At 64.7% G+C, this 57,126-nt stretch carries 56 protein-coding genes and 2 tRNA genes (1 of these 58 only partly in view); 15 read left to right on the top strand and 43 right to left on the bottom strand.

Annotation, left to right across the window (positions count from 1 at the left end; all coding sequences use genetic code 11):
* Positions 1-230 precede the first annotated feature (230 nt).
* The 10 genes from AB1451_07685 to pal form a co-directional block, all read right to left on the bottom strand.
* Positions 231-305 (bottom strand) — tRNA-Thr (locus AB1451_07685).
* 15 nt (positions 306-320) lie between these two features.
* On the bottom strand, positions 321-1,334 hold the full coding sequence (locus AB1451_07690; GenBank protein MEW6682790.1) for a RodZ domain-containing protein: 1,014 nt from the start codon (positions 1,332-1,334) through the stop codon (positions 321-323).
* A gap of 24 nt (positions 1,335-1,358) precedes the next feature.
* Positions 1,359-2,006: a tetratricopeptide repeat protein gene (locus AB1451_07695; protein ID MEW6682791.1), complete on the bottom strand. Its 648-nt coding sequence runs from the start codon at positions 2,004-2,006 to the stop codon at positions 1,359-1,361.
* 151 nt (positions 2,007-2,157) lie between these two features.
* Complete coding sequence (locus AB1451_07700) at positions 2,158-3,072, bottom strand: PfkB family carbohydrate kinase (protein MEW6682792.1); 915 nt, start codon at positions 3,070-3,072, stop codon at positions 2,158-2,160.
* Positions 3,069-3,785: a hypothetical protein gene (locus AB1451_07705; protein MEW6682793.1), complete on the bottom strand. Its 717-nt coding sequence runs from the start codon at positions 3,783-3,785 to the stop codon at positions 3,069-3,071. Before AB1451_07705 ends, AB1451_07700 begins: the two co-directional genes overlap by 4 nt.
* Positions 3,782-4,675, bottom strand: a complete 894-nt coding sequence (gene mtnP, locus AB1451_07710; GenBank protein ID MEW6682794.1) for an S-methyl-5'-thioadenosine phosphorylase — start codon at positions 4,673-4,675, stop codon at positions 3,782-3,784. The genes AB1451_07705 and mtnP overlap by 4 nt, the downstream gene beginning before the upstream one ends.
* Positions 4,669-5,619, bottom strand: a complete 951-nt coding sequence (gene miaA, locus AB1451_07715; protein ID MEW6682795.1) for a tRNA (adenosine(37)-N6)-dimethylallyltransferase MiaA — start codon at positions 5,617-5,619, stop codon at positions 4,669-4,671. The genes mtnP and miaA overlap by 7 nt, the downstream gene beginning before the upstream one ends.
* Positions 5,616-7,382, bottom strand: coding sequence for a DNA mismatch repair endonuclease MutL (gene mutL / locus AB1451_07720; protein MEW6682796.1), 1,767 nt, complete (start codon positions 7,380-7,382; stop codon positions 5,616-5,618). The genes miaA and mutL overlap by 4 nt, the downstream gene beginning before the upstream one ends.
* Positions 7,383-7,581: 199 nt before the next feature.
* On the bottom strand, positions 7,582-8,430 hold the full coding sequence (gene ybgF / locus AB1451_07725) for a tol-pal system protein YbgF (GenBank protein MEW6682797.1): 849 nt from the start codon (positions 8,428-8,430) through the stop codon (positions 7,582-7,584).
* A gap of 55 nt (positions 8,431-8,485) precedes the next feature.
* Positions 8,486-9,028 (bottom strand): peptidoglycan-associated lipoprotein Pal, encoded by a 543-nt coding sequence (gene pal, locus AB1451_07730; protein MEW6682798.1) that lies wholly within the window; start codon positions 9,026-9,028, stop codon positions 8,486-8,488.
* A gap of 124 nt (positions 9,029-9,152) precedes the next feature.
* On the opposite strand from pal, the gene AB1451_07735 reads away from it, so the two are divergent.
* Complete coding sequence (locus AB1451_07735) at positions 9,153-10,181, top strand: MBL fold metallo-hydrolase (GenBank protein ID MEW6682799.1); 1,029 nt, start codon at positions 9,153-9,155, stop codon at positions 10,179-10,181.
* A 4-nt stretch (positions 10,182-10,185) separates the two neighbouring features.
* Here AB1451_07735 and AB1451_07740 read toward each other — a convergent pair whose 3' ends face one another.
* Positions 10,186-12,162, bottom strand: a complete 1,977-nt coding sequence (locus tag AB1451_07740; protein ID MEW6682800.1) for an ATP-dependent DNA helicase — start codon at positions 12,160-12,162, stop codon at positions 10,186-10,188.
* A 48-nt stretch (positions 12,163-12,210) separates the two neighbouring features.
* On the opposite strand from AB1451_07740, the gene AB1451_07745 reads away from it, so the two are divergent.
* On the top strand, positions 12,211-12,495 hold the full coding sequence (locus AB1451_07745) for a hypothetical protein (GenBank protein ID MEW6682801.1): 285 nt from the start codon (positions 12,211-12,213) through the stop codon (positions 12,493-12,495).
* Between the two features lie 158 nt (positions 12,496-12,653).
* Here AB1451_07745 and AB1451_07750 read toward each other — a convergent pair whose 3' ends face one another.
* Genes AB1451_07750 through nadA form a run of 5 tightly spaced genes read right to left on the bottom strand, consistent with a single transcriptional unit; the run spans position 12,654 to position 16,696 of the window.
* Entirely contained in the window at positions 12,654-13,322 is a 669-nt protein-coding gene (locus AB1451_07750; GenBank protein ID MEW6682802.1) for an SPOR domain-containing protein, read from the bottom strand.
* Entirely contained in the window at positions 13,322-14,410 is a 1,089-nt protein-coding gene (gene queA, locus AB1451_07755) for a tRNA preQ1(34) S-adenosylmethionine ribosyltransferase-isomerase QueA (GenBank protein ID MEW6682803.1), read from the bottom strand. The genes AB1451_07750 and queA overlap by 1 nt, the downstream gene beginning before the upstream one ends.
* Positions 14,376-15,551, bottom strand: a complete 1,176-nt coding sequence (locus AB1451_07760) for a SpoIID/LytB domain-containing protein (protein MEW6682804.1) — start codon at positions 15,549-15,551, stop codon at positions 14,376-14,378. The genes queA and AB1451_07760 overlap by 35 nt, the downstream gene beginning before the upstream one ends.
* The gene (locus AB1451_07765) at positions 15,530-15,760 is read right to left on the bottom strand and encodes a DUF2905 domain-containing protein (GenBank protein MEW6682805.1); all 231 of its coding nucleotides are present in this window, start codon (positions 15,758-15,760) and stop codon (positions 15,530-15,532) included. The genes AB1451_07760 and AB1451_07765 overlap by 22 nt, the downstream gene beginning before the upstream one ends.
* Before the next feature lie 6 nt (positions 15,761-15,766).
* Positions 15,767-16,696 carry a quinolinate synthase NadA gene (gene nadA, locus AB1451_07770; GenBank protein ID MEW6682806.1) on the bottom strand — a complete coding sequence of 310 codons (930 nt, stop codon included), beginning with the start codon at positions 16,694-16,696 and terminating at the stop codon, positions 15,767-15,769.
* 462 nt (positions 16,697-17,158) lie between these two features.
* On the opposite strand from nadA, the gene AB1451_07775 reads away from it, so the two are divergent.
* From AB1451_07775 to AB1451_07785, 3 genes are read left to right on the top strand one after another with little or no spacing between them, the layout of a single operon-like run.
* Complete coding sequence (locus AB1451_07775) at positions 17,159-18,817, top strand: mucoidy inhibitor MuiA family protein (GenBank protein MEW6682807.1); 1,659 nt, start codon at positions 17,159-17,161, stop codon at positions 18,815-18,817.
* A 26-nt stretch (positions 18,818-18,843) separates the two neighbouring features.
* Complete coding sequence (locus tag AB1451_07780) at positions 18,844-19,158, top strand: hypothetical protein (GenBank protein MEW6682808.1); 315 nt, start codon at positions 18,844-18,846, stop codon at positions 19,156-19,158.
* Positions 19,140-19,352, top strand: a complete 213-nt coding sequence (locus tag AB1451_07785; protein MEW6682809.1) for a DUF2283 domain-containing protein — start codon at positions 19,140-19,142, stop codon at positions 19,350-19,352. Before AB1451_07780 ends, AB1451_07785 begins: the two co-directional genes overlap by 19 nt.
* Before the next feature lie 71 nt (positions 19,353-19,423).
* Here the strand turns inward: AB1451_07785 and AB1451_07790 are convergent, their stop codons facing one another.
* On the bottom strand, positions 19,424-19,771 hold the full coding sequence (locus AB1451_07790) for a hypothetical protein (GenBank protein ID MEW6682810.1): 348 nt from the start codon (positions 19,769-19,771) through the stop codon (positions 19,424-19,426).
* A gap of 77 nt (positions 19,772-19,848) precedes the next feature.
* A complete protein-coding gene (locus AB1451_07795) occupies positions 19,849-21,240 on the bottom strand; it encodes a hypothetical protein (GenBank protein ID MEW6682811.1) in 1,392 nt (463 codons plus the stop codon).
* A gap of 381 nt (positions 21,241-21,621) precedes the next feature.
* Between AB1451_07795 and AB1451_07800 the strand changes: the two genes are divergently transcribed.
* From AB1451_07800 to AB1451_07810, 3 genes are all read left to right on the top strand, one after another.
* Positions 21,622-22,425 (top strand): arsenite methyltransferase, encoded by an 804-nt coding sequence (locus tag AB1451_07800; GenBank protein ID MEW6682812.1) that lies wholly within the window; start codon positions 21,622-21,624, stop codon positions 22,423-22,425.
* A 61-nt stretch (positions 22,426-22,486) separates the two neighbouring features.
* Positions 22,487-23,164, top strand: coding sequence for a hypothetical protein (locus tag AB1451_07805; protein MEW6682813.1), 678 nt, complete (start codon positions 22,487-22,489; stop codon positions 23,162-23,164).
* Positions 23,165-23,332: 168 nt separating this feature from the next.
* Entirely contained in the window at positions 23,333-23,968 is a 636-nt protein-coding gene (locus AB1451_07810; protein ID MEW6682814.1) for a peroxiredoxin, read from the top strand.
* 199 nt (positions 23,969-24,167) lie between these two features.
* Here AB1451_07810 and AB1451_07815 read toward each other — a convergent pair whose 3' ends face one another.
* The 25 genes from AB1451_07815 to AB1451_07935 form a co-directional block, all read right to left on the bottom strand.
* A complete protein-coding gene (locus tag AB1451_07815) occupies positions 24,168-25,196 on the bottom strand; it encodes an aspartate-semialdehyde dehydrogenase (protein ID MEW6682815.1) in 1,029 nt (342 codons plus the stop codon).
* Between the two features lie 75 nt (positions 25,197-25,271).
* Positions 25,272-25,694, bottom strand: a complete 423-nt coding sequence (locus AB1451_07820) for an Ig-like domain-containing protein (GenBank protein ID MEW6682816.1) — start codon at positions 25,692-25,694, stop codon at positions 25,272-25,274.
* A gap of 29 nt (positions 25,695-25,723) precedes the next feature.
* On the bottom strand, positions 25,724-26,797 hold the full coding sequence (leuB, locus tag AB1451_07825) for a 3-isopropylmalate dehydrogenase (GenBank protein ID MEW6682817.1): 1,074 nt from the start codon (positions 26,795-26,797) through the stop codon (positions 25,724-25,726).
* The gene (locus tag AB1451_07830) at positions 26,794-27,321 is read right to left on the bottom strand and encodes a hypothetical protein (GenBank protein ID MEW6682818.1); all 528 of its coding nucleotides are present in this window, start codon (positions 27,319-27,321) and stop codon (positions 26,794-26,796) included. Before AB1451_07830 ends, leuB begins: the two co-directional genes overlap by 4 nt.
* Positions 27,318-28,865, bottom strand: a complete 1,548-nt coding sequence (locus AB1451_07835) for a 2-isopropylmalate synthase (protein ID MEW6682819.1) — start codon at positions 28,863-28,865, stop codon at positions 27,318-27,320. Before AB1451_07835 ends, AB1451_07830 begins: the two co-directional genes overlap by 4 nt.
* 24 nt (positions 28,866-28,889) lie before the next feature.
* Positions 28,890-29,684 carry a CDP-diacylglycerol--serine O-phosphatidyltransferase gene (gene pssA, locus AB1451_07840; GenBank protein MEW6682820.1) on the bottom strand — a complete coding sequence of 265 codons (795 nt, stop codon included), beginning with the start codon at positions 29,682-29,684 and terminating at the stop codon, positions 28,890-28,892.
* Positions 29,681-30,304: a phosphatidylserine decarboxylase family protein gene (locus AB1451_07845; GenBank protein MEW6682821.1), complete on the bottom strand. Its 624-nt coding sequence runs from the start codon at positions 30,302-30,304 to the stop codon at positions 29,681-29,683. The genes pssA and AB1451_07845 overlap by 4 nt, the downstream gene beginning before the upstream one ends.
* A 35-nt stretch (positions 30,305-30,339) precedes the next feature.
* Positions 30,340-31,353, bottom strand: a complete 1,014-nt coding sequence (gene ilvC, locus AB1451_07850) for a ketol-acid reductoisomerase (GenBank protein ID MEW6682822.1) — start codon at positions 31,351-31,353, stop codon at positions 30,340-30,342.
* A gap of 45 nt (positions 31,354-31,398) precedes the next feature.
* A complete protein-coding gene (gene ilvN, locus AB1451_07855) occupies positions 31,399-31,926 on the bottom strand; it encodes an acetolactate synthase small subunit (protein MEW6682823.1) in 528 nt (175 codons plus the stop codon).
* An 18-nt stretch (positions 31,927-31,944) separates the two neighbouring features.
* Positions 31,945-33,708, bottom strand: a complete 1,764-nt coding sequence (gene ilvB, locus AB1451_07860; protein MEW6682824.1) for a biosynthetic-type acetolactate synthase large subunit — start codon at positions 33,706-33,708, stop codon at positions 31,945-31,947.
* A 190-nt stretch (positions 33,709-33,898) separates the two neighbouring features.
* Positions 33,899-34,795, bottom strand: a complete 897-nt coding sequence (locus tag AB1451_07865; protein MEW6682825.1) for a hypothetical protein — start codon at positions 34,793-34,795, stop codon at positions 33,899-33,901.
* 105 nt (positions 34,796-34,900) lie between these two features.
* Positions 34,901-34,987: transfer RNA gene (locus AB1451_07870), tRNA-Leu, on the bottom strand.
* Between the two features lie 77 nt (positions 34,988-35,064).
* The gene (locus tag AB1451_07875; GenBank protein MEW6682826.1) at positions 35,065-35,553 is read right to left on the bottom strand and encodes a hypothetical protein; all 489 of its coding nucleotides are present in this window, start codon (positions 35,551-35,553) and stop codon (positions 35,065-35,067) included.
* A gap of 133 nt (positions 35,554-35,686) precedes the next feature.
* Positions 35,687-36,172 (bottom strand): hypothetical protein, encoded by a 486-nt coding sequence (locus AB1451_07880; protein MEW6682827.1) that lies wholly within the window; start codon positions 36,170-36,172, stop codon positions 35,687-35,689.
* The gene (aroB, locus tag AB1451_07885; protein MEW6682828.1) at positions 36,169-37,923 is read right to left on the bottom strand and encodes a 3-dehydroquinate synthase; all 1,755 of its coding nucleotides are present in this window, start codon (positions 37,921-37,923) and stop codon (positions 36,169-36,171) included. The genes AB1451_07880 and aroB overlap by 4 nt, the downstream gene beginning before the upstream one ends.
* Positions 37,839-40,115 carry a type IV pilus secretin PilQ gene (pilQ, locus tag AB1451_07890; GenBank protein MEW6682829.1) on the bottom strand — a complete coding sequence of 759 codons (2,277 nt, stop codon included), beginning with the start codon at positions 40,113-40,115 and terminating at the stop codon, positions 37,839-37,841. The genes aroB and pilQ overlap by 85 nt, the downstream gene beginning before the upstream one ends.
* Positions 40,112-40,651, bottom strand: a complete 540-nt coding sequence (locus tag AB1451_07895) for a pilus assembly protein PilP (protein ID MEW6682830.1) — start codon at positions 40,649-40,651, stop codon at positions 40,112-40,114. Before AB1451_07895 ends, pilQ begins: the two co-directional genes overlap by 4 nt.
* Entirely contained in the window at positions 40,644-41,327 is a 684-nt protein-coding gene (gene pilO / locus AB1451_07900; GenBank protein MEW6682831.1) for a type 4a pilus biogenesis protein PilO, read from the bottom strand. Before pilO ends, AB1451_07895 begins: the two co-directional genes overlap by 8 nt.
* 4 nt (positions 41,328-41,331) lie before the next feature.
* Positions 41,332-41,880: a PilN domain-containing protein gene (locus AB1451_07905; GenBank protein ID MEW6682832.1), complete on the bottom strand. Its 549-nt coding sequence runs from the start codon at positions 41,878-41,880 to the stop codon at positions 41,332-41,334.
* A complete protein-coding gene (pilM, locus tag AB1451_07910) occupies positions 41,877-42,917 on the bottom strand; it encodes a type IV pilus assembly protein PilM (GenBank protein MEW6682833.1) in 1,041 nt (346 codons plus the stop codon). The genes AB1451_07905 and pilM overlap by 4 nt, the downstream gene beginning before the upstream one ends.
* Before the next feature lie 37 nt (positions 42,918-42,954).
* Positions 42,955-43,161, bottom strand: a complete 207-nt coding sequence (locus AB1451_07915) for a MerR family transcriptional regulator (protein MEW6682834.1) — start codon at positions 43,159-43,161, stop codon at positions 42,955-42,957.
* A gap of 78 nt (positions 43,162-43,239) precedes the next feature.
* Entirely contained in the window at positions 43,240-45,618 is a 2,379-nt protein-coding gene (locus AB1451_07920; protein MEW6682835.1) for a 6-phosphofructokinase, read from the bottom strand.
* A 47-nt stretch (positions 45,619-45,665) separates the two neighbouring features.
* Entirely contained in the window at positions 45,666-46,694 is a 1,029-nt protein-coding gene (locus AB1451_07925; protein MEW6682836.1) for a molybdopterin-dependent oxidoreductase, read from the bottom strand.
* Positions 46,695-46,755: 61 nt separating this feature from the next.
* Positions 46,756-47,211, bottom strand: coding sequence for a cytochrome c (locus AB1451_07930; GenBank protein MEW6682837.1), 456 nt, complete (start codon positions 47,209-47,211; stop codon positions 46,756-46,758).
* 58 nt (positions 47,212-47,269) lie between these two features.
* Positions 47,270-48,364 (bottom strand): hypothetical protein, encoded by a 1,095-nt coding sequence (locus AB1451_07935; GenBank protein MEW6682838.1) that lies wholly within the window; start codon positions 48,362-48,364, stop codon positions 47,270-47,272.
* Positions 48,365-48,511: 147 nt separating this feature from the next.
* On the opposite strand from AB1451_07935, the gene AB1451_07940 reads away from it, so the two are divergent.
* The 7 genes from AB1451_07940 to AB1451_07970 form a co-directional block, all read left to right on the top strand.
* Positions 48,512-49,192 carry an OmpA family protein gene (locus AB1451_07940; protein ID MEW6682839.1) on the top strand — a complete coding sequence of 227 codons (681 nt, stop codon included), beginning with the start codon at positions 48,512-48,514 and terminating at the stop codon, positions 49,190-49,192.
* A 183-nt stretch (positions 49,193-49,375) separates the two neighbouring features.
* Complete coding sequence (locus AB1451_07945; protein ID MEW6682840.1) at positions 49,376-50,134, top strand: Stp1/IreP family PP2C-type Ser/Thr phosphatase; 759 nt, start codon at positions 49,376-49,378, stop codon at positions 50,132-50,134.
* Between the two features lie 28 nt (positions 50,135-50,162).
* Positions 50,163-52,829, top strand: coding sequence for a UPF0182 family protein (locus AB1451_07950; GenBank protein ID MEW6682841.1), 2,667 nt, complete (start codon positions 50,163-50,165; stop codon positions 52,827-52,829).
* 73 nt (positions 52,830-52,902) lie between these two features.
* On the top strand, positions 52,903-53,892 hold the full coding sequence (locus AB1451_07955) for a sigma-54 dependent transcriptional regulator (protein MEW6682842.1): 990 nt from the start codon (positions 52,903-52,905) through the stop codon (positions 53,890-53,892).
* A 66-nt stretch (positions 53,893-53,958) separates the two neighbouring features.
* Positions 53,959-54,906, top strand: a complete 948-nt coding sequence (locus tag AB1451_07960) for a MoxR family ATPase (protein MEW6682843.1) — start codon at positions 53,959-53,961, stop codon at positions 54,904-54,906.
* A gap of 19 nt (positions 54,907-54,925) precedes the next feature.
* Positions 54,926-56,083 carry a DUF58 domain-containing protein gene (locus tag AB1451_07965; protein ID MEW6682844.1) on the top strand — a complete coding sequence of 386 codons (1,158 nt, stop codon included), beginning with the start codon at positions 54,926-54,928 and terminating at the stop codon, positions 56,081-56,083.
* Positions 56,080-57,126, top strand: the 5' portion of a protein-coding gene (locus tag AB1451_07970; GenBank protein MEW6682845.1) for a DUF3488 and transglutaminase-like domain-containing protein. The gene runs 966 nt beyond the window's last position; the window shows 1,047 of its 2,013 coding nt (coding positions 1-1,047); the start codon lies at positions 56,080-56,082; its stop codon lies beyond the right edge, outside the window. The genes AB1451_07965 and AB1451_07970 overlap by 4 nt, the downstream gene beginning before the upstream one ends.

Consider the following 57,126-nt stretch of genomic DNA (forward strand, 5'->3'; position numbering starts at 1 on the left):
ACCGACGGCTCACCCGAGCCCGCCACCCCGCCCGAGGCCGTCATCCCCCGGCTGCCCCCACGGCGTTCGCCACGCGCCAGGCCTCCGGTTCCCACCTCGTAACGAAGTCAACTGCGGAATCCGGGCTCATAGGTCAGCTCGACCTGGCACCAATGTTGGCACCACATCCAGTGTCGGAATAATCAACAAATCGGAGTTTCCTTACAACAGACTGGATCTACGGAGGAAACTGGAGCCGGCGGTCGGGATTGAACCGACGACCTGCTGATTACGAATCAGCTGCTCTACCACTGAGCTACGCCGGCGCGGCTTGGCGGGAACTACTGAAGCGGGTGCGGCGGTACTGTAGTCGAATCGGCCGGCGAAGTCAACGCGGGCGGCACTCGGTCCGAAGGGCTTGACCGGGACGGTGCCTGCGGCGCGCTCGTCGCAGTCGTGGGGGCCGGAGCGATGGCGGCGCGGGGTGCGGGAGCGCTCTGCGCGCGAGCACTCTGGTTGTCGGCGTTGAGCGCGAGACGCGGTAGGACCACGGTGCGCACGCGGCCGCTGGGCCCGAGTGACGGAATGGGTTCACCGTTGAACTCCACGGTCACTCCGCCGGCGTTCCCGACCGTGAGCCGGAATTCGCGCTCCCCGGACCACCCGACACGTTGTCCGGGCTGCAGCAAAACCTCTTTGGTCTCCCCGTTGTCGATCGTCACCTGCACCCAACTCGTCTCGTTCGCGGTCACCGCGAGTTGTTGGGGCTTGGAGGCCTCGCGCGGAGGAGCCGTCGCCGGCGCAGGAGCCGTGCTCGGTGGCCCGGCGGGCGGCGTGCTCGGAACCGATTCGGGGACCGGCTCCCCCACGATCGGTTCCCCCGCGCCCGGCACCGGGACGGGTTCGCTCACGGGGGGCGGCGGAAGTTCCATGGGCGCGGCAATGTCCGTCGGGTGCTGATCGGATTGGCTCCGTGGGCTCAACGCCATCACCCCGGAGATCACCACCATCAGCGCCGCAGCCGTCAGCCCCAGCCCGGTCAGTTTGTGCTGCCACGCGTGCTGGCGACCGGACCGAGCCGCGCGCGCGACCGGGTCGTCCTCCTGGGCGATTTTGAAGTACTCCGCGGCGAACTCCTGGTACCGTGTCGACACCTCCCGCTCGTCCAGTCCCAGGCAGCGCGCGTAGGCGCGCAGGAACCCTTTGACGGTGACCTCGGCCGGCAGCAGGGGGTAGTCGTCGCGCTCCAACGCCTCCAAGGTTTGCAGCCGGATTCGCGTACGCGCGGACACCTCCTCCAGCGACATCCCCCGTTTGCTTCGTTCCGCGCGCAGGTACTGACCGAGCCGCTCCATGAGTTTAATGCTCCTCGAAATCGGTTACTTGCGAAGGCGCGCGAGATAATTGTTCGCGTCTTCCGCCCACACGCTGCCCGGAGCCAGTTCGACGACCTTGCGATACGAGTCCTTGGCCTTGTCGGGCATTTCGGCGCGCGCATAGGACTTCGCCAAGTGATAGTGCCCCTCGGCAAAATCTGGCAATTGCTTGACCGTGATCTCAAAGGCCGCAATGGCCTCGCGATCGGCGCCCTGCTCCTCGTAAATACGTCCGGCCTCAAACGCCGCCAGCGCGTGCGTGGGGTTCACGCGCAGCGCAGCGGCGAACGCGCGGAGGGCTTGGTCCGGCTGCTTTAGTTTCAAGTAGACCTTGCCCTTGTTGTACTGAGCCAGATCCGGGGTCAGATACTGCGGGAAGCTCAGGGCTTTATCGAACTGCTGCAACGCCAGGTCGCTTTTGCCCTGCTCGTCATACACCTTGCCGAGGTAGTTCCAAGCCTCCGCGTAGCGAGGGTCCAACTTGAGCACGCGCCTGAACTCGCTCGCCGCCTTGTCGTAGTTGCCTTGGACAAAATAGATATGGCCCAGCGCGTAGTGGGTGTCCCGGTCTTTGGGGTTGAGCTCCGCAGCCTTCTGGAACTCGACGTACGCCGGTTGGATCTGCTGGTCGATCAAGTACGAGTACCCCATTTTGTAGTGCGCATCGGCCCTGCGAATGTCCCCTTTATTGGCGCAGCCTGAGAGGAGTATAGCAGACGCCACGGCCCACCCGGCCGCACGCCACGGTGCGGACGATTGACGCCGCCGTGCTTGGTCGTTTCCGTGCACCTGGAGGTCCTCCTTAGGGTTCGATGTCTTCGAAAAACGTGAGGTGCTTGAACTCTCGGTACCGCTGTTGAATTTCGAGTCGGGTGAGCGTCCGGAACCGATCGAGGCTGAACGCTTCTACGCAAAACGACGCCAGCACGCTCCCGAAAATCACGGCCTTGCACAAATTGGCGTGATCCAGGGACGGGTGTTTGGCCAGATGCCCCAAAAACCCCCCGGCAAAGCTGTCGCCGGCGCCGGTCGGGTCAAATACGTGCTCGAGGGGGAACGCGGGCGCGGCAAAGACCTTCGACCCGGAGAACAAGAGCGCCCCGTACTCCCCGCGCTTGATGATCACCGTGCTCGGCCCCATGCCCATGATCGCGCGGCTGGCCTTGACCAGATTGACTTCACCGGCCAACTGTCGGGCCTCGCCATCATTGACGATGAGAATGTCCACCTCGCGCAGCGTACGCTTCAGCTCCGCCTGTTTGCCCTCGATCCAGAAGTTCATGGTGTCGCACGCGACGATCTTGGGGCGCGTCACCTGTCCGAGCACGTCCCGTTGCAACGCCGGGTCGATGTTGGCCAGGAACACCAGCGAGGGCTGGCGATACCGGTCCGGGACCTGCGGGGCGAAGCGTTCGAACACATTGAGCTGCGTCTCGAGGGTCTTGGCTTCGTTGAGCTGGTAGCTGTATTCGCCGCGCCATCGAAAGGTCTTGCCCTTGCTGGTTTCCACCCCGCCGACATCGACGCCTCGGCTTCGCAGAAACTCCAGGTGGGCCTCGGGGAAATCCTCCCCCACGGTCGCGACAACGTTGACCGCCGTGAAATACGACGCCGAGACCGAGAAATACGTGGCGGACCCGCCCAACACCTCGTCCGCTTTCCCGAACGGCGTCTTGACCGAATCCAAGGCCACCGACCCCACGACCAATAAACTCATACCCCGCACTCCTTCCCCGTGGCTTGCGTCTCGCTCGAACGCGGCAGCAGGCTGACCAGGTTGGTCGCAGCCATTGCCAGGACGTCCTGCAGTCTGATCTCTTCGCTGACGGTTTCTTCGACCACCTCGGTTCCACCCTCCCCCGTCCAGACGAGGTCCCCGCACCGACTGTCCCACACGTCGCCGCGAAGGCGGATGCGCTGCACGCGCTCCGTGGCGCGCTTGGAGGCAGGAAGGCCCGGTGTGACCGCCGCGGTTGCGGGATCCGACACAGCCCGCGTGGTCCGTTCGTACTGCACGATCCTGGTCAAGAAAAAGTACCGGACACCTTCCGCCGCGGCAAACCGCCGCAACAGCCCCGCGTCGATCGTTCCATGCTGTTCATAGTCCCGCATGAGGCGCGTCAAGTCCCCGCTCATGCCCACCTCACGCGCGCGGGCCGCGGCGTCGCTGCGTGGGATCACGCGGATCCGCGACAGGTGATTGGAGGCCGCCTGGTCGAGCACGAACCCCACGTCCTCTCGGATCCCCTCCGGCGCGACCGCGGACGTCACCCCGAGCAGCGCAATGCCCCCGCTTTTCAGACGCGCCCCGTCGAAGTGGGCCGCGCGAAACAGTTGGGTCTCGTCGTGCGCAATCGACGGGCCGAGCGGCGCGGCGCAACCGCCGGCTGCCAATACGCTGACCATCACGCCGATGAGACGGGCGGTCACCGCGTTCGACCGCCGAGGAGGAGGGAAAGCCTCGCTTTTTCTCGAGCGGACATGGCGTCCGGCCGGGTGATAATCGCGTACCGGAGCGCCTCCCCGCAGCGGCAGCCCCGCGTCGCCGAAGCCAGCGTGGGGACCACGGCGGCTAATACGCGTTTGGCCTTGATCACGTTGTCTTGCAGGATTTTGATCACCGCCTCGACCGTGACCGGCGACTCCTCGTGGTGCCAACAATCGTAGTCGGTCACCAGCGCCAACGTTGCGTAGCACAGCTCAGCCTCGCGCGCGAGTTTGGCCTCGGTGGCGTTGGTCATCCCGATCACGTCCACGCCCCACTGCCGATAGATCAGCGATTCTCCGCGGCTGGAGAACTGCGGGCCCTCCATACACAGGTACGTCCCGCGCTCGTGGGAGGTCAACCCCAGGCGATGGCAGGCCCCCGCGAGTGCGGTGGTGAGTTCGGAGCAGACCGGGTCCGCGAATGCCACGTGCGCCACGATGCCGCCGTCGAAAAACGTGGAGACGCGGTGTTTGGTATGGTCGTAGAACTGATCGGGAATCAAGATCTCGCCGGGATGCACCGACTCTTTCATGCTGCCCACGGCGCTGACGGACAAAATACGTTCCACCCCCAGTTGCTTCATCGCATGGATATTGGCGCGATAGGGAATGCGGCTCGGGGAGTGGCGATGGCCCCTCCCGTGGCGCGCAAGAAACGCCACGTCGACTCCGTCGAGCGACCCCACGGTGATGGCGTCGGAGGGGATGCCGAACGGCGTCCGCACCCGAACCCTCTGTTGCGCCTTGAACCCCTCCATTTCGTACAACCCGCTGCCGCCGATAATCCCGATCCGCGCCCGTGGAGCGCCCTTGCGCTTACCCGACCTCACCATCCCTCTCTCCGCTTCGCTGTGACCCCGACCGCGTCGTCGAGGCGCGCGACGACGCGGGTGACCACCTCGTCCACCCTCGCGTCATCCTTGACGTCCACCCACCGGACCGCGGGATCGGCGGCAAACCAGGTGATCTGCCGTTTCGCGTACCGCCGCGTGTCGCGTTTGGTCAATCGAATCGCTTCGCTCAGATCGTACGCCCCTCCCAGCGCGCCGACGATCTGCCGATATCCCACCGCGCGCAGGCCTGGTGCGTCGCTTCCATACCCGCGCCGCATCAGTCCCGCGACCTCCTCCTCCAGTCCGGCTTCCACCATCCCGTCGACCCGCGCATCGATGCGTCGATAGAGGTCCTCGCGGTCGCGGCGCAAGCCCACGATCACCGCGTCGTAGCGAGGCGCGCGAAACCCGTGGGCTCGCTGCATCGCGGACAACGGCGTCCCGGTCAGCTCGAAGACTTCGATCGCGCGCAGCGCCTTGGGCAGATCGTTGGGATGGATCGCGGCCGCCGAAGCGGGATCCACGTCGCTCAACCGCCGATATACCGCACCGGGTTCGCAGCGCTCGCGCGCCAACCACGCGCTCCGCAGGTCGGGATCCGCGGTCGGGCCATCACACAGTCCCCACAAGAGCGCCCGGACGTAGAGCCCGGTCCCGCCGACCAAGAGGACGCGCGCACCGCGGGCGTGCAGCGCCGAGACACAGGCCGCTGCGTCGCGCGCATACCGCCCCGCGCTGTAGGCCTCGTCGGGGTCAACCAGGTCCAGCAGGTGGTGGGGCACCCGGCTCCGCTCGGCGACGCTGGGTTTGGCGGTTCCGATATCCAGACCGCGGTAGACCTGGCGCGAATCCGCGCACACGATCTCGGCGCCCAGCCGTTCCGCGAGGTCCAGCGCCACCTCGCTCTTCCCGACCCCGGTGGGGCCGACCAAACAGACGATCATCCCCTTCTCCCGAACGCCCGTTCCAAATCCTGGGGCGCGAATCGCAGCGAGACCGGGCGACCGTGTGGGCAGGTGGCGTTGCGCGGGGTCGCCACCAGGTCGCGGAGCAGCGCGACGGTGGTCTCGTCGTCCAATCGCTGATGGGCTTTCACCGCCGCGTGACACGCCGCCGTGGCCAGCAGCCGGTGGATCGGCTCACGCGATTCCATCGCGCCGTCCTCCGTCAAGGCTTCCACCATCTCGCGCACCAGGGTCCGCCACGCTACGCCGGCCAGAAGCGCCGGGACGGCCCGGACCACAAACGTGTTGGGGCCGAACGGCTCGATCTCGACGCCCGCCTCGCGGAGGACGTCGAGTCGCTCGCGGATCGTCAGGGCCTGATCCGGCGGATACTCGCACGTTTCCGCAAGCAACAGCGGCTGGCTCGCGGTCGCTCCCCCTGCGTGCTCGGCCACCAGGCGTTCGTACAGCACCCGCTCGTGCGCCGCGTGTTGGTCGATGACGCGCAGTTCGCCGTCCACTTCCGCCACCAGATAGGTCCGGTCATATTGACCGAAGTACCGAAACAACGGACCCAGCTCGAGGGAGCGGGGGGGAGCGACCGTGCGGTACGTCGCGGCGGGTTCGCTGATCATCGGGTGCGTGGACGTCGCGTTGGGATCATCCAAGTCGACGCCAACTTCGACTTCGAGAGACCGGAGCCCCGCGGGAGCCGGAAGATCCGCCGCGGACAGCGCGTCCTGCAGCGCCGCGGTCAGGAGACGCGCCACGTCGTCGGGCCTGACAAATCGCACTTCGCGTTTGGACGGGTGGACGTTCACGTCGACTTCCGAGGGGGGCATGCGAAGGCACAACACCACAACGGGATGCCGTCCGGTCATCAGCCGCGTGGCATAGGCCTGATCCACCGCGCGAAGGAACACCGGATGGCGAACCGGACGGCCGTTCACGTACCACTCCTGACCCTTGCGCGTGGCGCGGTCGATGTCGGGGCGGGAACAGTATCCGACGACTTCGAGGGACCCTCGCGCGCCGCGAACCGGAATCAACCGCTCCCCCACGGCCTCGCGACCGTACACTTGGACGAGACGATCAGCCAGATCCTTCGCGGCCGGGTATTCCAGGACGCGCCGCCCTTCGTGGGTCAGGACAAACGACACCCCTGGATGCCCCAGCGCGTGCTGCTGCACCACCGCGCACACGTGGGACAACTCGGTGGCGGATGACTTGAGGAACTTGTGGCGAGCCGGCGTGTGCGCGAACAGATCGTGGACCGCGATCACTGTTCCGGATCGGGGGGCGCTGGGCGCGCGACGAATGACCCGCCCGCCGTCGAGCTCGATTTCGGCGCCTTCGGTTGCGCCTCGCGGCGCGCTGGCGGCCCGCACGCGCGCCACCGCGGCGATACTGGGCAGCGCCTCGCCGCGAAACCCGAGCGTGGTCAACCGATCGAGGTCGTCCAACGAGCCGATCTTGCTGGTCGCGTGTCGCTCGAACGCGAGGAGCAGATCGTCCGGCGTCATGCCCTCGCCGTCGTCGGACACGGTCAGGGACCACGACCCGGGGCACGCGGTCTCTACGTCGATCCGTCGAGCCCCGGCGTCGAGCGCGTTCTCGACCAACTCCTTGACCACCGACGCCGGCCGCTCCACCACCTCCCCCGCCGCAATGCAATCAATCAACGCATCAGGCAGCCGACGAATTCTCCCCGTTTCAGCGCCGGCGGTGGGCAACAGGTCCTCGAATGGGAAGGATGGCGACATTGATAATCGAGATAAGGGCGAGATCTTCAGTACGCATCCGACTCGACGAACGTCGAGTCGAGCCTATTGAGGAATCGGCCGGATGCAAGGCGGAGCGAGCACCGCACCGGTAGGGGCGTATTGCAATACGCCCCTACGAAACCGTGAGGAGCGGATGCGCAGCGACAACGCCGCAGACGGCCGTTCATCAATAGGCTCCTTACCGGAGTTCGGCGAGCTTTTCCTTGGCGAGATTCGCCTCACTCGCCCGCGGAAAATCCTCCAACACCCGCTTCAGCGCGGCGCGAGCCTTCACCTTGTCGCCCACCGCGGCATACGCAAACCCTTCTTTCAACAGGGCCCCGGGCAATTTTTCGTTTTTCGGAAACTGCGAAATCAGACGGTCGTATTGTTCGATAGCCTGAGGGTACTGCTTGGTCTGGTAAAACGATTCCCCCAGCCAGTACAAGGCGTGCGGTACCAGAATCGAGTTCGGATACTGTTGGAGAAAGCTCTGGAATCCCTGGATCGCGAACTCGTAACTTCCCTTGATGAAGTCGTTGTACGCGAGGTTATACGCCTCGACCGGGCTCAACCCGCTGCGGGGCGTACGCCCCGGGACCACCACGCGCTCCTGATCCGACGGCGAGGCCTCGGGAGCGGGCGTTAGGCCGGGAACGGGCACCGGCGCGATCGAGGCCTTCCGCTCCTGCTCGGCCATTCGCATTTCGAGCGCTTCGAACCTGGTGGTGACCTGATTCAGCCGAAAGGATTGGTCGTCGACGGCTTTGGACAGCTCAGAGACACGGTGGGCCTGCTCTTCGAGCCGCCCCTGCATGGTCTGTACGTCCGCCGCGATCTGATCGAGCCGGACCACCAGGTCGACCTGGCTGCGCTGCCCGGTGGTTGTCCGTTCTTGCGCCAACTTGTCGACCGTACCCACCCGGTCGGCAATCTGGTCGAGTTGCCCCCGCATCAGTTCGACGTCGGTCTGCACGTCGACCAGCGCGGCCTGCGTCGCGCACCCGGTCAATAGGGCGCATGCGAGCCACCATGCTCCCGCGAACACCGCGCTCCAGCGGCATCGCGCGGGAGCGTTCGTCGAACCCGTAACCGAAATCGCCTCAGCGCAACGCAAGGTGAGCCCGCCGGTTCTTCTGCCAGCACGACTCCTGGTGGTCGCGACAGACCGGCTGCTCCTCACCGTAACTGATCGTCGACAGGTTCGACGCCGGGACACCCAGCGCCACCAGCACGCGCTTGACCGCTTCGGCTCGGCGCTCGCCGAGCGCGAGGTTGTACTCGTTGGTTCCACGCTCGTCACAATTCCCTTCGATCCGGACCTGGACGCTCCCGCGGCTCAACAGCCACTTGGCGTTTTGCTCCAACGCGGCCCGCGCGCTCGGCGTGATCTCGGAACGATCGAAGTCAAAATACACGTCGGCCAACCCCGCCGCCGGAGGTGGAGCGGGCGGCGGCGCGACTGCCTGCTCCTCGGCGGCCACCGGCGGCATGACCTCTTCGACGGAAGGCGGAGCCGCCTCTCCGGGGCGCGCCTGCTCGGCGGATTGGACCGCGGTCTGGGGCTTCTTGGGACAACCGGAAAGGAGCACTGCGAGGGCTGCGGATCCCGCGACGACCGTCCATGCTGAACGTGACCAGATCATACCAGAGCCTCCCTGTGTCGAGAATCGATCCCTGGGGCGTGCGCGGCGCCGCGGCATCCCCTCCGCGGTCGTAGCCAAGCGCGCCCGCACCCTGACGACAAACGGGGTTCAGAATACAAAGATCATGGGCAAATTGCAAGGCAACCGGGCCGCCTTGACCCGCCGGTTCACCGCGTGGTACGCTCCCGCCCAATCGTCAGGGTATCTAATTATGGGATATCGACTCGTCGCGTTCTTCGCTTGGTTTTGCGCCCTCGCCGGTCCCCTGGCCGGGGCCTCCGGAGCTCGGGCCGCCGGGCTGGAGGCCGTTGCCCCGAACGTGTACGTCTTCCCCGGACAAGCCGGCGACGCCAACGCGGGCGTGGTGATCGGGGACCAAGGCGTGGTGGTGATCGACTCGGGGCCGACGCCCGAAGCCGCCCGGCGGCTGGCCGCGGAGATTAAACGCCTCACGCCCAAGCCCATCCTCTACGTCGTGTTCACCCATGCACACGGCGACCACACGCTTTCCGTCCACGAATTGGCGCCCACAAAGGGCATCATCGCTCACGTCTACACCAAGGACTACTTGGCCGATCACGGCGCGGAGCACCTGAAAACCTATCGCGAGCGGATGGGTGAGGCGGGGGTGCGGGGCGCCAAAGTCACGTTGCCCACGATTACATTTCCGGACATGTACAACATTCCGCTCGGCAAGGAACATATCCTGCTCTTCTACCAGGGCCGAGGGCACACGCGGGGCGATATCGTGGCGTACCTGCCGAAGGCGCACGTGTTGTTTACCGGCGATTTGGTCTACGCGGGGCGGTTGCCGTGGATGGGCGACGGGTACGCCAAGGAATGGCAGGAAACGCTGGACCGCTTGGCTGTGCTGGATGTCACCACCATTGTTCCGGGCCACGGTCAGTGGGGCGGCCGGCCGGTGCTGACCACGTTCCGCGAGTACCTCACGGATCTCTACTCGGCGGTCTTTGTCACCTGGATGATCAAACGTCCGATCGCGACCGCCAAGAAAGAGGTCCAGCTTCCCAAGTACGAAAGCTGGCTCAAATACAAGGAGTGGCTTCCCGCCAACGTGGAAAAGGTCTACCAAGACTTGGTGGCGGAGTCCGAAGGCGCCCCCTCGTACGAAACCATGCCGCCGGCGCAGTAAGGGATCAGTCCCTGTCTACGCGTGGCGCGCCGCCATGATCTGACCCGAAGAAATTCTCCACTTCCACGAACGAACTGGTGACCGGCGCGGGGGGCAGCGACTCCAAGAAGAATCGGCCGTAGCCGTGCGTCAGCAGCCGCCGATCCAGGATCGCAATCACGCCGCGATCGCGCCGGCTGCGGATGAGCCGGCCAAAGCCTTGTTTGAGCCAAATCGCGGCCGCGGGCAGGTGATAGGCCGCGAAGGAATCGAGTCCATCGTGCTTGAGCGCGTCGGTCCGCGCCTGGACAATGGGATCGTCCGGAGGCGCGAACGGGAGCTTGTCGAGCACTACGCAGGACAGCGCCTCGCCAGGCACGTCGATCCCTTGCCAGAATCCCATGGTCGCGAACAAGAGGGACGGTTCGGCTTGAAAGCGTTCGATCAACGCCATGCGGGGCCCGTCGCCTTGTTTCAACACGGGATAGGCGAGCCGCCGGCGACACATCTCGAACACCGCGTCCAGCGCGCGGTGGCTGGTGAACAACACGAACGCGCGGCCGCGGCTGGCCGCCACGATGCGAACCACTTCGTCCGCCACGGCGTCCGTGAAACCCGGATCCCGGGGGAGCGGGAGGTCCCGAGGGACGTACACCAGCGCCTGCGTCTGATAATTAAACGGCGAGGCGAGGGCCAGTTCCTGGGCGTCGTCGATGCCCAGCCGGCTCTTGAGATACGCGAAGGACCCGCCCGCGGTGAGCGTGGCGGAGGCAAGTACGCAGGGCGTTCCGGACGAGAAGAGCGTTTCTCGCAGGATGGACGACACGTCGAGCGGCGAGGCGGACAGCCGCACCACAGCGCCGTTGGTCTCGACCCAAAACACGTACGCGGGATCTTCCGCGCGCCACAGAAACCGGGCATCGCGGCCGAGCGCGGCCACGCGTTCGGCCAGCCGCGCCCACCCCTCGCTCGGAGCGCCCAGCGCGTCGATCGCTAGTTTGACCTCCCCCAGCCGCGCCAGCAGATCGAGCCCCGACGCCGCGGCGCGCTCAGCCGCGTCCGGGACCCACCGGAGCCTCGTGGCGGCGTCGGAACCCGCCACGCAACGCAACGCGTCGAACGCGCGCTCGGCCGCAGCCTGCAGCCGGTCCACGGCCTCGAAGGCCGTCGCTCGCCCGGATGGATCGCCTCCCGGCAGCGGTTCTCGTCGCAGATCGGCGAGCAGATCGCGCACGCGGTGCCGCGACACGGTCACCCCCCAGTGGCTCGTCGCCACCTCTTCGAGCACGTGCGCCTCGTCGAAGATGACCGCGGTGTGGTGCGGCACGATCGAGCCGGAGGCGTGCGGCCCCGCCGCGAGGTCCGCGAAGAACAATGCGTGGTTGACGATGACCAGGTCGGCGCGCGCGGCCCGGCGCTTGGCGCGGGTCAGAAAACAGGGTTCATATCGCGGACAGGCCGATCCCAGGCACTGATCCCCGGTCACCGACACCAGGGGCCAGAGCGGGTCGTCATCCGCCAGCCACGCCAGCTCCGCCCGATCCCCGGTTTCGGTCTCGCCCGCCCACCTCCGGACCGCGTCCACCGCCCCCGGGAGGAGGCTACGGCTGGCTTGCCCTGCGGCATCCTCCAGCCGATACAGGCACACGTAGTTCTCCCGGCCCTTGAGCACGCACCAATCCACCGAGCGGTCGAGCGCGCGCTCCACGAGCGGCAACTCCCGGCTGGCGAGCTGGTCCTGCAACGCCCGCGTTCCGGTGGAGATGACGACTTTCTTCCCGCTCAGCACCGCCGGGATCAGATACGCGAGCGTCTTGCCGGTTCCGGTGCCGGCTTCGACCAGCAGGGTCCGGTCGGCATCAAGCGCGTCAGCCACGGCTCGCGCCATGGCCGCCTGTTGGAGCCGAGGCTCAAAGCCCGGGACAACGCGGGCCAGCGCTCCGCCTGACCGCCACGCGGCGTCGACGGCCTCGATCCATTCGTCAGCGTGGGGAGTTGACACGGTGTCCGTTCACGATATCGTTACGTCACGGCGCGAGAGGAGCGGTCGATGGCCGAGATCCAGCTACAGGGCAAGAGCTTGGCGGCGGTGGCACGCGATATCGCCGACGGGATGATCTTTATGACCCCGCTCGTGCTCAAGAACCTCGATGAAGGCGGGATCCGGGCGCTGTATCACCAACTCAAGAAACTGCAAACCGAGGTGCGCGGGTCCAAGTTCCCGTCCCACGACATCCAAGGAATCCGCACGCGAAATCTCAAGCTCCAACGCCTGCACCAATCGTTGAACGTCCTGGAACACTCGGCGCGCAAACTCCGCATCAAAATTGCTTAGGCCTGTCCATGAATGGGCATCTGCAGCGTTGCCGCTGCGCGTCCGGTCCTCACGTACGCACACAGTGCGCTTCGGTCCGGTGCTCGCGGCGCCTTGCATCTGCCCCATTCCTGAACAGGCTGCCCTGAACCGACGACCAGGATACTTCGACAAATTGCCTAGCCCGAGGCCGGCAGGTTCGTGGCAACGAAGGGCTCCAGTTTTCTGTCTTTTTTCTTGAGAGTCTCGGCCAGCTTGAGCGCGTCCTCGCGCGTGGCGAACGATCCCATCCGCACCCGGTAACGAACGCCCGTGTCGGGCAGCACGACGCGCGTGACCGACACGGTATACCGGTAGTGACGGACCTTGGCGGCCAGGCGCTCGGCCGATTTCCGGTCCTGGAACGATCCGACCTGCACGGTGTAGGACTTGCGGTTCACTGGCCGCGACGACTCCACACGTTTGGGCGACGGCTCCGGACGGGACACCCTCGGTTCGGCCGGCGGCTTGGGTTCGAGTTTGGGAGGCGTCTGGCTCGCGTTGCCCAGCGATTTGTAGAACGTGAACTCCTGGGGTTTGTACGGGGAGTCCTCGCCCGGAGGGCCGGACGCGGCCCGCGGCGCGGACGATCCCGGGGCGGACTGGCCGATGACCACTCGCCCCCCGCCGTCGATGGCCGCGTCTCCGCCGGGTTCGGGCGGGGGTTCGGCCAGCCACCGATCCACCAGCGAATAGGAGACGACGCCCACCACCACGAGCAACGTCACGATGGCGAGATACGGCTTGAGCGAGTGGCCTTGATCGCTCGCGACGCGGCCGACTCGCGGACCGGAGGGACTGCCGGCCATCAGAAGATCACCATCGCGTCGCCGTAACTGTAAAACCGGTAGCCCTCGGCCGCGGCCTCGCGGTACAGATCCAAGAGGGCCGAACGTCCGCACAAGGCCGACGCCAACAACAACGGCGTCGAGCGGGGCAAGTGAAAATTGGTGACCAGCGCGTCCACCGCGCGCCAGCGATACCCCGGCCGGATGAACAGGGAGGTGTCGCCCGAGAACGCGCGCACGCGGCCCTCCGCGGCCGCGGTTTCGATCAGGCGCGTAGAGGTCGTGCCCACCGCGATCACCCGGCTCCCGGACTCGCGGGCGCGGTTGATCGCCTCGGCGGTCTCGGGCGGGACCTCACCCCACTCCGCTTCCATCCGGTGGTCGGCGAGTCGCGCCGCCCGCAGGGGCTCGAAGGTCCCGGGGCCGACGTGCAGCGTCACCGTGGCGACGTGCACGCCGCGTGCGATGAGTGCGTCAAACACCGCGCGGGTAAAGTGCAGGCCCGCGGTCGGCGCAGCCACCGACCCCTCGGCGCGCGCGTAGACCGTCTGGTACCTGGCGCGATCAGCCGCGTCCGGCGCGTCCCCGCCGCGCGTTTTGGCGATGTACGGGGGCAGCGGCACGCGACCGGCTCGATCAAGCCACACCGGGTCGTCCGGGGTGAGACGCAGCCTGGTTCTCCCGGCGGCATTCGGCTCGAGCACCTCGCCCTCGCCGCCCAGCTCGAACGCGATCCGCTGGCCCGGACGAACCGCACCCTTCACCAGCGCGGTCCACGCACCGCCGTCCCGGCGAATCAGCAACACCTCCACGCGCCCGCCGCTCGGAATCTTCACGCCATCGAGTCGGGCCGGGATCACGCGCGAATCATTGACGATCATGACATCGCCGGGCGCGCAGTATCCGGGGAGGTCGAGAAACCGGCGGTGCTCCACGCGGCCGGTTCGGCGGTCGTAGACCAACAGTCGCGACGCGTCGCGAACCGGTGCCGGACGATCCGCGATCCGCGCCCAGGCCTCCGGATAGTCGAAGGCCTCCAGGCGTTCGTCTTCCCCGACCGTCACGTCGGTCGGTTCAGCGAGCGCGGGAGACGCGGGGAGTGATGACATCGACGGTCGTCCCAGGGTAGTAGTACCCGATGATCTGATCCGCGGTCCACCCGCGCTCGGCCAGGGCCTTCATGCCCCACTGGCACAGGCCCACGCCGTGTCCCCAGCCCCCGCCTTCGAACCACGCCTCGACCCGTTGAGTCTCGGGATTGACCGCAAACTCGGTGAGGTCGAAACGCATGCTGGGCAGGCGGCGGTAGCCGATTATACGGCGCAGCTCTTCCCCCTTCAAGATGAGCGCACCGCCCGCGTGGACGATTCGGACCGCCGAGATGCGTCCCGAGCGGTTGCGGCCCAACGGCGTGATGGACCCGATGAGACCGACCCGGTACCCCGCCTGGCCCAGGGCCGCCTCGATTTCGTCGAGCGGGACCCGGCGCGTCCACCGGGCGGCGGGGGACTCGGTGTCGAAGGAGCAGTCCACGCCCTTCAGATACGGCCGGTCGATCCCCCAGACCTCCAGCGCGTCTTCGGTGGGTCCCGCCGACGTGGAGTGGTACGGGGTGAACGCCAGTTGTCCGCCGAACCGCACCACGCGTCCGGCCGTCGCCTCCACGGCCTTGGAGGTTCGACCATCCTCGCTCGGGATGCCTCCGTACACCTGACTCTGCACCGTGGCGTCCACGTCGAAGTGGTTGCCGCCGCGTTCGGCCTTCTGGTAGAGCGCATACGTGCGCGCCAGGATCGCCTGGACCTTCAGCGCCTCCGCGGGCCAGTCGGACGGCACCTCGGACGGCACCACGCTGCGAACGTAGTCTTCGAGGCGCACCTCATTGACCACGAACACGCGGCGGTCACGTACCGTGATCACGAGGTCGCCGCGCACCGGGGTGCCGTCAACCGTCAGGAACGCCGAGGTTCCGGCGATTCGCACCGGTGGCGTCACCTTGCGGTCGTTCACGATCAGGCGGCCGCCCGCGCGCTGAACGTGCACGCCGCCGCTGAGCGTGGCCTTCCATCCGTTCCCCGCCACAAAGATAGGACCGGAGCTGGTGACGGTCACCTCGTGGCGGGCGGCCTCCAGGGCCACGCGAATCCGCTGATCGTCGTCGGAGGCGGCCGCGGCCGGGAACACCCCGGCGGCCAGGGTCAGCACGGCGAAGAGGAGCGTGCGTGTGATCAACGCCGGCCGAAGAACCACAGCAGCAGGGTCAGCAGGATGCTCAGGATGATGCTGGTCGTGATGGGAAGGTAAAAGCGGACGTTGTCGCGTTCGATCGCTATATCGCCGGGCAAACGCCCCAACCACGACAGCCACGTGGGCAGGCGGCTGCCGAGCAGCACCCACACACCCACCAGCACGAAGAGGGCGCCGATGAGGATCAGCGCCTTCCCCATCACGCCGGACATCGGGGACTAGGACGCCGACACAGCGAGCATGCGATCCAACGCCTGCTTGGCGCGGACGCGGACGGGCTCCGGAACCGACACCACGTGCTGAAGATCCTCGAGCGACCACAGGATCTTTTCCAGGGTGTTCACGCGCATGTGCGAGCAGTCGCACCATTGGCATGAAGCATACACACGTTTCTCGGGATTCTCTTTTTGGATCCGATGGAGGATTCCCACCTCGGTCGCCACGATGACCTCCGGCGCCGACGACGCCTTGGCGGCCCGGCACATGCCGCTGGTGGACAACACGCGATCCCCCAACTCCCGCACGTCGCCCGGGCATTCGGGGTGCACCAGCACTTCGGCGGCCGGGTGCGCGGCCTTCATCACCTCCAGGTCCGACGCCATGATGCGGTAATGCACCGGGCAGTACCCGTTGTAGAGAATCAGTTTGCGGCCGGTTTGCTTGGCCACGTAGTCGCCGAGAAACTGGTCCGGGATGAAGATGACGTCGCGGTCCGGCGGAACGCTCTCCACCACGCGCACCGCGTTGGAGGAGGTGCAGCAGTAATCGCTCTCCGCCTTGATCGCGGCCGTGCTGTTCACGTAACAGACCACCGCGGCACCCGGATGCTGCGCCTTGAGCGCCCTGAGTTGCTCGACCGTGATCATGTCCGCCATCGAGCACCCCGCGTCCGGATCGGGCAAGAGCACCAGTTTGTCGGGGTTCAACACCGCCGCGGTTTCAGCCATGAAGTGCACGCCGCAAAACACGATCACCTTGGCCGGCATCTCCACCGCCATGCGCGACAATTCCAGCGAATCTCCGACGAAATCCGCCACATCCTGGATCTCGCCGATCTGGTAGTTATGGGAGAGAATGATCGCCTGGCGCTCGGCTTTGAGGCGTTGAATGCGGGCGACCAGCTCTTCGGTTGCGGACAGGGTTGGCATGTGCGGGGATCTTACCATAGACGGTGGGCGTGGGGCGAGGGATGAGCCTGTCCAGGAACCTGAGCGCGCCAAGGGCGCGAATGCTAATCCGCCGAAGACCTTACAGGTGGCGAAGCAACGGTCACCTGCTGCGTTGCCGCTCTCAAGGTAACACGTTAAGGTAACACGGCCGCCTCACCGTCTCGGCGGCGCTCGTGGCTTGGCGCCACTTCTTCGTGGCGCCACTCGCCTCACGTACGCACCCAGTACGCTGCGGTGCGGGCGCTCGCGGCGCCTTGCGACCCCCCTTCAACAATTCAAACGTCGGAAGTCCCCGAAGGGGGCATCTGACCGGTTCCTGACAGGCTCCGCTACCCGCGGCACAAGGGAATAGCCCCGTACCCACCTATTGGCAAATTGCCGCCGAATCCGTTATCGTGGCGGCGTTCCATCCCCGTCGTCTAACTCATCAGGAGCGTCCCGATGCTCATTCGTTTTCTGATCGTCACGTCCCTGCTGATCCTTACCTACCCCGCGTCAGCCGCACCAAAGGACCTCCCGGCAACCTCCCGAATCGACGCGGTCACGGTGTACCTGCGCAACGCGCGGGTCACACGGGTGGCTAAGGTCGATTTGCCGGCCGGCGACGCGCGCGTCACGCTGGAAAACCTGCCGGATCAACTGTTGGACCAGTCGCTGCGCGTGTCCGGAACAGGAAGAGCCAACGCCCAGGTCTTTGGCGCCACGGTCGAGCGCGTGCCGCACGTCGAGACCACAGCCAAGGACGTGCGCGCGGCGCAGGACAAGGTCACCGCACTCGAAGCGCAGGACCGCGAGATGGAGGACCGGATCAAACAGGCCACCGCCAGAAAAGAGCTGCTGGATTCGCTGCGGTCCACCTACGTCAAGGAACGGACCGAGAATCTCGCGGTCCGGCCGATGAGTCCGAAGGAGTGGGGCGATCTGGTTGACTTCGTGGCGAAGCAGTACGACGCGGTGCTCGACGAGATCCGCAAGACCGAATTCGCTCGCCGCGAACTGGCCAAGCAACTTCAGGCCGCGCGCAAAGAACTCGAACAGATTCGCGCCAAAGGCGGCCTGGTCACCAAGACGGTCGCCGTGGACCTGCACGCGGAGAGCGCTGGACCGTTCGAACTGGCCGTGAGCTACGTCGTGGAGTCGGCCGCGTGGAGTCCAATCTGGGACGCGCGGTTGGACGCGGACAAGCAAACCATTGCCCTCTCGCTCTACGGGTCCGTGCGGCAGACCTCGGGCGAGGATTGGATCGACGTGAGCCTCGCGCTCTCCACCGCCCAGCCCACGCGCGGCATCGAGGTTCCCGACCTGCCGCCGCAGTACCTGGACATCATCCGCCCCTTGCCGGCTGCTCCCGCAGCCGGCTTGTTACAAAAAGGGAGGGCCGACGAGCTGAGAGCCATGGGCACGATGGAATCGTTGGAAGACAAGGACGCCGGCGTCCCGATGGAAGCGGCCGAAGCCGCCGTCACCCAGGGTCTGCTGGCCGCGACGTTCACCGCGCCGCGGCGCGAATCCGTCGACAGCAGCGGTACCCCCCGCAGAGCCTTTCTCTCGACGTTCCCGCTCAAAGCCGAATTGACGCGACTCGCCGCGCCCAAGCTCGACGAGCAGACCGTGCTGACCGCCAAAGCCACGAACGAATCCGGCCCCGTGCTGCTCCCTGGTCCGGTCAACGTCTTCCTGGGTGACGAACTCACCGGCCAGACATTTCTCCCGTTGGTTCCCCCCGGCGACGAGATCAAGCTCGCGTTCGGCCCCGACGACCGCGTGAAGGTCGAACGCAAAATCATCGAACGCAAACACGAAACCACCGGCGTCTTCTCCAAAGAAGACCTCTACCGGTATCGCATCCGCACCACGGTCAAAAACCTCTACCCCACGCCCGTCACGGTCACGATCCTCGATCAGGTCCCGATCAGCCGCGACGAGACGATCAAAGTGACGATCTTGGATGGCTCCACCAAACCCACGGAATCCGAAGACCCCATCAAGCCCGGCGTGCGCCGCTACACCTACACGTTGCAGCCGAAGGCGGAACAGGTGATCGAGTTGGGATACGAGGTGCGGTTCCCAAAGGGGCAGATGGTTGGGGGACTTGAGTGAATTGCCTCCCTCTCTGAAGGTGGCCATTGAAAACGCTTGACGACTGCTTTGGTCACCGAGTTCGACTCACCGATGAGCGACTCGCCCACATCTTGGAGCACCCGGAAATGGAGGCGATGGGCCTTGAGATCGAACGAGTGCTACGGCACCCGCAACTGGTCCGTCGGTCGCGTTCGGACGAGACGGCGCGGCTGTTCTACGAGTTTTACGCGCAGACGGTCGTGGGTGGAAAATGGCTCTGTATTGTGGTCAAATGTGCGATAGACGATGCGTTTGTGGTCACCGCCTATCTGACGGACAAACCGAAAGCCGGAGAAGACCTATGGCCGACAAAAAGCTGAAAGTGTGGTTTGACGCGGAAGGCGATTTCCTGGAAGTCCAGTTCAGCGATGCCCCAGGCTACATGCGCGAAACCGCCCATGACGCCGTGATGCAACGAGTTGATGCAGAGGGCAAAGTCATCGGTTTCAGCATTCTTGGCGTCAGCCGTTTCAAGAAAGACCGGCCGCTCGAAACCGACCTGACCGCGGCCTGACGAGAGGGGGCGTCGACCGATTCCCCATCGGTTGACGCGCTGCCTGGCGCAAGTCGCGACCGCCAGGCAAATTACGGAACGACCTGGACCTTGATCCATTCGGCGACGGCTTGCGGTTCGCCCGAGCGAGGCTTCACCTCGACCTTACGGCCCTGCTGCAGATCGCCGATCGCGCCGATTTGATTCGGTTGCTTCTGCGGGCTCCGGTCTAGCCAGATCAGGGTCCGGTCCGTGATCCCGACCGTCTGGATGCCCGATGGATCCGAGATGGTCGCCGTCCTCTTCTCCGGATCTACGGACTGAAGGGTTCCGATCAGCGTCGACGTATTCGATAGCCCGGGCGATTGTCCGATTGGGATGAACATTTCGGTCGCCTGCTGCCCAGAGGCGTCGAGGGCGCTTCCCAGCGCCACGACCATGACTACCAGTCCCAGGCAGCGGTTCAGCTCGGCTATCACCTCCTTCCCATTTCCAGAGAGGCCGTCACGCGGGCCGCTCAAGACGTCTCGATAAGTTGTGCACGCGCGCTCCGTTGGGCATCGATGGCCTGTTCGGTCAGACCACGCCGCCTGAAGAGACTGCGGCCCGCCTTCTCCGCCAGCTCCCTGGCCTTCTGCAAATGCGCGACCGCCTCGGGATGGAGCCCTCCGCCGTCCAAGACGTTGATGCTGGCTTGCGTCTCGCTGACGGCTCGTTTGAGGAGTTCCCTGGCTTCGTTGCGTTCAGCGAATCCCTTCCCGGCGCTGGACTCCAGGAGCTCGATGCTCTCCCGAATGTTCTCCAGGGCGTTGAGGACGCGGAGAAACCCAGCCACCGCCACCACCTGGGTCGCATCCAGCCTGATGCCGACCCCTCGCGGATCGCTCTGGGCCAGCACCCGCCCGGCTGGTGAGTTATTGAAAGCATCGCCGTTGTAGAACGCCACCGCTCCCTCGATGGTCTCGACGGCGTTGTTGTGAAAGAACGGGCCGGTGTCGGCCGCTTCCACCAATGGAGGGGTGTTGAAGGTGCCGTCGCCCGGCCTTCCCAGGCCGTCGTCGGGCGGGTTCCGCACGCCGGAGAGATCAGCCGGTTGGTCCGGCAGGTTCTCCACACCGGTATTGAAGTTCGCATTGCCAAAAGTCCCGGCGCCGACGTTCGCGCTCGCCCCGGCATTGGCATGGCAGAGATTACACTTGCCCAGCCCGTTATCCAGGAAGATTTCCTGCCCGCGTGTTGGCACCACCCCTTTCAGCGGCAACGGCAAGACGAGGTCTTGCCGCCGGCCCAGGGCGAGCATGAACGCCTCGATGGCGTCCAACTCCTCCTCCGTCGGGAGACGAAAATCCACGTCCGGCACCCGATTCAACGTCTTGGTGAAATGCTGGATAACGGCCCCGGTGGCGAAAGAACGCAGCGCGCCATCGCCGGGCGCGCCGTCCCCCGACCAGCCCGTGCGTGGTCCCTGGTTGCTGTTGACGGACGTTCGCAGCGCGAGCACGTGGGGTACCCCGCGCATGACGAACGTGTTCTCCAGGTCGTCGAACCCGTCCAGATTCTCCAGGATGAGGCCGAACTGGCGCATCAATGCTGGATTCTCGAAATTCTCTGTGAGGTCGGGGTTGAACTCGGCAACGAACAATGGATCAGTCGCCGGTAAGGTGGCGATGAACGCGGGATCAAGGGTGAAGTTATTCTGGGCAGGGTGGCAGGTCCCGCAGGTCCGGCCGTTCCCGTTGAACGTCTCGTTGAAGAAGATCTCCCTCCCCTTGGAGACAAGGTCGCTCGGAGAAGGTGGCGGCGCCTTGCAAGCCGAAAGCGTCGACAACCCGCCCGCCACCCCGCATGCAACCACCAGCCAGGAGGACGCACGCCAACGGCTCTGGCGCTGGTTCGGCCGCTTACTCATATATGTCTCCTCGCTCGGCGTCCGTGGCATAACGTTTCTCGTACGGCGCCAGCTCGGCCGTCTCCGAACTATCAGCCTCACATCGATGAACTTGCAAAAATGCGGCCACCGCAGGAGCCACCGTCGCCTTGCTGGAGCCTCGCGATGCCGGTGACATTACGTATTTGACGCTCATCCGCCACGGCCCGGGCTTGTGTTTGGCGCGCAGAACGCTCGGGTCGTGGGCACTCGGCGCAGGTCTCGATCACGGCTGGGCGGGCTCGATGTGTTGACCGATCCGTGGCAGTCCGCGACGGGTGCGACGGCTCCGCGTCTCTCGACTCTCCCGGCTTGCGTCCTTTTCAAGACTCCTCCGTCTATAGGGGTGAAAGGAGGCCTCACATGACTGAGCGAACACATCAGGAGATCCGGGAATTGGTGCGGGAGAACTACGGCCAGGTGGCCAAGGCTGGTGGCGGGGGGTGCGGATGCGCACCTGCGTGTTGCAGCCCGGACAATGCTGTGCCGGTGGAGGATGCGGCCCTGGCCATAGGTTATTCGCAGGACGACGTGGCCGCAGTGCCCCAGGGCGCGAACCTGGGCCTGGGGTGCGGCAATCCCCAGGCGATGGCTGCGCTGCGACCTGGGGAAACTGTGCTCGATCTGGGCAGCGGCGGCGGCTTCGATTGCTTTCTGGCCGCAAAAGCCGTGGGGCCGCAAGGACGCGTGATCGGCGTGGACATGACGCCGGACATGGTGGAGAGAGCTCGCCGCAACGCGGAGCAGGCGGGTCTGGGACGGGCGGAGTTCCGCCTGGGGGAGATCGAGCATTTGCCGGTGGCGGACGACACCATCGACGTGATCATATCGAACTGCGTGATCAACCTCTCACCCGAAAAGGAGCTGGTCTTTCGAGAAGCATGGCGCGTGCTCAAGCCAGGCGGACGCCTGGCCGTTTCAGACATCGTGGCCACGGCCGAGCTTCCCGAAACCGTGAAAAACGATCCCGCGCTGTACGCCGGCTGCATGGCCGGGGCCGCGTTGATCAACGACCTCGAAGCCCTGTTGGCGCGGATCGGGTTTCATACCATTCGCATCACGCCCAAGGACGGGAGTCAGGCGCTTATCCGAGAATGGGCTCCGGAGCTTGAGATCGCGGACGTTCTGATCTCGGCGACGATCGAGGCGGTCAAACCCGCTGCGTGACGGTTGGGTTGACACCGGTCCCCGGAACTGAGATCGTGGGACGTCTCCCCGGGCGTGTTGGATGGCCGCACCTCGCTTCCTCGCACTGACGCTGGCACTGATGGCCGCGAGTATGGCGGTGGGCGTGAACCGCGTCGACCGCATGGACCGCGAGACCGTGGCCATGCGGATGATGGGCGGCATGATGCCGCCCATGATGCGGGACATGATGAGCGGCCGCCTCCCGCCCGGCGTGCGACCCGAGGACCTGCCCGATCCCGACGGCGCGGGAGCCATGCTGCTGCGTCGCTACTGCACGCAGTGCCACGAGCTCCCCAGCCCGACCATGCACGCGGCCGATGACTGGCCTGCAGTGGAGGCCAGGATGTTTTCACGCATGGCGATGATGGCGGACATGCGGCACGGGATGCGCGGCATGATGCGACGGCACGGAATGGGAGCGATCGAAGCGCCGACCCAACGCGAGCAGGAGCGACTGCTCGCGTACCTCAAGCGGTACGCCCTGCGGCCGGCTGAGGCACAAACCCTGGGACCACCGGACACCCCTGGCCTCGCCCTCTTCCGGCAAACGTGCAGCCGCTGCCACATCCTCCCCGACCCCGCACTCCATACCCCCGACGAGTGGCCGCTCGTGGTGGGGCGGATGCGGGAGAACATGGAAAGAATGGGTAAACCTGCGATCAGCGATCAGGACCACGACGAGATCGTGGGCTATTTGCGGGAACGCTCCAGGCAGTGACAGGCTGCGGCCGGCGCTGCGCGAGGCATCTTGACTTCATCCATACACGTGCCGCAAAGTAGGTGTTTCCACGAACCGACTCCGCACCCAGCGGAGCCAGGTTCCAACGAGCCGGTCAACAGCGTCGCGAGCCTCGGCGCGGGACGCAAACACGGGAGGGAGATAGCCATGGCGATACGACTAGGAGACGTGGTCCCCGACTTCACCGCGGAGTCCACGCAAGGAACTATTAGATTTCACGAGTGGATCGGCAACGGGTGGGCGATTCTGTTCTCCCACCCCAAGGACTTCACGCCCGTCTGCACGACCGAGCTTGGAGCCGTGGCAAAGCTCAAAGACAAGTTCGCGCAACGGGGCGTGAAATTTCTGGCGCTGAGCGTGGACAGCACTGCGGATCATCAGAAGTGGATCTCGGACATCAATGAGACCCAGAATTGCGTAGTGGACTATCCCATCATCGGCGACGTGGATCGAAGGGTGTCGATGATGTACGACATGATCCACCCCAACGCGATCGACAACCTGACCGTGCGCTCGGTGTTCATCATCGGCCCGGACAAGAAACTCAAATTGACGCTCACGTATCCGGCCTCGACCGGACGCAACTTCGACGAGATCCTTCGCGTGGTCGAGTCGCTCCAGCTCACCGCCAAATTCAGCGTGGCCACGCCCGCGGACTGGAAACCCGGCCAAGACTGCATCATCTCGCCGTCCGTGCCCGACGCCGACGTCCCGGCCAAATTCCCCAAAGGCTCCCGGACCATCAAACCGTACCTGCGCACCACGCCGCAGCCGAACCTGTAACGGCAAAGGGGGGCGTTCAACCGAACGCCCCCCTTTGCCACTTGCGTTGCCTCTTCCGTAACCGGGGATCGTTATAGGTGGACCATCTGGGCCTGCGTGAACCAGACGCCTCGGCTTCAGGGCGCACCAGCCAAGCCCTTTGCGGGCTCACGAGTCAAGGAACCACCCCTGAAAGGCGGGTCGCCCCTGAACGAACGCTTTACACCGCTTTAGCGATCAGGGTTTCCGCGATCTGGATCGCGTTGAGGGCGGCGCCTTTGCGGAGGTTGTCGGACACCACCCAGAGGTTCAGGCCGTTGTTGACGGACTGGTCTTCGCGGATGCGACCGACAAAGACCTCGTCTTTGCCCGAGGCGTCGAGCGGCATGGGGTAGAGTTTTCGGACCGGGTCGTCGAACACGATGACACCCGGCATCGCGCTGAGCAGGGAGCGCGCGTCATTGGGCTTGAGCGGCCGCTCCAGTTCCACGTTCACCGCCTCGGAGTGGCAGCGCATGACCGGCACACGAACCGTGGTGGCGGTGATCCGCATGTTGGGTTCGCCCAGAATTTTCTGCGTTTCGCGGACGATCTTCACTTCCTCGGAGCAGTCGCCGCCTTCGCCGAACGAGCCGATCTGGGGCAGGAGGTTGAACGCAATCTGGTGCGGGTAGACCTCGGCCTTGACCTCCTTGAACGTGAGCAGCGACTTGGTCTGCTCGATCAGTTCGTCCATCGCGGCCGCGCCGGTTCCGGACACGGATTGAAACGTGGTGACCACGACCCGCTTGATCCCGACGGCGTCGTGCAGGGGCTTGAGCGCCATCACGAGCGGCGTGGTCGTGCAATTGGGGATCGCGATGATTCGCCGCGAGGCCTTGTCCAGCACGTGCGCGTTGACTTCGGGCACCACCAGCGGCACGTCCGCGTCCATGCGAAACACCGCGCTGTCGTCGATCACCACCACGCCCGCCGCGCCCAGGCGAGGGCCGTAGTCGCGGCTGATCGCGTCGGTGGCGGAGATGAACGCGAAGTCCACGCCTTTGAAATCGCTCGACGGCGTGAGCTCTTCCACGGTCCAATCTTTCCCTTGGCAGGACAGGGTCTCGCCCGCCGAGCGCTTGGACGCGAAGAGGCGCAGGCCACCCAGCGGGAACTTGCGTTCCTCCAGGATCTCCAGGCTCTCCCGGCCCACCGCGCCGGTGGCCCCGATCACGGCCACGGTATAGTGAGATTTTTTGGTGATCATCGCTTCCATCCAAAGCAGAGAGGGGCGCACGAACGTGCGCCCCTCCGCGTCATTCGCGTGCCGACACGCTCCTCGTTACTTTGCCCCGGTGGTCGAGAACGGCAGCCGGTACGGCGCGCCCTCGAGCTCGGAACCGTCTTTCGCTTTGGCCGACCACACCGTCACCTGATACACCGAATCGGGCTTGAGTTTGCCTTCGGGCCTGAAGCGAAGAGTAGTGGGACTCACCCAGGTGTACTGGCCGTCGAACTCGATCGGCTCACCATTGTGATCGGTGGCGCCGCGCTGATCCATGCTCACCTCGTCCTGGGTGGCCGGGTCCATCGGCCGGTCGAACACGATCTCGATGACCAGGTCATTGAGCTTCGGAATCGTTTTCCCGTACTCGGGGTAGGTCTTGACGATCTGGACGCCCTTCTCCTCGGCGTCCGCCACCGCAAGCCCGAGTGCTCCCACCCCGAAGACCACCAACGCAATACCCACCCACACACGCTTCATGCCCGACCCTCCTGGTGACACGTGGCTGTTCAGGCGATCGCCTCCGCGATCAGCCCGCCCATTTCCCGCGTCCCCGTCTTGGTCATGCCCGGCTGCATGATGTCGGCCGTGCGGTACCCCTGCTCCAAGACGCGCGACACCGCGCGCTCGATCGCGGCGGCGTCGTCTTCGAGGTCGAACGAGTGCCGCAACATCATCGCTGCCGAAAGGATCGTCGCAATAGGGTTGGCGATATCCTTCCCGGCGATATCCGGCGCGCTCCCGTGGATGGGCTCGTACAATCCGACCCGCCCGCCGAGGCTCGCCGACGGCAGCATCCCGATCGACCCCGTCAACATGGACGCTTCGTCGCTTAAGATATCACCGAACAGGTTGGTCGTCACGATCACGTCGAACTGCTTGGGCCACCGGATCAACTGCATGGCGCAGTTGTCCACGTACATATGCTTAAGCTCCACGTCCGGGAAGTCGGCGTGCACCCGAGTCACCACCCTCCGCCACAGCTCCGTGGCCTCGAGCACGTTGGCCTTGTCCACGCTGGTCACGAGCTTCCGGCGCTTGCGGGCGAGGCCGAACGCCACGCGTGCGATGCGCTCGATCTCCGGCGTGGTGTAGACCTCGGTGTTGATGCCGCGCTCCCCGCCCTCGTAGGGCGCCACCCCGCGGGGCGTGCCGAAGTAGATCCCCCCGGTCAGCTCCCGGACCACCAGGATGTCGATGCCGTCGATGATCTCCCGTTTCAACGGGGAGGCGTCCGCCAGCAGGGGAAACACGACCGCCGGCCTCAGGTTGGCGAAGGTGCCGAGTCGTTCGCGAAGCCCCAGGAGCGCCCGCTCCGGGCGTACCGAGTAGTCGAGGCCTTCCCATTTGGGCCCGCCCACCGCGCCGAGCAGCACGGCATCCGCGTCCATCGCGGCCTTGAGCGTCTCGTCGGGCAACGGCACGCCGAACCGATCGATCGCCGCGCCGCCCACCACAGCCTCGCGGAACTCGAACCGCCGGCCTCGTTGCTTCGCCACGGCATCGAGGACGCGCACGGCCTCGGGGACGATTTCCCGCCCCACGCCGTCCCCGGGCAGCAATGTGATCTGAAAGGCCTTCATGACGACACGCGCTGGTCAGCCCCCGCCACGTCGGACATGGGGGGTGACAGCCGAGCGGGGCTCGGCGCGACCGGCGGCACCGCGATGGCCCCGGAGGAGCTGGTGGAGGCGCTGGTCGCGAGCCGCGCGCCCAGGCGCCCTCCCGACCTTCCCAGCGCCTGCATGAAATACGCGGTCATGAGAAAGATCCCCATGTTGACCAACGTCACGAACAGGGGGGTCTGAAAGCCTTCGAGATGAAACCCCACCGGGAACGATCCGGCTTCCAGCCACGCCCACCCCACCACGCCCAGGTACGTGGCCCCTACTCCGCGGCTCCCCCACTGTCCGGCGTTGTGCCCGCCCCACACGCCGATGGCCAACCCCAGGAGTACCGGGCAGAGCAGCGTGAACAGGAACATGGCTATGCGAAGAGACGCGGACGGCAACCCGACGGAAGCCAGCTGACGGGCGGCCACGGCCATCACGGCGAGGGCGCCGAACGCGCCGGCGGAATAGAGCCACTTGCGGGACGAAGAGTTCATACCAATCCGACGCGCGGCTCGTTGCCGCCCGGCCTGGACGCCCGCGCGGCCAGCTTGTTCAACGCGCTGAGGTACGCTCGAGCCGACGCGATGATGATGTCGGTGTCGGCACCGTGCCCCGACACCGACCGGCCGTCTTCCTCCACCGTCACGGTCACCTCGCCCAAGGCGTCGGTGCCACCCGTGATGCCTTTGACCACGTAGGAGATCAATCGGCTCTTGGTCTGGGTGAGCGACGCAATGGTCCGGTACGCGGCGTCCACAGGGCCGTCTCCCTGTCCCGTGGACTTGATGAGGCGGTCCCCGGCGGCCAGCTCTACGGTTGCGGTGGGGGTGGTCGAGGTCCCGCTCTCGACGTGCAGCGCCACCAAACGGAACGCTTCGCTCGGCCGGTCGATCTCTTCGGAAATAATCGTCTCGAGGTCCTCTTCGAAGATCTCCTTCTTGGTATCCGCGAGCCGCTTCAGACGCTCGAACGCGTGCTCCAACTCCGTCTCGCTCGGTCGATACCCGAGCTCCTCGAGTTTATTCTTGAAGGCGTGGCGCCCCGAGTGTTTGCCCAGCACGATGTGCGTCTTGCCCACGCCCACGGACTCGGGCCGCATGATTTCGTAGGTCATCTTTTCCTTCAGCAACCCGTCCTGGTGAATGCCGGACTCGTGCGCAAAGGCATTGCCGCCCACGATCGCCTTGTTGGGCTGGACCAGCATCCCGGTGATCTTGCTCACCAAGCGGCTCGTTTTGGCGATCTCTTCGGTGACGACGCGGGTATCCGCTCCGAACGAGTCTTTCCGCGTGCGCAACGCCATGACGACTTCTTCCAACGCCGCGTTGCCCGCACGCTCCCCGATGCCGTTGATCGTGCACTCCACTTGCCCGGCTCCCTCGAGCACGGCCGTCAGTGAGTTGGCCGTGGACAGGCCCAAGTCGTTGTGGCAATGAACCGACAGGACCGCGCGGTCCATGTTGGGAACTCGTCGCCGGATGGTGCGAAGCATCTCGGCGAACTCGTGAGGGGTCGCGTAGCCGACCGTGTCCGCGATGTTCACGGTCCGGGCGCCCGCGGCGATCACGGCTTCCAGCACCTCGCACAAATACGCCAGCTCGGACCGCGTGGCGTCCATGGGGGAAAACTCCACGTCCTCCACGTAGCCTCGCGCGCGCTCGACCATCTCGACCGCGCGGGTGAGCGCCTCAGCTCGCGTGAGCCGAAATTGGTGCTTGAGGTGAATGTCGGACGTAGAAATAAACGTGTGGATCCGGGTCCTGGCCCCGCCCTTCAGCGCCTCCCATGCGCGATCCACGTCACCCGGTTTGGCCCTGGCGAGGCTGCAGATGACGGGCCCCTCGACCTCCTGCGCAATCCGACGCACGGCCTCGAAATCCCCTGGCGAGCTGAAGGCGAAGCCCGCCTCGATCACGTCCACGCCCAGGCGCGCGAGTTGCCGCGCGATGGCGAGCTTCTCCTCGACGGTCATGCTGGCGCCGGGCGACTGCTCGCCGTCGCGCAGGGTCGTGTCGAAAATTGTGATGTTTCTGGTCATCGGGCTACAAACAAATGGATTTCCTTACGCGCGCACGTCGCGATCCCGCAGCTCATCCTCCCCCGCCTCGAACCCCAACACGGGGCCACGCGGCGACCGGGACCACCGACGCTGCGCCGCCTGCACCGGGCCCATGATCACCCCGGACGCGGCATACAGCGCGAACAAGGCAAACAGCATCACCTGCGGCGCCGCGGTAACCACCATCACCAACAGCACGGCCGCCACCAACATTTGAAACGGTCGGCGATCACGCAGCTCGAGGCCCTTGAAGCTCCAATACCGAATGTTGCTGACCATCAGAAACGCCAACACATAGGTCATCATCACGATCAACAACGGCTTCATCTCCGCGCCCAGGCGCAGGATGTGGTCGTCGAACAGCACGGTGGCGGCGAGCAGTCCGGCCGCGGCGGGTATCGGCAAGCCCACAAAGTACCGGCTCTCCACGGTGCCGACTTGCACGTTGAACCGCGCCAACCTCAGTGCGCCGCACGCAACGAACAGAAATGCCGCCACCCACCCGATCCGTCCGTAGTTGGTGAGCGCCCAGGAGTAGATTAACAGCCCCGGCGCAACTCCGAACGAGACCAGATCCGCGAGCGAGTCGTACTCCACCCCGAACTTACTGGTGGTTCTCGTCATTCGCGCGACGCGACCGTCCAGGCTGTCGAACACGGTGGCGACCAAGATCGCGATCGCCGCGGATACGTGGTCCGCGTTGAACACCGCGATCACGGCGTAAAACCCGCTCAGGAGATTGCCGGTGGTAAACAAGTTGGGCAACAAGTACACCCCGCGCCGATTTCTCGTCGTCATGGCCATACCCCCAGCACGGTGCTCGCCCCGGACACACGCTCTCCCGGCTTGACCGCCACGCGGACGGTCAGCGGCAGGTACACGTCCATCCGGGACCCGAATCGGATCAACCCGTAACGTCGGCCCCGTTCCACGGAGGCTCCTTCCCGCACCCAGGTCACGATCCGCCGCGCGATAAATCCCGCGATCTGCACGAACATCACCCGCTGGCCCTGCGCCGTCTCCAGCACCAAGGCTTGCTGCTCGTTGTCCAGCGACGCCTTCTCGTTGAACGCGGCAAAGAACTTCCCCGGGTAATAATACCGGCCCACGATTCGACCGTCGCACGGGATCCGGTTCACGTGAACGTCGGTCAGGCCCATGAAGATGCTGACCCGTTGCACATCCTCCTTGAGCACCCTCGGCTCGAACAGGCGCTCGACCGCGAGCACTTTGCCGTCCGCGGGGGAGACGATCGCGCGGGGATCATCGGGAACCAGGCGACGGGGATTGCGGAAAAACCACAGCGTGAACCCTGCGGCTGCGGCCAGGAGCGCGGCAACCACCGTCCACCCCTGCCACCACGCCAGCCCGGCGAGCGCAGCCGGCGTGGCGATGAACGGGATCCCTTCGATGACCACCGGGGCCCCTTGCCAAGCCTCAGATGGGCTCAATCTCAGTTTTTGTCCTTGTCGACCAGCCGGCCCTGTTTGAGCCACGGCATCATCGCCCGCAGGCGTGCGCCAACGTCTTCGATGGGGTGGGATTCGCCCTGACGCAACAACGCGTTGAACACCGGGCGTCCGGCCCGATTTTCCAGGATCCATTCTTTGGCAAAGCGCCCACTCTGGATCTCGCCCAAAATGCGTTTCATCTCGGCCCGGGTGTCGTCGGTGATGACGCGCGGTCCGCGCGTCACGTCGCCGTACTTGGCGGTGTTACTGATCGAATACCGCATGGTGGAGATCCCTCCTTCGTAGATCAAGTCCACGATCAACTTCACCTCGTGTAGACACTCGAAATACGCCATCTCAGGGGAGTACCCCGCCTCGACCAATGTCTCGTACCCTGCCTGGATGAGCGCGGTCAGCCCCCCGCACAACACCACTTGCTCGCCGAAGAGGTCGGTTTCGCACTCCTCGCGGAACGTGGTTTCGATCACCCCGGCCTTGGTGCCGCCGATGGCCCTGGCATAGGCGAGCCCCACCCGTCTCGTGAGCCCGGAGGGATCTTGGTGCACGGCCAGAAGCGACGGCACGCCGCTGCCCTTGGAGAACTCGGATCGCACCAGGTGGCCCGGCCCCTTGGGGGCGACCATGAACACGTTCATGTCGGGGCGCGGCACGATCTGCCCGAAGTGGATGTTGAACCCGTGCGCGAACGCGAGGTACCCGCCGGACTTGAAATGGGGGGAGATTTCTCGGCTGTAGATGTCGGCCTGCAACTCGTCGGGCGCGAGGATCATCAACACGTCGCAGCGTTTGGCTGCGTCCGCCACCGGCATGGCTTTTAGTCCCGCGCGTTCGGCCTTCTCCCACGACGCGCCAGGCCGAACCGCCACCAGGACGTCCACGCCGCTGTCCTTCAGATTGTTGGCGTGCGCGTGCCCTTGGCTCCCGTACCCGACGATCCCGACGGTTTTCCCCTTCAGATCGCCCAAATCCGCGTCCTGGTCATAGTAGATCTTCATCAGTCTCTCCCGATCAACGCCGCCCGCCGCGACGGTGCGACCACGTCACTTCGCCTCGACCATATGCGGCCGGCGCCGCTGGTCCACCGCGGTCTTGACCTCGTCCCGCATGATGGCGATGCGACCCGACCGGACCAACTCCTTGATACCCAACGGCCGGAGTTGATTGATAAACGCCTCGACCTTCTCACGATCGCCGGTGATCTCCACGGTATACGTTCCCGGAGTCGAGTCCACGATCTTCGCGCGGAAGACCTCGATGATTCGGAAGACCTCGGCCCGATCTTCAGCGCGGGTGTGGATCTTGACCAAGGCGGTTTCCCGCTCGACGTAGGCGTGTTCGGTCAGGTCCACCACCTTGATCACGTCGATCAGCTTATTGAGCTGCTTGTTGACCTGTTCGAGGATTCGGTCGTCGCCGGTGGTCACGATCGTGATCATGGACATCGTGGGGTCGGCGGTGGGCCCGACCGACAGACTTTCGATGTTGAATCCCCGGGCGGAGAAGAGGCTGGCCACGCGCGCCAGCACGCCGAACTTGTTTTCCACCAACAGGGAGATGATGTGCTCCATGGCGCAACTCGTCCCGCGCTACGCGAGCGAGATCGACTCTTTCTGCGCGTCTTGCGCGGCGGGCGCCGGACGTGTGGCGTCGGTGGGCGGGTCCTCATACACCATCTGATTGATCGCGCCGCCCGCGGGCACCATCGGATAGCAGTTCTCGTACGGGTCGACCTGAAAGTCCATCAACACGAGCTTCTTGGACGCGAACGCCTCATCAAGCACTTCTTCGACCTCATGCGGCTCGGTGGCGCGCAGCCCCACCGCGCCGTACGCTTCGGCCAACTTCACGTAGTCCGGGCCCCCTTCGAGTCGGCTGGCGGAGTAGTGCCCCTGGTAGAAGAGCTGCTGCCATTGCCGCACCATCCCGTGATAACCGTTGTTCAAGATCGCCACCTTGACCGGCAGGTCGTAGACCATCGCGGTGGCGAGTTCCTGAAGGTTCATTTGAAAGCTGCCGTCACCCGTCACGCAGACCACCAGTTGGCCAGGAAACGCTCGCTGGGCACCCAGCGCAGCGGGAAACCCGTACCCCATCGTGCCCAGCCCGCCGGAGTTAAGCCAGGTACGGGGCTTGGCGAACTTGTAGAACTGCGCGGTCCACATCTGGTGTTGACCGACGTCCGAGGTGATGATCGCTTCCCCGTGCGTGCGGCGGTAGATCATATCAATGACAAACTGAGGTTTGATTACCTTGGGGTCCGGCTTATAGGCGAGCGGCCGCTCGCTCTGCCAGGCCGCAATCTGTTGCAGCCACGGCGTTTTTCCCTCGCGCTTCTTGCCGCCCACGATCGCGGTGGCCTGCGCCAACAGGTCGCGCAGCACGGGTTTGGCGTCTCCCACGATCGGGATATCCACGTGGATGTTCTTTCGGATCGATGTCGGATCCACGTCGATGTGGATGATCTTCGCCTTGGGTACGAACTCGCTGATCTTTCCGGTCACGCGATCGTCGAACCGAGCGCCCACCGCGATCAGCAGATCGCAGTGGTGAACCGCCATATTCGTGGCGTGGGAGCCGTGCATCCCGAGCATGCCGAGCGACAGCGGGTGCGTCCCGGGAAACGCGCCCAACCCCATCAGCGTCATGGTAACCGGAATGTTGAGCAGTTCAGCCAGTCCGTAGAGTTCTTCGCTGGCGTCGGAATTGATCACCCCGCCCCCGACATACAGGACCGGACGCTCGGCGCGGGCCATAGCCTCCGCCGCCTGTTTGATCTGCCACTTGTTGCCTTCATACGTGGGGTTATACCCCCGGATGTACACCTTGTCGGGGTAGGCAAACTCCATAGACGCCATGGTGACGTCTTTGGGAATGTCCACGAGCACGGGACCAGGGCGCCCGGTTCCCGCCAGGTAAAAGGCCTCTTTGATCGTGGTCGCCAACTCCGACACGTCTTTGACGAGGTAGTTGTGCTTGGTAACCGACCGGCTGATGCCGACGATGTCGGCCTCTTGAAACGCGTCGTTGCCGATGAGCGACGACACCACCTGCCCCGTGAAAAGCACGATCGGACACGAGTCCATATGGGCGTTGACGAGCCCCGTCACCGTGTTGGTCGCACCCGGACCCGATGTGACCAGCGCCACCCCCACCTTGCCCGTGGCGCGGGCATAGGCTTCGGCCATGTGGACCGCGGCCTGTTCATGCCGTACGAGCACGAAGTCGAGGTCTTTGTCCTGGTACAACACGTCGAAAATTTTCAGCACGACGCCGCCGGGCAGCCCGAACACGGTCTTGACGCCTTCGCGCTTTAACGACTCGACGAATATTTCAGCACCCGTCAGCTTCATCGTGCATCCCCGTGGGTCAAGGACATTAAAGGATGGTACGTGGCGGCCACCACGCGAATCGGTTCGACGTCAATCGAACTGATTGAGAATAAACAAAATTCGGTCCACCATACCACGGAGAAAACGAGGAAGTCAACTCAAGGGAGGTAATTCAGGGTAGGTGATCTGACGCCGGACAGCCCCGGTGAATTTACTGAACCGCGGAGCTCACCATCGCGTGTTGGAGGCGATCGCCGACCATGACGGGCTCGGTGGTCTTGGTCAAGTACGCCGACGACGACTCCTCCTGGACCGCCAGAATCCGCAACACCCCGACGGGTCGGTCCGGCGCTCCGCGCCGACCGCCGATACCCGGACGGATGACGGCGAACTCCTCACCGGGCTTCACCCCCTGAGCCGAACCCAGGTCGGTGTATACCACGGTCGCCTCGCCGGCGAGCAAGAGTTCATCCCGGACCGCCACGATATGACCGGCGAGATCAGCGGCCTCCTCACCAGTCGGTATCGCCACCGATTCAAACGGGATCACCCAGTCATCGAGCGTCACGTAGTCGTTGGACGAGACGATCTCCGCGCTCCAATACCGCCCGAAGGCTTGCTTCATCTCCACGGTCGCCACCACGCGCACGACGTACCCCATGTTGCGCCCCGAGTCCGGGTGTTCCACAAACTGCTCCCGTCGCGCGATCGCATAGCGGTCGTGAGGTTTCACGTCCTGGGACCGATCGAACTTCAGCGTGACCAAATCGTGAACGGCCAGTAACACCTTGCCCGTCGGATGCCCAACCACTTCGCCGACGACATCGGTGTGTGGTCGAATCCCGTCAATCGGGGAACGCAACTCGCTCGGCTCCGGCGCGGCTTGGAGCTCCTCGGCTGCCGGACCATCCTGACCTTCGGATTCGGCCGCAGCGTCGGGCGGAGTTGCCGGCGGGGCGACCGACTCGGAGGGAGGAACTGCGGCCGCGGTCTCCTCTGGTTGGTCGGGCGGAGGCATCGTACTCGCGCCGACGATCGCGGCCGTCGCAATGATCCATACCGCGGCCACAGCCAGTGTATACAGTCCCCGTACGTTTCGGTTGCTCATTGCTCGCGCTCCTTCAGGGTGAACACCTCCACCATAACAAAAGGCGGTTGGGTGTCAAGGAACTTGACCACCACTGAGCCGGGAGAGGGAACGTGTAGTTGAGGATGGTGCCGAAGGGGGGATTTGAACCCCCACGGGCGTACGCCCACTAGACCCTGAACCTAGCGTGTCTGCCAGTTCCACCACTTCGGCCCGCGCGGATCGTAGCAAATGAAAAGAAATGCTGTCAATTCTGAGAACAGCGACGGTCGCCGTCGCGCGACGCGTGGTTAGGGCAAGACGTTGAGCGAGCCGGGTCCCTGAAACTCCAACCCTTCGACGACGTTCAGGTTCTCTTTTACGATTTCGGTAAAGACTTTGATTTGTTCGTCGCGGTTGGCCACGTTCAGCGCGTCCGTGGGCTGTTCCTTGGCGAGCCAGGGTCCCTTGTCATTCCAGGTGAGTTCCGCGTACCCCTTCGCCTTGAGCCCATCGCGCATCGTCTGCCAGTCTCCGTCCACGAGGACCTGAAAACGGGTGCGCAAGAACGTGGGCGACGCAAAGGAAATACCATACCAGCACTTGTGCTCTTTGAACTTGAAGTGCCAGCCCCGAAAGTGCTTGTAGTCCTGACTGCGGAGGATCGAAATTTTAAAATCGATCGCCAGATTGGTAAAGATCTGGCTCAACAGCCGAGAGAGGTTGACGGACAGGCGTTCGTAGCGCTTGATCAGTTCCAGGTCGTCGCTGACGAACGGAACAAACGGTTCCATGGCCATGGGAACGACTCCTATCGACCCGAGAGGAGTGCGACTGTATCACAGAGGCCGCTGACAGACAAGCGCAAGGCTCTGTGTCAGCGGGACGGCACGGGCAACAGAGTGGAATCACCAGGTGGGCGATTCCGGAGCGTCAGCACTGGGATGCCGTGACGTTTACGGTCCATATCGCCGTGGCAACGCCAACCGACGCCGTCACCGTGCCATTAACCGAGATATCCTCGGCCGCGCTGCACGCTGGCACGACCCATTGGGCGTACACATCCGTTGGTGAAAGCCCCTGATCGTCGGTAGTCGTCTCGAACAGTGTTGCGTCAGCCCCGTTAAGGGCGGTACCTCCCGTCCGATCCGACAGCATGAACACCGCCCCGCCGGCGAAGAACCGGATCGTCACACCGGGCACGGGGTTTCCGCTCGCATCAAGCACCTGAAAGGCGAGCGGCGACGCGGTCCCGTCGGTCCCCCCCCCGCTGTTGCTGTACGTCACCGTCAGATCTCCGGGCGCCGAAATCGTTGCCCCTTGCGGAGTGGTCTCGTCACCGCACGATGAGAGCGAAAGGGCCGCCAGACTCAGCACCAGGAGACCGGCCACCCGCTTGGCTGTCGAAATCGTGTTCACAGCGAACCTCCTCTGCGTGCGTTGCGCGTGCGATGGGTAAGCTTAGCACGCCGCGTGTCCTTGGCAACCAGTGCAGCCCGCCACATTCCGATAATGTCTTTCTCCACCACCGGCTCGACGGTCACACGGCCGATCTCCCTCGGCAAAACGAAGTGCACCCGCCCCTCCCGGACTTTTTTGTCCAGGCGCACGGTCTGGATCGCCCGCGCCGCGGTGATCTTGGGCAGCACGGTCGGAAGCCCCAGGCGTTCCAACAATGTCCGTTGTCGACGCACGACCATCTGGTCGCAGAAATTCAGTTGGGCGGCCAACCGGGCCGCGAAATCCATTCCGATGGCCACCGCTTCGCCGTGGCGGATCGTGGAGTATCCCGTGAGCGTCTCGACCACGTGTCCTGCCGTGTGGCCGTAATTCAAGATTCTCCGCAGCCCGGTCTCCCGTTCGTCCTGCCGCACCACGTCCGCTTTCACGGCCGCCGAACGGCGGACCACCTCCACGAGTACATCGGGCACGCCGCCCAGGATCGACTCCGCGTGTTCTTCGAGATAGGAAAAAAATGGCGCGTCGGCGATCACCCCGTATTTGACGACCTCCGCCAGTCCCGCCACCAGCTCCCGGCGCGGCAGCGTGCGTAACGTCGCCACGTCTGCGTACACCATGATGGGATGATGGAACGCTCCGATCAGGTTCTTGCCCCTCGGGTGGTCGACGCCGGTCTTCCCGCCGATGCTCGAGTCGACTTGGGCCACCACGGTCGTAGGCACCTGGACGTAGCGGACGCCGCGGAGATACGTGGCCGCCACAAAACCGGTGAGGTCACCGATGACGCCGCCTCCGAGCGCGACCAGGATGTCGCCCCGTTCGAATCGTCGCCGCACGAGTTCGTCGTACACTCGGCTGGCGGTCGGAAGGGTCTTGTACCGTTCGCCATCCGGAATGGTGACGACGGTGGGACGGAACCCCGCCCGGCTGAGACTGGCAGCCACCCGCCCCGCGTAGGCTTTGCCCACGCGGGGGTTGGTGATCATCGCCACGGTACAGGCGCGCGTGTGGGCGGCCAGGCGCTCGCCCAGCCGATCGAGCGTGTCCCACCCGATGTGGACGTCGTATTTCGAGGCCCCCGCGTCGACTGAGATAACGCCGGATGCCGGCTGAAGGCGCGCCACGATCGCGGACGTCACCTCCTCCACGGTTTGATCCGATGTATCGATGTGAATGAGCGCTTCGCGGTAATAGGGCTCGCGCTGGACCAGCAGACTCGCGAGCACGTCCGCTTGTCGATCAGCCCCCAACAGGGGCCGGTCGGTCGCTTCGTTGATCCGCGCGGCCGCTACGTCAGGTTTGGTCTTGAGCCAGATCGTCAAGCCCGCGCGCCGGAGTCGGGCACGGTTGCGAGCATCCATCACCGCGCCGCCCCCGGTGGCGATGACCAGGCGCCGGCCGCTCACGACCCGGCCGATCGCCCGGCGCTCCAGCGCCCGAAATCTCGGCTCGCCATATCGATGGAAGATCTGTGCGACCGACAAGCGGGCGGCGCGCTCAACCAGAGCGTCGGTATCCACGAACGCCATCCCGAGACGTTTGGCGAGCCGGCGTCCCACGCTGGACTTCCCGGAGCCCATCGACCCGACCAAGACGATGTTCTCTCCCGCTTGCGGCACGCCGGTCACACACGTTTGACGATCGTCGGGGTGATGAAAATCAACAACTCCTGGTTGGACGTGCTGGCGCTCTCGCGTTTGAACAACCACCCGATCACGGGCACCTTGTAGAACCACGGCACGCCGGTGATCGACTCACTCTTGGACGTTTCAAAAATCCCGCCGATGACCGTGGTTTCGCCGTCCAGGACCATCACTTCGGTCGAGGCCTCGCGTTTGCTGATGCTGGGCGCGCCGGTCCGCGAGCTGGTGAAACTCCCGATCGCGTTCTTGGTCGCTTTGATCTTCATGATCACGCTGCCGTTCGGCGTGATATGCGGAGTGACGGTTAGATTCAAGGTGGCGTCGACAAACTGCGTCTGGGTGCCGTTGTTCGAGGTGGTCTCGTAGGGAATCGAGTCCCCCTGCTGAATAATGGCCTCCTTGTTGTCGATCGTCACCACGCGGGGGCTGGAAATGATCTTCGTTTCACCCAAGACTTCGCCGGCCGACAACCGAAGATCCAGATTGAAGGGATTGACCCCGGTCAGTCGCCCGAACTGCACCCCGACGTTTCCGATCGGACCGGCGCCGCCGGAGGCCGGCAGGTTCACCGCAAACGTCGGGGACTGGGTATTAAACGCCCCGGTTGCGCCGGCGTTCAAGGCGATCTGATTCGAGCCGGAAGTCTCCTTAGTGGCCAGGCCCCATTGCACCCCGAGGTCGCGCGCAAAATTGGTGTTGGCCTGGACGATCCGGGTTTCGATCAAGACCTGGGGCTTGGGAAGATCCAGCAGCTTAATGAGCTGTTGGATCTCGTTGATGTTCATCTGGATGTCCTTGGCGATGAGACTATTCGTCGACTCGTTGACCGTCAGCTCGCCGCGCGAACTCAGGTTTTTCTTGAGCGTGGTGGACAGGTCCGCAGCCTTGGCGTAGTTGACCGGAATGATCAGGGTCTTGAGGTCCTCGGCTTTGACCTGGGCTTCCTTCGCCTTGGCCGCCTCGTCCTGCTGCTTGGCAATGTTGCCGTTGGTGTCGATCCGGATAATGTTCCCCTCCCGGACCTGACCCAGTCCTTTCGACTTCAGAATGATGTCGAGCGCCTGATCCCAGGGGACGTTGAATAGCTTCAACGTAATCTTGCCTTTCACTTCTTCCCCGACCACGAGGTTCAAATCGCTGACGTCGGCGATCAGACGCAGGACGTTGGAAACCTCCGCATCTTGAAAATCCAGGGAGATCTTTTGTCCGCTGAACCCGTTGGCCCCGAGCGTCAGTGGGCCCGGGGGCTCGACTTCCAGCGTGGGCGGCGACGATCCTGAAGTTGCTGCCTCATTCCCGGACGCTTTGGGAGCGGGCAGTGGCACGGCGACCGCGGCCACCGGCGCGTCGGACTCCGCTTTCGGCGGCGCAGCGGCTGCGGCGGGAGCCTGCGGCATGGCCGGCGCCTCGGACGGCGCGGCGCGGGTCAGACGCAGCGTTACCCCCTGGTCTTGAGGCAACACGGTGTACGAAACGGCTTTCTTCAGGTCCAAGACCACGCGTACCTTCAGCGGATCCCGGTGCTGGCCGATTCGCGCTTGAGTCACCAACGTATTGGCTTCAGCCTTGACCACCGAGGGAGTGACCGCGCTGCGCGTCTCCGGGAGGTCGATGACCAACCGGCCCTGGCCGAGCGTGAACACGTTGGGTGAGGCCAAGACTCCGTCGGCGGCGATGTTCACGTCCACGAAAGTCTTCTGTGGGACAATGCTCACCGCGGTGATCTGAGACGCGACGGCAGGAGGCGCCGGAACAGGAGGCTCGGCGAGTTCAACCTGCGGTTCCTCGGGCGCGACCTCTTGCGCGACCGGCGGCGCAACCAGGGTGGCGGCCGGCGGGGCTTTTGCAAAGTCCACGGCGAGCATCGTGCCCCCGTCGTCGCGGGAAATTTGATAGTCGGCGGCCCGCGACAGCAGGATCGTCAACCGACCGATGCGCTGATCCTCTCCAGCTTGCTGGGGCACGATGTCCGTCACGGGATCCACACTCACGTTGCGCTGTTCGGCGAACGCGCCGAAATTCGTCGCCATCAGCTCGACGATCAGTTGCGGCGGCTCATCCAGCCGGAACGCCGTGTAATTGAGGGGACCATCGCCGGTGAGCGCGATCCGCGTCACGTCCGGAAGATCCTCCACTCGAAGGTCCGTAACGGTGGTCGAGGGGGGGGGCTCGGCCGGAGGGGCGACCTGCGTACTCGGCGCCGCGCACGCGGCCAACATTACGACGCACAGGTGGATGACGAACGACTTCGACCTCATTCCAAGCCCTCCTCGCGCGTCCGCAGATCCAACACGATGTCCCGCGTCCGTGTCTCGCCGAAGAAATCGACGTATTGCTCCACCACGGTCAGATCCCTGGCCGTGATCCGTTTGACGACTCCGCGGTTGGGGCCCACGCGGGTGCCGATCCGCACCGCGTAGCCCTTCCCGTCCGGCATCTCGAGCATTCCATAGGTCCCGAGCTGTCCCCACACGACCGCGACGAATTTCAGTTCGGACACCTCGCGACGTTGGAGCGGGGGCAGCAGGTCCACGTTTCTTTTCCCGCCAGTGACGATAAGCGACCTGAACGGATCCCGGCGGCCTGAGGGGTTATAGGTGAACTCCTCCTTCGGCGGAGGTGGCGGCACGGCCTCCGGCGTGGGTGCCGTCACCACCGCCGGCGCGACGGCGGCCTGCGTGGCGGGCGTGGCCCTCGGCGGCTTCTCCAAGGGCGGTTCGGAGTCGGCGCAGCCCGCCGCCAGGAAGGACGCGCAGACCACCGCGACCGTCGTGACCATTCCGAGTCTAGGCACCGGTCCCTCCGCGATTCTTCGGCGGCGGTTGCGGCGTCGCGGCCGCGCGCTTCTCGCCGGGCGGTCCATTGGCCGCCCCGGACGCGGCGGCGTCCTCCATCGCGGCGAAGGCTGTGGCGCGGAACGTGGTTTGAATCATTAGACGATCCTTATCCAGTTTGCCGCCCCCCATCTTCAGGCCGGACACGTTGACGATCCGCGGCAGCTTACCGATCCGATCGAAAAAGGCGGCCACCGAGTGATAACTTCCGGCCACTTCCACCTCGACCGGAATTTCGGTGTAAAGCCCGGATGATCCGGGTCGCCGATCCGAGGGCTTCCATAACTTGAAGTCCAGTCCCGTCTTGATCCCTAGATCAGACACCTGCTTCAACAACGTGGCCACTTCGGACTCCGCCGGGAGCTGCTCCTTCAGCAGCGCCAACTGTTTGGCCAATTCCGCATTTTCGCGCTTGAGTTCCTCCAGCCGTCGGGCCTTGGCTTGATTGACGTTGATTTCGTTATTGATTTGCGCGATCTGCTGTTCAAGCGCTGCAATTTCCGCGTTCTTGGGGATGTAGATGAACCAGACGAAGGCGGCGAGCAGCGCGATGACCAGAATCGCAGCCAACACCGCCTTTTGATAGGGCGGGAGGGCCTTCAGAGATTCGGCGTTGAGTGTCAGATTCAGGGCCATCCGCTCAGACCACCAGCAGGCACTTCAGCTTGAAGTTGTACACGGGAATTCCCCCCTCGCTGACTTGCCGGGACTCGATCAACTGAATCTCTTTGATATGGTTCGACGCTTTGAGATTATTGATGTATTCGACGATCTCCGCGTTGGTCACAGCCCGTCCTTCCAGATCCACCTTGCCGCCCTGTTCGGTGAGCGAGGTCAACCACACACGGTCGGGCAGATGTCGGCTCAATTCATCGAGGAGCCGAACCGGCCCGGTCTGGTTTTTCCGAAGTTGTTCGATGATCCCGATTTTCTCTTCATAATCCTTTTTGTTCTTCTCGTAATTCTCGACTTCTTTGACCTTCGCCTTCAGGGCGTTGAGTTCTTCGTTGAGCGCCACCTTTTCCTGTTCGAGCGCGTTGACGCGGGCCACCATCGACCACCACACGAAGCCCATGCCTCCGATCAATAGCAGGGCCACCGCGACAACACTGACCAACCCGCCCGGCCCCTTGCCGGTGCGGCGAGCCCGCTTCGGACGCTCGACCCCGAGGAGATTGACCTTGATCATCGGTCACCCGCCCGCCGGGTCGCGAGGCCAACCACCACGGAGGCCTGCGGGCCCACTTCGGCGATCAAATCGGGGTCCACCGTCTTCGGGTTGACCTTGATGTGACGAAACGGATCCATCAGCTCAACCGGGACACCCAGCCGTTCCGAAAGGAACGGGGCCAAGCCGCTGAGCTTCGCGGTCCCGCCGCTCAAGAGGACCCGATCGATGGTCTCTTGGGTCGAGGTGGAACGGAAATAGTCGAACGAGCGGCCGATCTCTGCGGCGAGTTCACCGTTCATGGTGGTGATCACCTCGGCCAAGGCGTCCGGATTGATCCCGTCGACGGATTCGCCGCGTTTGGCCCGCTCCGCGGCGTCGTAACTGACGTTGAGGTCGCGCTGTATCGTCTCGGTGTATCGGTTTCCGCCGGTGGAGATGTCGCGGGTAAACGAGAAATTTCCCCCTTTGACGATGTGGATGTTCATCACACTGGCCCCGATGTTGACCAACGCGACGACTTCCGAGCCGGCGGACCCGTACGCCTCGCCATACACGTTTTCCAACGTGAACGCGTCGACGTCCACGACCACGGGATTCAATGCGGCCTCGGTGACCAAGGAGGTATACTCCGCGAGCCGATCCTTCTTCACCGCCGCGAGGATCACGGTCATCGTGTCCTTACCGTCGGTGGCGTCGGCGGTCGGCAGGATATGAAAGTCGAGGTTGACGTCGTTGACGTCGAACGGAATGTACTGTTCCGCCTCCCACTTGATCGACTCCTCCAGTTCCTCCTCGGTCATCGGCGGCACGTTGATCTTCTTGACGATCACCGAGTGCCCGGACACCGAGATCACCACATCCTTGGCCTTCACCGCCTGCTCGCGGAGCAGGTCTTTGAGCGCGTCAATCACGCGCCCGGCATCCATCACCGCGCCATCCACGATGAGTTCGGGATCGATCGTCTTGATCCCGAATTTTTCCAGAACGTACCCCTTCTTCGTCGATTTGAGCTGAAGGAGCTTGATGGCGCTGGATCCGATATCGAGTCCGATCACCGGTTGTACGCGCTGAAGGAACATAGTGTTGTGGCCCCTATCGTTCGCGACGGTCGGTCCGTCGCTTGATTAGGCGTTCGATCTCCCGACGATTCTTATCCGAATACAGCCGCCAGTTGCGCCAGTCCCGGCCCACTCCGCTGATGAGCCCCTGGCGCTCCCACCGGAACAGCGTGGCCTTGGAGATATCGAACGTGTCACAAATCTCTTGCGCCTTATACGATCGCTTGCGGCTCTGAGGCATTGGGCACGGGGCTCACCGGCAATCCGCTCTGGGATCTTCCTGGAAACGGCAGTAAGTATACTTAGTATGGTCATCCTGTCAAGGAGATTTCGAGGACCGGGGTGCGGAGGCCGGAAGCGCCGAGGGCCTGTTGAGGCCCTGCTCGGGTCTCATGACGGGAGAGGCCGTTCCGTGCATCCTCGCAAACACGGCCCAGTCGAAGGGTTTGGGCGCGACGGCGTGCAGCGGGATCGCGTCGACCTGGCCCTCTCCTGGCGAAGCGGCCAGACACCCGACGATGGCCGCAGGGTCCTCCACCAATCGCCGCACCGTTTCGTACGCCAGGAACTGGGCGAGCGCCTTGTCTTCCGGAACAGGCGGCGCGCCACGCAGCGTGTGTCCCAAGATCGTGGCTTTGGTCGCAACACTGAGGGGATATCGCTCCGACGTCACTTGGAGCTGCGGCCACTCGGCGATGGTTCGAGCGACGTAGTCGACCAAACCCTGCACCCCGCCGTCCGGGTGATGGCGGTGCGGCGTGCGCTCGGCCACCACGAAGAGATGACTCTTGTTGGGCACACCGAGACTGCGACGTAGCGTGCCCAGGATCACGTCGTCGATATACGCATCGGGCTCCGGATGCTCGTTGACCAGAATGCCTTCGGCCCGCGCCTGATACGCACAAGTCAGCGCCAAGTGCCCGGCTCCCGCACCCATCACCTCCACGAAGAAGATGCTGCCCATGGCGGCGCTGGTCGCCTTGAGCGACTCGAGGGATTGATTGGCCAGCGCGACCGCGGAGTGAAACCCCAGCGACGTGGTGCGGGCCAGGTTATTGTCGATGGTGCCGGGCATCCCGACCACCTGAACCCCGAACCCTTCGAACAACGCCCGCGCGCCGCGCAGGCTCCCATCGCCGCCGATCACGACCAACGCGCCGTCCTTCACGAACGGCTCCAGGTGCGCCATCGCGACGCGTTGTACCCGCTCGTCTTTGAACTCTTCGAAGCGGCTGCTCCCGATCGGGCTGCTCGCGTGGCTGGCCAACCCGCGCGTGGCCTGTTCGGTGACGGGCTCGATCCAGTTGTTCGCCAATCCCAAAAACCCGTGGCGGACGAACCGCACCGCCAGCCCGTACTCATCGCCGCTCGCTCGCAGCTCCTTAAGCGCCGCGCCGGCTCCGGCAAAGTCCCCGCCCGACACCAGCGCGACCAGTTGTTTGATCCGGCCCGGCGCCAGCGTGACGCGGTCGCGGCGTTCGCGCTCCACGGTCGCCCACACATCGCGCGCCGCCCGTTCGTGGGCGGAGAGACCGACCGCGGTCGAGTAACCCGACAACTCGCCATGCTCGCAGGTCAGCAACACGACATTGTCCTGTCCCTCCTTGTACTCGCCGAACTCGGCGAAGGCCTCGCGAAACGGGCGGGGGTCGAGATAGGTGATCAACGCGCGCAGCGTAGAGCTGTGGGTATACAGGCAGGCCACGCCCCCCTGGTGCGCGAGGCCGAGGCGATGAATGCCGTCGATCACGTCCAGGTACAGATCGAAGAACGAGTGACCGCCGGGATAGCTATACAACGGATGTTTGATCAGTCGTTTGGCAATTTTCACCTCCACCCCCAATGCCCGCGCCGCCTCTTCGACCTCCACGGCTTTTTCCACGCCCGTCGCCCATCCGAAATCCTGCGATTCCAACGAGGCATCCACGCTCGCCACGTCCTTGGTCTGTGGACCCAGGACGGCCCGGACCCGCTCGAACAGTTGGGTGGTGTTGGGACTCGAGCTCACGTAGTGGACAAAGGTCGCGGGATCGAGGTAATTGGGGAGCCGCAGGAAGTCCAGCTGCCGGCCGACCACACCCAGCATTTGGGCCATGGCTCGGCCCACCGCGTCCGCCTTCAACAGGCCCCGGTCCGGGTCCAAGGTGTTGGCGAGCCTCCTTCCCACGCGGTATGTGCCGCTCTCCACCCGCGACACGCCGTGGCGCAGCGCAAACAGGAGCGCACGATCGGCCAGGTCCCGCGGCAACAACCAGAAGCGATCCTCACCCAAGTCCAACACGATGCGCTCGCCGATCAACTGCGGGGTGAGCTGCGCGCGGGGGACGATGGCCACCGGACGGCGGCGAAGGGGTTTCGTGGTCCTGCCGATCGGCGCACGCAGCAGCGGCGACAGGGCGCCCTCGGCCAGCGCGCGATTCCAAGCCGCGTAGAAGACCAAGGGATCGTCCCCACACGCGGTTTCGATCAGTGCCTCCCGCGCCGCTCGATAGGAGGCGGCGTCTGGCGTTCCGGTCTTGAGACGGTCCACGAACTCCTTCACCGCGCCGACCGCTGTGCTGGCCCGCGCCACACGATCGGTGGCAACCGGAGGCGCCTCAGGCCGAGTCACTCCGTCCACGGTAGATTCCCGGCGGGCCAAGGCTTCGCCGTATGCCACGAGTCCCTCGATGGTCACGAAGTTCAGGTCGTCAGTCATCGATGCCACCTACTCGTTCGTGTGACTCCGATTCGCAAGAGATCCCGTCAGACCGACTTCACCAACGCGACGACGGTGTGCAGTCCCGAGGTTCCGCGCGGGTACGCCCGTGCGGCGGTCTCCACCTGGCGCGTCCCGTCCCGCCCCTCCGCCCGCACCACCAGCGTATGAGCGCCGGGAGACGGCACGCGCCACTCGTAGGTCCAGTGAGTCCAGGCATAGGGCGGCGACGGTGACAGCGTCGCGTCATGCCATGTCAGGCCGTTGTCCGCACTCACCTCCACGCGCCTGATCCCGTGCAGCCCCCCGAACGCGATGCCGCGGATCTCCTGGGTTGCGCCGGTCACCACCTGATAGTGTCCCGGTCGGTCGATACGGGACGTGACCGGGATCAGGCCCTCGTCGGTCCAGCCGCGTTCCTGCCAATACCCCTTGTGGTCGCGCTCGGCCACCTCGATCTCAGTCAACCATTTCACGTTCTTGATCCCGAAGATGCCCGGTACCACCGCCCGCAGGGGGTAGCCGTGGTCTCGCGGCAACGACACCCCGTTCATCGAGTGCGCCAACAACACGTCGCCGCGCAGGGCGCGCTCGAAGGTGATGCTGTCGTGGTAACCGTCCGCGCCTCGAAACACCACGTCAACGGCCGTGTCCAGTGGCCTGGCCTCTTCGAGCAGATGCGCCAACGGAAAACCGGCCCAGAGCGCGTTGCTGATCAAGCTCCCTCCCGGTTCATTGTCGATACACTGCAGGGTGACCACCTGGTCGACCGAGCGCTGTTCGAGCACGTCGGCGTATCGCAGGGTCCGGGGTCGCTCCACCGCGCCGTGGAGCGCGAGCGCCCAGTCCGCCACACGAATCGTTGAACCCAGTTCCAGGGAGTGGTCGCTGTAGTTGACGCGATAGAACTGATCGTTCGGCGTGAGAAACGGCGTCTCGCGAGGCGGCACCGAAAACAGCCGGCCCCAAAAAAACACCCCGGCTTCAACGGGGCTCGTCACGCTCACCACGGCCCCTGCCGCGGTCGCCGCCAGCAGACGGCGCCGGCTGAACGGGCGCGACATTCGAAGGATCATGAACCGTCCTGCACGCCCGGCCGGACGCTGACAAGTGTCCGCGTCGGGCTCCGTGGGGTGTTTATAAAATGCCCGCCACGCGCTGCGCCCATCGCACGTAGCCCACGATCTTCGCGACGTCTTCGTCGGATACGCCGGGCACGGGCGGCATGTTGCCGAACCCCCAATGATGAGCCGTGACCCCGCGATTCACGGCCAACAAAAACGCCTGGTCGCCGTGATGGCCGGGCTCATAGATCTTCGACAGAAACGAGGGGCCGCGTCCCGTGCCTGCAGCGTGAACGCCGTGGCAACGCGCGCAATGCGTGTCGAATAGGCGTTTACCGTCGGTGTGTTCAGCGGGCACGTCTGCTGCGGCCACCTGCGCGGCAACGGGGTTACTCGATGCCCCGCCTTCACACGCGGACAGTCCCAGGGCGCCGGCCATTGCCCCGGCCGTAAACAGCCGTCGTACTCCGTCACGCCAACGGAACCACCTCGTCCGCCGGCAGGCCGTGGGGATGCGGTCCCACACCATCGTCACCTCCCTGTGCACCACGGGATGATAGTCGCGCACGCGCCGAAACGCAAACCACTCACCCCTGCAGCGCCATCAGTTCGCCAAACACCCGAGACAGGGCTCCGAGCTCCCGCGCGTGCGACCAGAGCAATGCCGGTGAGAGCCGGGGGTTGACGTGCGTGAACATGGCGGTGAGCACCAGCCGCGACGCCGGAAACTGTCGATGCAACAGGACGCTGCCGACGCACGGCAGGATATGGTCGTACACGCTGTGCAGGATGACGAGCCGACTGCGCAGCCGCTCAGCGGGTTCTCGCACCGAGAGTTCCGCGATCGTGTTCCTGAACTCGCGGAGGATTCGTTCCCATTGCTCGGGCGCGCGATCCGGATGAAACGCTCGCATCGCCGCCACGCAGGCTTGGCCCGCGGGCGACAGCGCGGTAATGCTGGCGTCGATCTCCCCCCACGGTTCCCACGGCCGTCGTCGGCCGATCGCCAGCGTGACCTCGCGGATGCGATCCCGCTCAGCGGGCGGCGGATCGAAGTGATCGACCACCGCCCGCAGCACGAGAGACCGTCCGTAGGGATCAACGGGCACGGCGATCCCGTCGCTGCGATACACGTCCTGAAACACCGCCCGCATCAGCTCCCCAAAATCAGCGTAGCCGCCGAATACGCCGAGAAACTCCGGTGGAGCGCTCAAATCGGGTCGCAAGGCAGCCTTGAGGCTCAGCGTACCCACATAACTCAAACCGATCAGGGCCAACGGTCGTGGCCCACACCAGGCGGACGATTGTCTCACATGACTGACCAACCCGACGATCTGGTCGATCGTGGTGGGCGTGAACTCCAGCGCCCGCACCGCAGGGTAATCAGGAGTCAGGACCAGGAACCCGGTTTCCGCCAGCGCGGTGGCGAAGTTGATGAGACGCGGATCGTCGATGGATTCCGGAACGAACCCGCCGTTCAACACGATCGTCGCGGAGTGGACCGGAGGCTGGTACAGCCGGACCTGAAGCAGCCCCCCAGTGACCGGCACCACGCGCTCCACCACCGACACGGGGTGGGTCCACCGCTGAAACGGCGAGGGTCGGTTCGGACGCGCGATGCGCCAGAAGACGTGCCAGGTGTTGCGCGTGTTCCTCCAGGTCGACCGTTGTGCCGCCGCCATGCCGCCGCTATTTCATCCCAACCGTACGTCTAATGTAAAGCGGCCGTCGGTCGAGAATTTCCCACTGTCTGGCTTGACATTCCAAACGCCCCTTTCCTATATACTACGCGGATCGTCTTGCCGCTTCGTCCACACCAAGGAGGACCCATGAAACACCCAGAACGGCCCGGCCCCCTTCACTGGCTCCTGATCCCGATGCTGGTGGGCGGAGCGGGGTCCCTCACCGGTTGCGAAAACATGAACCGCACCCAAAAGGGGGCTGTGGCCGGCGCAGCGGTCGGGGCCGGAATGGGCGCCCTGATCGGCAAACAGAGCGGGAGTGCCACCGGCGGCGCCTTGATTGGCGGCGCGATCGGCGCCGTCTCCGGCGGACTGATCGGCAACTACATGGACCGGCAAGCCGAAGAAATGGAGAAGATGGCGGACACCAAACGCTCAGGGGACGGGATCATCGTGACCATGAGGGACAAGATCCTCTTTGACGTGGACAGCGCGAGTATCAAGCCCGCCGGGGTCAAGAGCCTTGACCAGCTGGCGTCGGTCTTGGTCAAGTACCCGAAAACCACGATCACGGTTGCAGGGCACACCGACAACACCGGACGCCCGGACTACAACCTCAAGCTCTCCGAGCGTCGGGCGAACGCGGTCAAGTTCGCTCTCGCCGACCGCGGCGTCCAGTCCAACCGGATCGCGACGATGGGGTTCGGGGCTCAGAGTCCCGTCGCTTCGAACGTTACCCCGGACGGGCGGGCGGAAAATCGCCGGGTCGAGCTGCACATCGTCCCCGACGAGGATCTTCGAAAAGAAGCGGAAGGCCAAGGCGGCTGACACCCCAGAGTTCAGCTCCTCCCGGATTCGGCGTGTTCTTGCTCCACGCTCCGCGACCGCTATGGTGGCTGGACACCTCGCCGCCTTTTCGCTACACTGACGCGGTTTCTCAACCTCAGATCAACGATTCACCGCGTCGCAAGGCGCGGGACGAGAGAATGCCGTGAAGGAGTATCCCGCTGCATGAAGATTCGGTCCGCTGGCTCGACACACGTCGGACGGGTCCGCAACTCGAACGAAGACCACTTTGGGGCGTTCGACGACCTCGCGCTCTACGTGGTCGCCGACGGGATGGGCGGCCACGCTGCGGGAGAAGTGGCCAGTCTGATGGCCGTTCAGACGGTCCGCGACGCCTTCCTGGAGGCCGCCTCCGATCGTACCCTGCCGTCGGGGCGGGAGTATGACCCCAGCCGGCGCCTGGTCTGGGCCATCGAACAAGCCAACCAACGCATTTACACCGCCGGGGTTGAAAACCAAGCCCTCGCCGGGATGGGAACGACGGTGGCGGCGGTGTGGGTGGAGAATGATGCCGCCTACGTCGCACACGTGGGTGACAGCCGGGTCTATCGCCTGCACGGCCCCGCGTTCGATCAAGTGACGGCGGACCACTCTTTGGTCAATGATTACCTCAGCCGGGGCATCATGACCCCGGACGAGGCCGCAGCCCACCCGATGAAACACGTGTTGGTCCGCGCGCTCGGCACCGCACCCACGGTCTCGGTCGATGTCCGCCGCATTCCGCTCGAAGCCGGCGATCTCTTCCTGCTCTGCTCGGATGGGTTGTCCAACGTGGTCCCGGTCGAAGAACTCGCCGCGATCCTCTCCAAACCGGACAGCGCGCACCTGAGCGCCCAATGCCAGGCGTTGATCGACGCGGCAAACCGTCACGGCGGCCTCGATAACATCACGGCCGTGTTGGTCCTCGCCGACGACGGGCCGTAGTTCCTCACCTCATCCAGGGGGATCAGTGATGTCGATGCGTGCGTGGATCCTGCTTGCACTCGTCCTGCTCGTCGTCGTGTTTGGCGGCGCGCTCCTCTCGCTCTATGTCGACGCATTGTGGTTCTCGGAGGTCGGATATCTCTTCGTATTCTCCACCAAACTGAAAACCCAGGTCACGCTCGCGGCCGTCATCGGCCTCGCCATGTTCGCCTGGCTCGCCGCCAACGTGCTCGTGGCCTCGCGCCGGCGCCTGACGCTGGTCCCGCCCCCTTGGGACGCGCTGTTGGCCGGGCGGCCGATTCGCCCGTTGCTCCTGGCTGCCGCGGCGGTCATCGCTGCCGCGCAAGGGCTACAGGCCGCGAGCCAGTGGCAGGCGTATCTGTTGTTCACCAACCCGATCGCATTCGGCCAATCCGATCCCCTGTTCGGCGAAGATGTCGGATTCTACGTCTTCACGTTGCCGTTCTTGGTGACGATCAAACAGTGGCTGTTCACCGGCGTCGTGGTGGCCGCCGCGGCGAGCGCCGTGCTGTACGTGGCGAACCAGGAAATTCGGATCGAACCGAACCGTTTCTCCATCACGCCCGCCGCCCGCCGGCATCTCCTGTGGGTGGCCGCCGCGGCCGCCCTGGTGGTCGCCTGGGGCTATCGGCTCGATCAGTACCAGTTGCTGTACGGCCGACGAGGTGTGATCTTTGGGGCCGGGTACGCCGACATCCACGCCCGACTCCCGGCCCTGTACGTGATGGTCGTGGTCGCGGTCGCCGCGGCCGCGGTACTGATCATCAGCGCAAACCGCCGTGGCTGGGGACTGCCGCTGGCGGCTGGCGCGGCCATCCCGGTGACGGCCCTGGTTGGTGGTTCGTTGATTCCCGACCTGCTTCACCGCTTCCAGGTCCTCCCGAACGAGATCGTGATGGAACGACCCTACATCGAACACAACATCCGGCTCACGCGCTTCGCGTACGGCCTCGACCACGTCGAAGCCAAGGAATTCCCGGCCTCCGACCAGCTGACCCCCAAGCAGGTCGCATCGAACACGCTGACGACCAACAACATTCGCCTGTGGGATCATCGCCCGCTCCTCTCCACCTATCGACAGCTCCAACAGATCCGCACCTATTACGACTTCATCGACGTGGACAACGACCGCTACGTGATCAACGGAGAGCTTCGGCAGGTCATGATCTCCCCCCGCGAACTCTCGTATCGGAACCTGCCCAGTCGGATCTGGATCAACGAACACCTCACATACACTCACGGGTACGGCGTGACGCTCGGGCCCGTGAACCGCGTCACGCAGGAAGGGCTTCCGGAGTTCTTCATCAAGAACATCCCGCCCGCTTCGTCGACCACCATCAAGGTGACCCGTCCCGAGCTGTACTACGGCGAACTGCCGAACGACTACGTGTTCGTCCACACCGCGAACCCCGAGTTTGACTATCCGTCCAGCGACACGAGCCAATACACCACGTACGCGGGTACGGGCGGGATCCCGATGTCGTCGTTCGTCCGGAAGGCCGCGTTCGCCGCCTCCTTCGGGTCGATGAAGATCCTCCTGTCCGACGACATCACCGCCGAGAGCCGCATCATGATCAACCGCGCGATCCAGGATCGCGCGACCAAGTTGACTCCGTTCCTCCGGTACGACCAGGACCCGTATATCGTGATCACGGACGAGGGACGGCTGGTCTGGATCCTGGATGGGTATACGACGACGGATCGGATGCCGTATTCGACGCCGTTGCGGGGGGTGGGCAACTACATCCGTAACTCGGTGAAACTCACCATCGACGCGTACGACGGCCGGATCACCGCCTACATCAGCGCGCCCGACGATCCACTCATCCGCGCCTACGCCGCCGCGTTCCCCGGGCTCCTTCAACCGATCGACGCCATGCCCGCCGATCTGCGTGCACACCTGCGCTACCCCCAGGACCTGTTCCGGATCCAATCGCACCTATTCGCCACGTATCACATGGAGGATCCCCAAATTTTCTACAACAAGGAGGATCTCTGGGCGATCCCGCAGAAGGGCGAGCAGGACATGGAGCCGTATTACACGATCATGAAACTCCCCGGTGAAGCGCGCGAAGAGTTCATCCTCATGATCCCGTACACACCCGCCAAACGCGACAACATGGCGGCGTGGCTCGCCGCGCGGTCGGACGGCGTCCACTACGGAAAGCTGATCGTCTATTTGTTTCCCAAACAGAAGTTGGTCTATGGCCCGCGGCAAATCGAAGCGCGGATCGACCAGGACGCGTTGGTCTCTCAGCAGCTCACGCTCTGGACGCAGCGCGGGTCGCAGGCGATCCGGGGCAGCCTGCTCGTTATCCCGATTGAGGATTCGCTGTTGTACGTGGAGCCGCTGTACCTCGCGGCATCTGAGTCGGGCTCGCTGCCTGAGCTTCGACGGGTCATCGTCGCGTTCGGAAATCGCCTGTTGATGGAGCCGGATCTGGACGCGGCGCTCGCCGGCTTGTTCGGAGGTCGGGCACTGGACGTGGCCGGTCCGGCGTCGCCGCGGGAGCTCGCCGCCGGGCCCCCGGGGACCGCCGTCTCGCTCAGCCGTCAGGCCCTCGAGTACTACCGTCGGGCGCAGACCGCTCTGCGGGAAGGGCGGTGGGAGGCCTACGGCGCGGAGCTCAAGCAGCTGGAACAGGCCCTGGAAGCGCTTGCCAAGACGCCCTAGGGCCGCTATGCTTGCCGCAATGTTGCTGCCGACTCCACCGCAACGGACGCCCGCCGTTTCATCCGACGTGAACATGCCTGCGCTGATCGGGCAGAGCCCCACGATCCGTCAGTTACACGACGCCATCCGGCAGGTGTCCGACTCGCCGACGACGGTACTGATTCTGGGAGAAACCGGTACGGGCAAGGAGCTCGTGGCGAGGGTGCTGCACGATCTCAGCAGCCGGCGTGCGGGCCCGTTCGTCGCCGTCAACTGCGCGGCAATCCCCGACGACCTGATCGAGAGCGAATTGTTCGGGCACGAGCGCGGGGCCTTCACCGACGCACACGCGACGCGCCGAGGCCAATTCGAGATGGCAAACGGCGGAACCCTCTTTTTGGACGAGATCGGCGATCTGAGCCTCCGAGCTCAGGGCAATCTCTTGAGAGTCATCGAGGAGCGGATGTTTGCACGAGTGGGGGGCACCGAGCCCATTCGGGTGGACGTGCGTCTCCTTGGCGCGACCAACGTGGACTTGGAACAGGCCGTGCGAAACGGAGGGTTCCGAGAAGACCTGTACCACCGATTGAACGTCGTCCCGATACAGGTCCCTCCGCTGCGCGAACGGTCCGAGGACATCCCGATGTTGGTCGAACATTTTTTGGCTCGAGCCAACCAGGAACACGGCTCCCAGAAAACCATCGCGCCCGAAGTGATGGACCGTTTAGCGGGGTATGACTGGCCGGGAAACGTCCGGGAGATGGAGAACCTCATGGCGCGCTTGGTCGCGCTCGCCGCCAACCCGGTCATTCAAGAGGACGACCTGCCCCTCAAGGTTCGAGCCCGAGCGAGAACCCGCACCCTCGCCGAGGATGTCCGGCGCGGGGCGGTCTCGTTGACCCAAGCCGTCGATGCCTTCGAGCGCGAGTTGATTCTGGACGCCCTCACACGCACCTCCCACGTGCAGGTGCGAGCGGCCAAGGCGTTGGGCATTACCCGACGCATCCTGAAGTACAAGATGGACGCGCTCGGGATTCCCGTGACCCGTCCGCGCGCCCGCCCCATCCGCCGTCAGGCGGCGTAGCAACGTTCCCGCGGCCTCCGCGCAACGTCGATTGACGCTCCCCAGGGCCTCTGTTAGACTGGCCGCGTGCTCGCTGACCCGCAGGCCAAGATCGCCGCGCTCCACGACAACATTGAGCGGGTCATCTGCGGCAAATCCGATGTCGTCACGCTCGCGATGGTCACGTTGCTCGCCCGCGGGCACCTGTTGATCGAAGACGTCCCCGGCGTCGGGAAGACCACGTTGGCCCACAGCTTTGCGCGGTCCCTGAGCTGCAGCTTCAAACGAATCCAGTTCACCAGCGACCTCCTGCCCTCCGATATCATCGGGCTCTCGGTGCTCAACCAGACCAGCCGCGAATTCGAGTTCCGGCCCGGACCGATCTTTGCCAACATCGTGCTGGCCGATGAAATCAATCGAACCACGCCCAAGACTCAAAGCAGCCTGTTGGAGGCGATGAACGACGCCCAGGTGTCGGTGGACAGCCACACCCACCCGCTGCCGCGGCCCTTCATGGTGATCGCCACACAAAACCCCGTCGAATACCACGGAACCTATCCGTTGCCCGAATCGCAACTCGACCGGTTCATGATCCGCGCGCACATGGGGTACCCCGACGTCGAGGACGAGAAACGCATCATCACGGCGAAACACTTGGTGGGTCGCGCGGAGGAGATCTCGCCGGTGCTCGGCGCGGACGACGTCGTCGCTCTGCAGGAAATCACCTCTCGCGTGACCATCGACGACGGATTGGTGGACTATCTGATGGCGATCGTCTCCGCGACGCGATCGCGCCCGGACGTGGACTTGGGCGTCAGCACGCGTGGAGCGGTGTTCCTCTATCGGGCCACCCAGGCGATGGCGTTGATCGAGGGCCGAACCTACGCGCTGCCAGACGACGTGAAACGCCTCGCCGTCCCCGTGTTCGCCCACCGAATCGTGGTGAATCCTGGAGTCGAATCGTTCGACCGCCGGAATGACGACGCCAAAGACATCTTGACCGAGATCCTGGACCAAGTTCCCGTTCCGCTGTAATCGCCCGTATGGGGCGCCCGTGACCGCCACCGCTGCGTCGTTGATGCCTCGCTCCGGCCGCAAACCGGGCGCATCCTCGGCCACCCCTCGTCCGCGTCAACGGACGACCCGATCGGCCAAAGTGACGCCCACCGGCATTCGGTTCCTGCTCTTGGCGCTCGCGGTCGGGCTCGCCGCGGTCAACACCGGCAACAATATTCTCTACCTCCTGTTCGCGATGATGCTGAGTCTCATCGTCGTGGCAGGTCTCTTTTCCGAGCGCGTCCTCGCCCGCCTCGGCGCCACGCGGTCGCTGCCCCTGCGATTGTTCGCCGACACCCCCACCCCATACCAGATGGTGCTGAGCAACGGCAAACGGTTCATGCCCGCGTTTTCGCTCCGGATCCGAGAAGGACGGGGAGCGTTCCGTCTGGACGCCGCCGAGCACCGGTGTCCCCGACTCGAACCCGGCGGGGCGGTCACCATCGACTCGGTCGCCACGTTCCGAGACCGCGGCGTGCACCATCTTCCCGGAATCGAAGTCATCACCACCTTCCCCTTCGGCCTGTTCGAAAAAACGTTACGAATACCGGTCGAAACGGATCTGCTCGTCTACCCATCACTCGACTCTCTGCGACGCTCGTCCGGACGGCCGTTGATGGAGGACGGCCCGTCCGGAACGCACAGGGGCACCGCCGGAGTGTCTCACATTCGGGAGTACCGAACGGGAGATGATCCACGGTTCATCCACTGGAAACATTCGGCGCGGAGGGCGAAGCTTGTCATTCGTGAGCCCGAGCGCGAGGGAGCGCGCTCGCTCGTGCTGGTCTTCAGCAACCGACTGCCTCCGGATCCCCTGCCCATCCATCGCGCGTGGTTCGAAGATGCGGTCCGTCTGACCGCGTCGCTCGCGGATCGGGCGATCCGAGACGGTCGGGAGGTCCTGATGGCCACCTGGGATGGGACCACCCGCATGGGGCGCGGCGCGCTCCATTTGGAGCGAGTGCTCCGGACCCTGGCGACGATCGGTCCTACCACGACTCAGGCGGGCGACCGGCTGGTCGCGTGGTCAGGGGATCTCGCCCAACAGACCGTCCACCTTATCTTGGTGTGGGACGATCCGCAGTGGTCGACGATCCGGCCACGGTGCGAGCGCGTGTGGGTCGTGGCCCAAGATGTCTCCAGGGACGCGTCGTGACGCGCGCGGCTCGACGGGCGTCCCACGTCATGGCCCTCGTCGGCTTGGCCTCGCTCGCCGTGACGGGTCAGATCGGCGCGCCCTGGCTGGCCGCCGGCGCGCTCGCCGTCCTCGCCAGCGCGGCCATGGATGCGACCCGACTGTCCCTGAACGCCCAAGCGCCGTGGGCGAACCTGCTGATCCTGGCGGCGTTGGGCTTCGCAGTGGCGGATTCGCTGTGGCTCTCGCCCAGTTTGCTCCACGTCGGCGCGCATCTGCTCATCGTGCTCATGCTGACGCGACTGCGCCACCGCAATGCCCGGGAATACCTGCAGTTGGTCGTGATTGTCTTCCTTCAGATGGTCGCGGCGGCGGGACTGGCCGCCCACGGGACCTTCAACGCGGGATTCGCCGCCTACCTCCCGGTCATGGTATGGGTGCTGGTCCATTACCACCTGCTCTCGGAGGCGGAGCGCGCCGAGACCGGACCGAGCGAGCCGCCGGCAGGCCTCGCGCCTTGGACCGCCGCTGCGGCACTCACCGCGATCATCGCCGCGGGGGTCCTCTTCCTCTTTCTCCCCCGCATGGGGCTCGAGCTGTTGGGCGTCATCCCGCAGAAAGATGTCCGTTTATCCGGGTTTTCGCCCCAGGTCCGTTTGGGCGCCATCGGGCCGGTCAAGCGCGATCCCACGATCGTGATGCGTGTGGCGGGTCCGTCCGTCGGACTCGGCGGCGAACTCCTCTACCTTCGCGGCGCCGTGTTCGACACGTTTGACGGTCAGAGCTGGCTGGCCACGACCCCCGCGCGTCGGATGCTCCCGCAAGACGGCGAGGGCAGGTTTGCGCTGGGCCGAGCCGTGGGCGACGCTCCCACGATGGCGATTCGCGCCGAACCGCTCGACACCCCGGTGCTCTTTACGCCGGAACGAACCGACGCGGTGGCCGGACCGTTTGCGGCGATCCTCGTGGACGACGACGAGATCTTCAATCTTCCCTATGCCCCTGGAATCCGCCAGACCTACGAGGTCTGGCGGCGGCCCCAAGCCACCGCGTCTTCCACCGGC

It is taken from the genome of Nitrospirota bacterium (assembly GCA_040757335.1).
GTDB lineage: Bacteria > Nitrospirota > Nitrospiria > 2-01-FULL-66-17 > 2-01-FULL-66-17 > JBFLXB01.

What these genes read in the sequence shown, in the direction of transcription:
- AB1451_07690 (MEW6682790.1), bottom strand. Translation starts at nt 1,334, where the DNA reads ATGGAGCGGCTCGGTCAGTACCTGCGCGCGGAACGAAGCAAACGGGGG.
- AB1451_07695 (MEW6682791.1), bottom strand. Translation starts at nt 2,006, where the DNA reads ATGGGGTACTCGTACTTGATCGACCAGCAGATCCAACCGGCGTACGTC.
- AB1451_07700 (MEW6682792.1), bottom strand. Translation starts at nt 3,072, where the DNA reads ATGAGTTTATTGGTCGTGGGGTCGGTGGCCTTGGATTCGGTCAAGACG.
- mtnP (MEW6682794.1), bottom strand. Translation starts at nt 4,675, where the DNA reads ATGGTGAGGTCGGGTAAGCGCAAGGGCGCTCCACGGGCGCGGATCGGG.
- miaA (MEW6682795.1), bottom strand. Translation starts at nt 5,619, where the DNA reads ATGATCGTCTGTTTGGTCGGCCCCACCGGGGTCGGGAAGAGCGAGGTG.
- mutL (MEW6682796.1), bottom strand. Translation starts at nt 7,382, where the DNA reads ATGTCGCCATCCTTCCCATTCGAGGACCTGTTGCCCACCGCCGGCGCT.
- pal (MEW6682798.1), bottom strand. Translation starts at nt 9,028, where the DNA reads ATGATCTGGTCACGTTCAGCATGGACGGTCGTCGCGGGATCCGCAGCC.
- AB1451_07735 (MEW6682799.1), top strand. Translation starts at nt 9,153, where the DNA reads ATGGGCAAATTGCAAGGCAACCGGGCCGCCTTGACCCGCCGGTTCACC.
- AB1451_07745 (MEW6682801.1), top strand. Translation starts at nt 12,211, where the DNA reads ATGGCCGAGATCCAGCTACAGGGCAAGAGCTTGGCGGCGGTGGCACGC.
- AB1451_07750 (MEW6682802.1), bottom strand. Translation starts at nt 13,322, where the DNA reads ATGGCCGGCAGTCCCTCCGGTCCGCGAGTCGGCCGCGTCGCGAGCGAT.
- queA (MEW6682803.1), bottom strand. Translation starts at nt 14,410, where the DNA reads ATGTCATCACTCCCCGCGTCTCCCGCGCTCGCTGAACCGACCGACGTG.
- AB1451_07765 (MEW6682805.1), bottom strand. Translation starts at nt 15,760, where the DNA reads ATGTCCGGCGTGATGGGGAAGGCGCTGATCCTCATCGGCGCCCTCTTC.
- nadA (MEW6682806.1), bottom strand. Translation starts at nt 16,696, where the DNA reads ATGCCAACCCTGTCCGCAACCGAAGAGCTGGTCGCCCGCATTCAACGC.
- AB1451_07775 (MEW6682807.1), top strand. Translation starts at nt 17,159, where the DNA reads ATGCTCATTCGTTTTCTGATCGTCACGTCCCTGCTGATCCTTACCTAC.
- AB1451_07785 (MEW6682809.1), top strand. Translation starts at nt 19,140, where the DNA reads ATGGCCGACAAAAAGCTGAAAGTGTGGTTTGACGCGGAAGGCGATTTC.
- AB1451_07790 (MEW6682810.1), bottom strand. Translation starts at nt 19,771, where the DNA reads ATGGTCGTGGCGCTGGGAAGCGCCCTCGACGCCTCTGGGCAGCAGGCG.
- AB1451_07795 (MEW6682811.1), bottom strand. Translation starts at nt 21,240, where the DNA reads ATGAGTAAGCGGCCGAACCAGCGCCAGAGCCGTTGGCGTGCGTCCTCC.
- AB1451_07800 (MEW6682812.1), top strand. Translation starts at nt 21,622, where the DNA reads ATGACTGAGCGAACACATCAGGAGATCCGGGAATTGGTGCGGGAGAAC.
- AB1451_07805 (MEW6682813.1), top strand. Translation starts at nt 22,487, where the DNA reads ATGGCCGCACCTCGCTTCCTCGCACTGACGCTGGCACTGATGGCCGCG.
- AB1451_07810 (MEW6682814.1), top strand. Translation starts at nt 23,333, where the DNA reads ATGGCGATACGACTAGGAGACGTGGTCCCCGACTTCACCGCGGAGTCC.
- AB1451_07815 (MEW6682815.1), bottom strand. Translation starts at nt 25,196, where the DNA reads ATGATCACCAAAAAATCTCACTATACCGTGGCCGTGATCGGGGCCACC.
- AB1451_07820 (MEW6682816.1), bottom strand. Translation starts at nt 25,694, where the DNA reads ATGAAGCGTGTGTGGGTGGGTATTGCGTTGGTGGTCTTCGGGGTGGGA.
- leuB (MEW6682817.1), bottom strand. Translation starts at nt 26,797, where the DNA reads ATGAAGGCCTTTCAGATCACATTGCTGCCCGGGGACGGCGTGGGGCGG.
- AB1451_07830 (MEW6682818.1), bottom strand. Translation starts at nt 27,321, where the DNA reads ATGAACTCTTCGTCCCGCAAGTGGCTCTATTCCGCCGGCGCGTTCGGC.
- AB1451_07835 (MEW6682819.1), bottom strand. Translation starts at nt 28,865, where the DNA reads ATGACCAGAAACATCACAATTTTCGACACGACCCTGCGCGACGGCGAG.
- pssA (MEW6682820.1), bottom strand. Translation starts at nt 29,684, where the DNA reads ATGACGACGAGAAATCGGCGCGGGGTGTACTTGTTGCCCAACTTGTTT.
- ilvC (MEW6682822.1), bottom strand. Translation starts at nt 31,353, where the DNA reads ATGAAGATCTACTATGACCAGGACGCGGATTTGGGCGATCTGAAGGGG.
- ilvN (MEW6682823.1), bottom strand. Translation starts at nt 31,926, where the DNA reads ATGGAGCACATCATCTCCCTGTTGGTGGAAAACAAGTTCGGCGTGCTG.
- ilvB (MEW6682824.1), bottom strand. Translation starts at nt 33,708, where the DNA reads ATGAAGCTGACGGGTGCTGAAATATTCGTCGAGTCGTTAAAGCGCGAA.
- AB1451_07865 (MEW6682825.1), bottom strand. Translation starts at nt 34,795, where the DNA reads ATGAGCAACCGAAACGTACGGGGACTGTATACACTGGCTGTGGCCGCG.
- AB1451_07875 (MEW6682826.1), bottom strand. Translation starts at nt 35,553, where the DNA reads ATGGCCATGGAACCGTTTGTTCCGTTCGTCAGCGACGACCTGGAACTG.
- pilQ (MEW6682829.1), bottom strand. Translation starts at nt 40,115, where the DNA reads ATGAGGTCGAAGTCGTTCGTCATCCACCTGTGCGTCGTAATGTTGGCC.
- pilO (MEW6682831.1), bottom strand. Translation starts at nt 41,327, where the DNA reads ATGGCCCTGAATCTGACACTCAACGCCGAATCTCTGAAGGCCCTCCCG.
- AB1451_07905 (MEW6682832.1), bottom strand. Translation starts at nt 41,880, where the DNA reads ATGATCAAGGTCAATCTCCTCGGGGTCGAGCGTCCGAAGCGGGCTCGC.
- AB1451_07915 (MEW6682834.1), bottom strand. Translation starts at nt 43,161, where the DNA reads ATGCCTCAGAGCCGCAAGCGATCGTATAAGGCGCAAGAGATTTGTGAC.
- AB1451_07920 (MEW6682835.1), bottom strand. Translation starts at nt 45,618, where the DNA reads ATGACTGACGACCTGAACTTCGTGACCATCGAGGGACTCGTGGCATAC.
- AB1451_07925 (MEW6682836.1), bottom strand. Translation starts at nt 46,694, where the DNA reads ATGATCCTTCGAATGTCGCGCCCGTTCAGCCGGCGCCGTCTGCTGGCG.
- AB1451_07930 (MEW6682837.1), bottom strand. Translation starts at nt 47,211, where the DNA reads ATGGTGTGGGACCGCATCCCCACGGCCTGCCGGCGGACGAGGTGGTTC.
- AB1451_07935 (MEW6682838.1), bottom strand. Translation starts at nt 48,364, where the DNA reads ATGGCGGCGGCACAACGGTCGACCTGGAGGAACACGCGCAACACCTGG.
- AB1451_07940 (MEW6682839.1), top strand. Translation starts at nt 48,512, where the DNA reads ATGAAACACCCAGAACGGCCCGGCCCCCTTCACTGGCTCCTGATCCCG.
- AB1451_07945 (MEW6682840.1), top strand. Translation starts at nt 49,376, where the DNA reads ATGAAGATTCGGTCCGCTGGCTCGACACACGTCGGACGGGTCCGCAAC.
- AB1451_07950 (MEW6682841.1), top strand. Translation starts at nt 50,163, where the DNA reads ATGTCGATGCGTGCGTGGATCCTGCTTGCACTCGTCCTGCTCGTCGTC.
- AB1451_07955 (MEW6682842.1), top strand. Translation starts at nt 52,903, where the DNA reads ATGCCTGCGCTGATCGGGCAGAGCCCCACGATCCGTCAGTTACACGAC.